Source organism: Umezawaea sp., from assembly GCF_057122925.1.
On the sequence record NZ_DBNGPQ010000024.1, the window covers coordinates 1 to 44,930 of the forward strand.

The 44,930-nt window shown below is 73.9% G+C and carries 29 protein-coding genes and 1 pseudogene; 26 read left to right on the forward strand and 4 right to left on the reverse strand.

Annotated elements, in window-relative coordinates; translation table 11 throughout:
• On the reverse strand, positions 1–207 hold a 207-nt coding region (locus AC156L_RS03600; RefSeq protein ID WP_330882977.1), incomplete at its 3' end, for a hypothetical protein.
• Between the two features lie 62 nt (positions 208–269).
• On the opposite strand from AC156L_RS03600, the gene AC156L_RS03605 reads away from it, so the two are divergent.
• From AC156L_RS03605 to AC156L_RS03665, 13 genes and pseudogenes are all read left to right on the forward strand, one after another.
• Positions 270–908, forward strand: a complete 639-nt coding sequence (locus AC156L_RS03605; protein ID WP_330882975.1) for a TNT domain-containing protein — start codon at positions 270–272, stop codon at positions 906–908.
• Positions 905–1,159, forward strand: coding sequence for a hypothetical protein (locus AC156L_RS03610; protein WP_330882973.1), 255 nt, complete (start codon positions 905–907; stop codon positions 1,157–1,159). Before AC156L_RS03605 ends, AC156L_RS03610 begins: the two co-directional genes overlap by 4 nt.
• Positions 1,160–1,229: 70 nt before the next feature.
• Positions 1,230–1,889 (forward strand): leucine zipper domain-containing protein, encoded by a 660-nt coding sequence (locus tag AC156L_RS03615; protein ID WP_484406592.1) that lies wholly within the window; start codon positions 1,230–1,232, stop codon positions 1,887–1,889.
• Positions 1,890–2,018: 129 nt separating this feature from the next.
• Positions 2,019–2,102: pseudogene (locus AC156L_RS03620) on the forward strand (integrase core domain-containing protein); the annotation flags it as partial.
• 142 nt (positions 2,103–2,244) lie between these two features.
• Entirely contained in the window at positions 2,245–2,586 is a 342-nt protein-coding gene (locus AC156L_RS03625; protein WP_414720115.1) for a transposase, read from the forward strand.
• 70 nt (positions 2,587–2,656) lie between these two features.
• Entirely contained in the window at positions 2,657–3,058 is a 402-nt protein-coding gene (locus AC156L_RS03630; RefSeq protein WP_330882971.1) for a nuclear transport factor 2 family protein, read from the forward strand.
• 1,312 nt (positions 3,059–4,370) lie between these two features.
• Entirely contained in the window at positions 4,371–10,865 is a 6,495-nt protein-coding gene (locus AC156L_RS03635) for an SDR family NAD(P)-dependent oxidoreductase (protein ID WP_330882969.1), read from the forward strand.
• Positions 10,862–14,719 (forward strand): beta-ketoacyl synthase N-terminal-like domain-containing protein, encoded by a 3,858-nt coding sequence (locus AC156L_RS03640; protein WP_330882967.1) that lies wholly within the window; start codon positions 10,862–10,864, stop codon positions 14,717–14,719. The genes AC156L_RS03635 and AC156L_RS03640 overlap by 4 nt, the downstream gene beginning before the upstream one ends.
• Entirely contained in the window at positions 14,712–15,002 is a 291-nt protein-coding gene (locus AC156L_RS03645; protein WP_330882965.1) for an acyl carrier protein, read from the forward strand. Before AC156L_RS03640 ends, AC156L_RS03645 begins: the two co-directional genes overlap by 8 nt.
• Positions 14,995–15,771, forward strand: a complete 777-nt coding sequence (locus AC156L_RS03650; RefSeq protein WP_330882963.1) for an alpha/beta fold hydrolase — start codon at positions 14,995–14,997, stop codon at positions 15,769–15,771. The genes AC156L_RS03645 and AC156L_RS03650 overlap by 8 nt, the downstream gene beginning before the upstream one ends.
• Positions 15,768–16,928 carry a glycosyltransferase gene (locus tag AC156L_RS03655; protein WP_330882961.1) on the forward strand — a complete coding sequence of 387 codons (1,161 nt, stop codon included), beginning with the start codon at positions 15,768–15,770 and terminating at the stop codon, positions 16,926–16,928. The genes AC156L_RS03650 and AC156L_RS03655 overlap by 4 nt, the downstream gene beginning before the upstream one ends.
• On the forward strand, positions 16,925–18,706 hold the full coding sequence (locus AC156L_RS03660) for a class I SAM-dependent methyltransferase (protein WP_330882959.1): 1,782 nt from the start codon (positions 16,925–16,927) through the stop codon (positions 18,704–18,706). The genes AC156L_RS03655 and AC156L_RS03660 overlap by 4 nt, the downstream gene beginning before the upstream one ends.
• A complete protein-coding gene (locus tag AC156L_RS03665) occupies positions 18,703–19,587 on the forward strand; it encodes a GHMP family kinase ATP-binding protein (protein WP_330882957.1) in 885 nt (294 codons plus the stop codon). Before AC156L_RS03660 ends, AC156L_RS03665 begins: the two co-directional genes overlap by 4 nt.
• Here the strand turns inward: AC156L_RS03665 and AC156L_RS03670 are convergent.
• Positions 19,572–20,501, reverse strand: coding sequence for a LysR family transcriptional regulator (locus AC156L_RS03670; protein WP_330882955.1), 930 nt, complete (start codon positions 20,499–20,501; stop codon positions 19,572–19,574). The genes AC156L_RS03665 and AC156L_RS03670 overlap by 16 nt on opposite strands.
• 362 nt (positions 20,502–20,863) lie before the next feature.
• Between AC156L_RS03670 and AC156L_RS03675 the strand changes: the two genes are divergently transcribed.
• The 11 genes from AC156L_RS03675 (at position 20,864) to AC156L_RS03725 (ending at position 42,274) form a co-directional block, all read left to right on the forward strand.
• Entirely contained in the window at positions 20,864–21,664 is an 801-nt protein-coding gene (locus AC156L_RS03675) for an alpha/beta fold hydrolase (RefSeq protein ID WP_484406587.1), read from the forward strand.
• 162 nt (positions 21,665–21,826) lie between these two features.
• Positions 21,827–24,235, forward strand: a complete 2,409-nt coding sequence (locus tag AC156L_RS03680) for a S8 family serine peptidase (protein ID WP_330882951.1) — start codon at positions 21,827–21,829, stop codon at positions 24,233–24,235.
• Positions 24,232–28,806, forward strand: coding sequence for a DUF6603 domain-containing protein (locus tag AC156L_RS03685; RefSeq protein WP_330882949.1), 4,575 nt, complete (start codon positions 24,232–24,234; stop codon positions 28,804–28,806). Before AC156L_RS03680 ends, AC156L_RS03685 begins: the two co-directional genes overlap by 4 nt.
• A 22-nt stretch (positions 28,807–28,828) precedes the next feature.
• On the forward strand, positions 28,829–29,971 hold the full coding sequence (locus tag AC156L_RS03690; RefSeq protein WP_330882947.1) for a Kelch repeat-containing protein: 1,143 nt from the start codon (positions 28,829–28,831) through the stop codon (positions 29,969–29,971).
• The gene (locus tag AC156L_RS03695; RefSeq protein ID WP_330882946.1) at positions 29,968–32,994 is read left to right on the forward strand and encodes a hypothetical protein; all 3,027 of its coding nucleotides are present in this window, start codon (positions 29,968–29,970) and stop codon (positions 32,992–32,994) included. Before AC156L_RS03690 ends, AC156L_RS03695 begins: the two co-directional genes overlap by 4 nt.
• Positions 32,975–37,741 carry a hypothetical protein gene (locus AC156L_RS03700; protein WP_330882944.1) on the forward strand — a complete coding sequence of 1,589 codons (4,767 nt, stop codon included), beginning with the start codon at positions 32,975–32,977 and terminating at the stop codon, positions 37,739–37,741. The genes AC156L_RS03695 and AC156L_RS03700 overlap by 20 nt, the downstream gene beginning before the upstream one ends.
• Positions 37,738–39,531: a hypothetical protein gene (locus AC156L_RS03705; protein WP_330882943.1), complete on the forward strand. Its 1,794-nt coding sequence runs from the start codon at positions 37,738–37,740 to the stop codon at positions 39,529–39,531. Before AC156L_RS03700 ends, AC156L_RS03705 begins: the two co-directional genes overlap by 4 nt.
• An 815-nt stretch (positions 39,532–40,346) precedes the next feature.
• Positions 40,347–40,613 carry a GlsB/YeaQ/YmgE family stress response membrane protein gene (locus AC156L_RS03710; RefSeq protein WP_330882979.1) on the forward strand — a complete coding sequence of 89 codons (267 nt, stop codon included), beginning with the start codon at positions 40,347–40,349 and terminating at the stop codon, positions 40,611–40,613.
• A 282-nt stretch (positions 40,614–40,895) separates the two neighbouring features.
• Entirely contained in the window at positions 40,896–41,312 is a 417-nt protein-coding gene (locus tag AC156L_RS03715; RefSeq protein ID WP_484406589.1) for a hypothetical protein, read from the forward strand.
• Between the two features lie 3 nt (positions 41,313–41,315).
• On the forward strand, positions 41,316–41,990 hold the full coding sequence (locus tag AC156L_RS03720) for a cation efflux transmembrane domain-containing protein (protein ID WP_330882939.1): 675 nt from the start codon (positions 41,316–41,318) through the stop codon (positions 41,988–41,990).
• The gene (locus AC156L_RS03725; protein ID WP_330882937.1) at positions 41,987–42,274 is read left to right on the forward strand and encodes a hypothetical protein; all 288 of its coding nucleotides are present in this window, start codon (positions 41,987–41,989) and stop codon (positions 42,272–42,274) included. The genes AC156L_RS03720 and AC156L_RS03725 overlap by 4 nt, the downstream gene beginning before the upstream one ends.
• Positions 42,275–42,304: 30 nt before the next feature.
• Here AC156L_RS03725 and AC156L_RS03730 read toward each other — a convergent pair whose 3' ends face one another.
• Complete coding sequence (locus AC156L_RS03730; protein WP_484406590.1) at positions 42,305–42,592, reverse strand: hypothetical protein; 288 nt, start codon at positions 42,590–42,592, stop codon at positions 42,305–42,307.
• Positions 42,593–42,696: 104 nt separating this feature from the next.
• Between AC156L_RS03730 and AC156L_RS03735 the strand changes: the two genes are divergently transcribed.
• Positions 42,697–43,626 carry an alpha/beta fold hydrolase gene (locus tag AC156L_RS03735; protein WP_330882935.1) on the forward strand — a complete coding sequence of 310 codons (930 nt, stop codon included), beginning with the start codon at positions 42,697–42,699 and terminating at the stop codon, positions 43,624–43,626.
• 45 nt (positions 43,627–43,671) lie between these two features.
• Positions 43,672–43,809 (forward strand): hypothetical protein, encoded by a 138-nt coding sequence (locus AC156L_RS03740; RefSeq protein ID WP_330882933.1) that lies wholly within the window; start codon positions 43,672–43,674, stop codon positions 43,807–43,809.
• A 339-nt stretch (positions 43,810–44,148) separates the two neighbouring features.
• Here the strand turns inward: AC156L_RS03740 and AC156L_RS03745 are convergent, their stop codons facing one another.
• Entirely contained in the window at positions 44,149–44,541 is a 393-nt protein-coding gene (locus AC156L_RS03745) for an ester cyclase (RefSeq protein ID WP_330882931.1), read from the reverse strand.
• Between the last annotated feature and the right edge of the window lie 389 nt (positions 44,542–44,930).

The window sequence follows — 44,930 nt, forward strand, 5'->3', positions numbered from 1 at the left end:
GTCGCGCCACGACTGGATGTCGCGCCACGACTGGATGTCGCGCCACGACTGGATGTCGCGCCACCACTGGGTGCCGCGCCACCACTGGGTGCCGCGCCACCACCGGATGTCGCGCCACCACTGGGTGCCGCGCCACCACTGGGTGCCGCGCCACAACTGGATGTCGCACCACCACTGGATGTCGCACCACGCCGGGTGCCGCACCACCGGGCGATGTCGTGCACACGACGTGATTCGTTGCCAAAACCACTGTCCGCGAGGGGAAGCGCATGGCTTCGCACAACCGCGTGATCTCGTTCCTCGTCATGCTGGCCACGGCACTCGGCCTGGTCGCCGCCCCGGCCGCGCACGCCACACCGCGGGCGCCAATCGCGCAGGTGACGTGTGAGAAGCCGTTCTCCCTGGGCGACGAACGACTCGGACCGAGGGACCTGCCGCCGCCGTCCCACGTGGTCGGCCAGTTGCTGATCGGGTACAAGCGGTTCGGCGACGAGCCGAACCACCAGAAGTTCCTCAAGACGTACTGGAGCGGCGAGGGCTGGAAGTACCCGGAGAACGACGGTTTCGCCGGCGAGCCGACGGCCGTGCTGCTCAAGCCTGGCGAGTTCGTGGACCGCTTCGGCGGGCAGTCCGGCAGGTTCCTGGCGCCGACGGGAACGCCGTTCGCGCAGCGTTCCATACCGCCCCAGAGCCTCAACACCTGCGAGTACGAGGCGGGCGTCCGGATGCCGTTCGGCTACTACCGCTACCAGGTGGAGAAGGAGTTCGAGGTGCTCGGCGGGCCCGCGGCGAAGTGGTTCGGACAGTCAGGTGGGGGGACGCAGTACAAGGTCGTGTCGCCGAACCCGCCGGAGCGCCGCAACGTCGCCTGGCTGGTCCAGAACAGCTACCTCAGCGTCGTCGGGTGACCGAGGCCGCCGTGGACCGGGTCGCGCTGGCCGAGGCACTGGACCGCGCGGGCGTTCCGCGCGCGATGTACGAGATCGAGGGGGTGCGCGAATTCGGCGCAGTGCCGCCCACGGACTTCTACTTCCTGCGCGAGCGCGCCGGTCGGTGGCAGGTAGGCGTGTACGAACGCGGCGAGTACGACCCGTTCGAGGACTACGACACCGAAAGCGAGGCAACCGAAGCCTTCCACCATCGACTGATCGCGACCTAGCCGTTGTGACCGATGAGGTTGCGGAAGGCGTGTCGAGTGGAACGAGCGAGGACCTCTGGGCGAAGTGGATGTGCCTGACGCACCCGATCCGCACAGAGGTCCTCGCCCGCACGGTATCGCCCGCACCACCGTCCACGCCCGCGGACTCGTCGTCACCCGCCACGCGGCAGGCTGGGCTTCCGCCCGCATCGCCGAACAACTCGGCATCTCCCGCATCGCCGAACAACTCGGCATCTCCCGCACCACCGTGCACAAATGGCTCACCCGCCACCGCCACGAAGGCGACGCCGGACTGCTCGACCGCACCTCACGTCCGCACCACAGCCCCCGACACACCACACCCGAGGTCGAGCAGCGCATCCCGACCACCCGCCGGCCGATACGTGGAGGCCCACCACACCTGGCCGGTCTGCTCGGCCTGCCCGCCTCCAGCCTCGGTCGGGCCCTACGCCGCCACGCCGTGCCCGCCCTGGCCGTCACGGACCCGATCACCGGCACACCGCTACGCCGCCGCCACACCGACATCCGCTGTGAACGCCCCCACCCGGCGACCTGCTGCACATCGACGTCAGGAAAGTGGGCCGGATACCCGCCGGCGGCGGCTGGCGCGTGCACAGCCGCAGGGAAGCGGTGCGTGGCCGGGGCCTCGGCTACGACCACCCGCACGTCGCGGTGGACGACCGGCCCCGCCTGGCCTACGTCGATGCCCTGCCCGACGAACAGAACGTGACCCGCGCGGGTTTCCCCTCCCGCGCTGTGCGGTGGTCTCACGACCGGCACGTGCGGGTGCCGCGGATTCCTGACCGACAACGCCGAGGTCTACCGCGTCGGCACGAACTGACGGGCGGTCCGCGTCGCGTTGGGCATCCGCCGCCGGTTCACCAAACCCGGCTGCCCGTGGACCAACGGCAAGGCCGAACGGTTCAACCGCACCCTGCACACCGCGTTCGCCGCACACCGCGTTCGCCCACACCCGTGCCCGGGCCGGCAACACCGACCTCCTGCCCGCCCTGCCCGCCTGGAGCCACGACCACAACACCCGACGAGCCCACAGCGCCCTCGGTGGCCGACCACCGATCAGCCGCATGGTCGCCTCTCAACTGGCACGTGTCGAGCCGCTGCTCCCGGTCGTCCACCACGACCCTCGTCACCCCGGTCGTCCTCGTCCGGACGACCGCACAGCGTTGCGCGGCATCCTGTTCGTGCCGCGACACGGCCATTCAGCGGGCATTCCTGCCCAGGAGCGGGGCTTCGGTTCCGGCATGACCTGTTGGCGACGGCCGCGGGACTGGAACGACGCCGGGGTGTGGCAACGCCTGCACGAACACCTGCTCGCCGCACTGAACGCCGCACATCACCCGCCTCCCGCGAGCGGCCACCGCCGCCGCGGGAGGTGCTTGGGACACAGGCCCACATCCGAGACGTGAGCCTGGCTTTAGACTGGCGGTGCGCAGGCATGTGCGAGCCCATCCCCAGACCTGACGGCAAAGGGAAAACATGACGATCGACCAGAACAAGACTTCCGTCAAAAAACTGGTCGAAGGCCTAGGAACGAACGGCAGTCCGGACGCCTTTGACCTTCTTCACGAGGACGCGGTGTGGACCGTCATGACTGACGCCGCCACTTTCCCGGTATCCGGTGACATGTCAAAGTCCGCGTTCATCGAGCACATGAAGAGGTTCCACGACTCGCTTCCCAGCGGTATCGGCATGTCGGTGACCAGTGTGATCGCAGATGAAGCCAACGCGTCGGTGGAGGCGACGTCGAGCGCGCTCCTCGCCAACGGGAAGAGCCTCAACCAGGTGTATCATTTCGCATTCGAATTGGTGGACGGCAAGATTGTCGCGGCACGCGAGTACATCGATACGGCCCGTGCCCTCTCCGCGTTTTCCGGGTGAGCGATCTGTTCGCGAGCCGGCGACCGCGACGGCCCCGCACCGAGGGGACGGCCTGGATCAGAGCCAATGACTGGGTGACGTCGTTGCGGTAGCCGCCGGTCGGCGACACCACCAGCGGAATGCCGTGCGCCTCGGTGATCAGGTGGTGCTTCGAGCCGGATCGGGCGCGGTCGACCTGGCTCGGTCCGGTTGTGGGCCGACCTCCATGGCCCGCAGGTACGAGCCGTCGATCACCGCCCTCGACCAGTTCAGTGCGCTGGCGCCGTTCAACTCGGCGAGCAGGCGTTGTCACACCCCGGCCTCGTTCCAGTTCGGTAGCCGTCGCCAACAGGTCATGCCGGAACCGAAGCCCCGCTCCTGGGGCGGGAACTCCCGCTGAATGGCCGTGTCGCGGCACGAACAGGATGCCGCACACCGCGGTGCGGTCATCCGGACGAGGACCTGCCGGTCGATCGTCGGTGGCCGTCCACCCGTGGAGCCCTGGCGGATTCAACTGGTTGTCGCAACACCTCGATGACGGAGGTGTTGGATGGGATGGCCGAGGAAGCAGGTGCCGCAGGCGCCGAACGGGGCTCGACGTCAGCGGGCTGCGGATCGGGCGGTGCGGGCGCCGATGCGCTCACCCGGGCGGCCTTGTCGTCGGAGTAGCCGTGGAGGCGCTCCTTGGTGACGCCCGCGCGCGTCGCGATGCGCTCGACGGTGGTGCCGCGCGGCCAGTGCCCGCCAACGCCGCCTCACCCAGTCGTCGCTCGGGCTGTCCACGTCTCGCGCCACGGCCCCAGGATGCCGGAAGGCCAACGCCGACGGTGACGTGGAGCGTCCACTGTCGTCGCCGGTGGTACCCACGCTCGCGTTGGCGACGATCGGAACGGGGGAACCATGAGCGGCACCGCATCCGACCGGACCGCTCTCCTCGTCGGGGCGTCGCGCGGGCTCGGACCCGCGATGGCCGTCGAGAACGTGGCTCACGGTGGGCGGGTGGCCGTCACCGACCGGACGAGGGTTGCGCGACCTCTGGGAGCGACAAAACGGCAGTGTCGGCAGAACGGCCACTCGGACTAGTTCGGGCGGCCGTTCGGCCTGTCCGGTCGTGTCCGATCCACCGCCATACGTGAGAAGTCTTCACAAGGGTGTGGACGGGGCTGGCATTTGTGCGTACGGTGGCCGCTGAGTGACCGTACCGGGCAGTAGGAATGTTCTGGATCCGGAGCGGCAACTCGTTTCTCGCATGTGTCGCAAAGGTGAACTAGCTCAACTGAAGAATGCTGATTTCCTTTCTCGTCCAACCCTGCATGGTTGAGGAGGAGACCCAGTGAATGCCCTGTCCGAACGTGACCTCGTGCTCGGTGCGAGTCCGTTCGCCGAGCCGAACGCAGCCCTGGTGATCGCTGTCGGGCGGGCCGGTGGGCTGGGCGTGCTCGACCTCGGCCGCGACGCGTCCACGGCGAGCGCCGCGCTGGACCTGGTGGTCCGGCGGTTGCGGCGGCCCTTCGGCGTCCGGTTGGTCGAGCCGTGTCCCGTGCCGCTGCCCGCGCTGGTCGACACCGTTGTCGTGGATCTGAAAACCTTTGTGCCACAACGGGTTGATCTGGGTGAACGGCGTGTGCTGGCGGAGGTCACCTCGGTGGCCGAGGCTCGTGCCGCCGTCGAGTTCGGTGTGGATGGTGTGATCGCCAAGGGCTGCGAGTCCGGCGGACGGGTCGGTGGGTCGACCACGTTCGTCCTCCTCCAGCAGGTGCTCGCGGAGATCGACTCGCCGGTGTGGGCGGCCGGTGGGATCGGGCCGGACACCGCCGCCGCGGCGGTCGCGGGCGGTGCCGCCGGAGTGGTGCTGGACGGTCAGCTCGCTCTCGTCGCCGAGGTCGCCGAACGGCTTTCCGGAGAACTCGCCAGTGCCCTCGCCGCGATGGACGGCAGTGAAACCGCCGTTGTCGCAGGTCGGCGTGTACTCGTGCGCAGAGGATTGGCCGACAATGCGGTGGCTATCGGTCAGGACGGCGCTTTCGCGGAATCATTGCGGCACTCGTACGCGACCGCGGGTGGTGTTGTCGTGGGTATTCGCACCGCCATTCGGGGTAATCTCGCGCTGGCCGTCGAACACCCGTCGCTGCGGGAGAACGGGCCGCTGTGCCTGCGGGTTCCCGGCCTCCGGTACCCGGTGGCGCAGGGCCCGATGACGAGGGTGAGCGACCAGCCCGCGTTCGCCGAGGCGGTGGCCGAGGGCGGCGGTCTGCCGTTCCTCGCGCTCGCGCTGATGGACGGCGCGCAGACCGGGACCCTGCTCGACGAGACCGCGCTGCGGCTCGGCGACCGGCCGTGGGGCGTCGGCATCCTCGGGTTCGCCGACCCCGAGCTGCGCGCGGCGCAGCTCGCCGCCGTGCACCGGGTGAAGCCGCGCTGCGCGGTGGTCGCGGGCGGCACCCCGGCGCAGGCCAGGGAGCTGGAGGCGGCGGGGATCGAGGCGTTCCTGCACGTCCCGTCGCCCGCCCTGCTGAGCCGGTTCCTCGACGAGGGCGCCCGCAGGTTCGTGTTCGAGGGCTGGGAGTGCGGCGGCCACACCGGTCCCCGGTCGAGCTTCACGCTGTGGCAGCAGCAGATCGACGTGCTGCGGGCGCGCGAGTCGGTGCTCGGCGAGGTGAGCGTGCTGTTCGCGGGCGGCGTCCACGACGAGCGGTCGGCGGCGATGGTGTCCGCGCTGAGCGCGCCGCTGGCCGCGCGCGGGGCGGCCGTCGGTGTGCTGATGGGCACGGCGTACCTGTTCACCGAGGAGGCGGTGCGGCACGGCGCGATCCTGCCCGCCTTCCAGCAGGTCGCCGTGGAGTGCGCGGAGACCGCGCTGCTGGAGACCTCGCCGGGGCACAGCACCCGCTGCGCCAGGACGTCCTACGTGGACGCCTTCGAGCAGGAGCGCGAGCGGCTCGCCGAGCTGCCCCGGCAGGAGAAGTGGCAACGGCTGGAACGGCTGAACCTCGGCCGCCTGCGGATCGCCAGCCGCGGTCTGGTGCGCACCGAGTCCGGTCTGGTCGACGTGGACGCCGACGAGCAGCGGCGGTCGGGCATGTTCATGATCGGGCAGGTCGCCACGCTGCGCGCGCACCGCACCGACATCGCCACCCTGCACCGCCAGGTGACCTCCGGGGACCTGCTGGCCGACCGCTGCGCCGACTTCGCCGAGCCGGACGCGTCCCCCGCCGAGCCGCTCGACATCGCGATCGTCGGGATGGCCACGATCCTGCCCGGCGCGGAGGACGTCGCCGAGTACTGGTCGGCCGTGCTGGCCGGCACCGACGCGATCACCGACGTGCCGCCGGACCGCTGGGACCCCGACCGCCACGGCAGCCCGTACCGCCGGGGCGGTTTCCTGCCCCGCGTCGCGTTCGACCCGCTGGCCTACGGCATCCCGCCGACCTCCCTGACGTCCATCGAGCCCGCCCAGCTCCTCGCGCTGGAGGTGTCGGCGCGGGCGTTGGCCGACGCGGGGTACCGGACCCGCGTGTTCGACCGCGAGCGCACCTCGGTGATCTTCGGTGCCGAGGCGGGCGCCGACCTGGCCAACGCCTACACCGTGCGCTCCTCGTTGCCCGCGCTCTACGACGGCGCACCGCCCGCCGAACTCGACGAGTACCTTCCGACGCTGACCGAGGACTCCTTCCCCGGCGTGCTGGGCAACGTGATCGCCGGTCGCGTCGCCAACCGGCTCGACCTCGGCGGCGCCAACTACACGGTGGACGCCGCGTGCGCGTCCAGCCTCGCCGCGCTCGACGTGGCCTGCAAGGAGCTCGTCGGCGGCACCAGCGACATGGTCCTGTGCGGCGCGGTCGACCTGCACAACAGCGCGCACGACTACCGGATGTTCGCCTCGGTGCACGCGCTCTCGGCCACCGGCCGGTGCGCCACGTTCGACTCGTCCGCCGACGGCATCGCGCTGGGCGAGGGCGTCGCGTGCGTCGTGCTCAAGCGGCTGGCCGACGCGGAACGCGACGGCGACCGGGTCTACGCGGTGGTCAAGGGCATCGGCGCGTCCAGCGACGGCCGGTCGCTCGGCCTGACCGCACCGCGCGCCGAGGGACAGCGCCGTGCCCTGCGCCGGGCCTACCGGTCGGCCGGGGTGCCGGTGACCTCGGTCGGCCTGGTCGAGGCGCACGGCACCGGGACGGTCGTCGGCGACCGGACCGAACTCGCCGCGCTCACCGAGCTGTTCACCGAGGCAGGGGCCCCGGCGGGCAGCTGCACGATCGGCTCGGTGAAGTCGCAGATCGGGCACACCAAGTGCGCGGCGGGCCTGGCGGGCGTGATCAAGGCGGCACGGGCCGTGCACACCGGGGTGCGTCCCGGCACGCTGCACGTCACCGAACCCAACCGGTACTGGGACGCGGACACCAGCCCGTTCTCCTTCGGCAGGCGCACCTGGGCCGCGCCGCCCGCCGAGCGCACCGCCGGGGTCAGCGCCTTCGGGTTCGGCGGCACCAACTTCCACACCGTGCTGTCCGGCTACGACGGCGCGGACGAGCCCGCGCACGGCGTGCAGGTCTGGCCCGCCGAGCTGTTCGTGTTCCGCGGCCGGGACAGGGCCGCCGCGCAACGGGTGGCGGCCGAGGTGGCCCGGCTGGCCGCCGACCCGCGGACCCCGCTGCGCGACCTCGCCGCCGCGGCGGCCGCCGCGGCGCCGGGACAGCCGGTGCACGCGACGGCGGTGGTGGAGGACCGGGCCTCGCTCGCGGCGGCACTGGCCGACGTCCAGGCCTGGCGGGCCTCCGCCGCCGTTCGCCTGCGCTCGGAGGTCGGACCGCCGCCGAAGGTGGCCTTCCTGCACCCGGGGCAGGGCAGCCAACGGCCGGGCATGCTGCTCGACCTGTTCACCGCGTTCCCCCGGCTCCAGGCGACGCTGCGGCTCTCCGGCGGGCGGTACGAGGACGTGGTGTTCCCGCCCGCCGCGCTCACCCCCGCCGACGCCGAGCGGCAGCGCGCGGCCGTCACGGACACGCGGGTCGCCCAGCCCGCGCTGGGCATCGCCGGTCTCGCGCTCACCGAACTGCTCGGCACGCTCGGCGTCCGCCCGGACCTGGTGGGCGGCCACAGCTACGGCGAACTGGTCGCGCTCGCCTCCGCCGGGGTGCTCGACCCGCAGCAGCTCCTCGACCTCAGCGCGGCGCGCGCCGAGGCGATCACCGACGCGGTGGGGGAGGAGCCCGGCACGATGGCCGCGGTGTCGGCCGCGCTGGAGCAGGTCGAACCGCTGCTGCGCGGTCCGGTCGTGGTGGCCAACCACAACTCGACCCGCCAGGTGGTGATCGCCGGTCCGACCGGGGCCGTGCACGCGGCGATGGCCGACCTGTCCGCCGCGGGCCTGTCCGCGCGCGCGATCCCGGTCGCCGCCGCGTTCCACAGCCCGCTGATGGAGCCCGCGCGGCAGCGGTTCGCCGACGTGCTGGCCGCGCAGGAGTTCGCGGCACCGCGCATCCCCGTCTGGTCCACCGTGGACGGTCAGCCCCATGGGGCGGGGACGGTGAAGGAGAACCTGGCCGCGCAGCTCGCCGGGCGCGTCCGGTTCGTCGACCTGGTCGAGTCCATGTACGCCGCGGGAGCCAGGGTCTTCGTCGAGGCCGGACCCGGCGGCGTGCTCACCGGGTTCGTCCGGCAGGTCCTCGGCGACCGGCCGTTCGTCGCCGTGCGGTGCGACGCGGCCGGTCAGCACGGTGTCCGCACGCTGCTGCACGCCCTGGCGGAGCTGGCCGCCGCCGGGGTGCCGATCGACCCCGCACCGCTGTTCACCGGTCGGGCCGAGGCCGCGGTGGCGGTCCGACCGAAGCCGACCTGGTTCGTCGATGGAGGACTCGTGCGCGACAGCAACGGCCACGCGCTGCCGGGTGGACTGCGACCGGCCGGTGAGGCGCCGCGGCTGTCCGCGGTGACCGGACCGGCGATCAGCCGCGACGCCGTGGTCAAGGAGTTCCTGGACGGCATGCGCGAGGCGGTGTCCGCGCAGCGCGACGTGCTGCTGACCTACCTCGCTCCCGGCGGCGCCGTGCCCGCGCCGCAGGCACCGGTGGCCGTCCGTCCGGAGACCGGCAGGCCGGAGATCGCCGCCGCCCCCGAGCCGGTGGCGGCCGACACCCCGGCGAAGGACCTGGACATCGGCCAGGTCGTGCTGCGGACCATCAGCGCCCGCACCGGGTACCCGCCGGAGATGCTCGATCCGGGGCTGGACCTGGAGGCCGACCTGTCCATCGACTCGATCAAGCGCACCGAGATCATCGGTGAGCTGGCGGCCACGCTCGGCCTGACCGGCACCTCGGTCGACGACCTGGCGCGGATCAAGACCATCGAGGGCATCGTCGGCTGGTTCGGCGCCACCCCGGCGGCACCGCCGGCACCGGCGGCACCGTCCGGGCGGCCGGTGCGGCTGCTGCCGGAGGTCGTGCCCTGCGGCCGGGTCGAGCCGCCCGCCACGCTCGCCGGTCGCACGGTGCTGGTCGTCGACGACAACGGCGTCGGCCTGGAGCTGGCCGACCTGGTCGAACGGCACGGCGGCACACCGCGCACCGTGCCCGCGTTCCCCGACGACGTGTCCGGCGTGGACGTCGTGGTGCGGCTGGGCGCCCGGCTCCCGGAGGCCTACGAGGAGGTGCGGACGTGCCTGGTCGGCGGCGTCGGCGTCCTCGTGGTCACCGCGGCGGGCGGCGCGTTCGGCTTCGGCGAGTCCCCGGCCGAGCCACCACCCGGTCTCGCGGGCGCCGACCCGCTGCCGCCGGACATCGGTCTGCACGGCCTGGTCCGGACCGCCGCCCTGGAGTACCCGGACCTCCTCGTCCGGGCGGTGGACGTCAACCCGAAGGAGAGCCACCGGGTCATCGCCACCGCGCTGCTCGCCGAACTGTCCACGAAGGACGGTCCATCGGTGGTCGGGCACCTCGGTGGACGGCGGCACGCCGTGGAGCTGCGGCCGGTCGAGCTGGCGGGCGACCCCGCCGGACCCGGCCTGGACGCGGACGGCGTCGTGCTGCTCACCGGTGGTGCCAGGGGCATCACCGCGCTCACCGCCATCGCGCTCGCCGAGGCCACGGGCTGCCACATCGAGCTGATCGGCCGGACGCCCGCGCCGTCCCGGTCGGAGGACCCGCTCACCGCGACCGCGCCGGACGAGGCCGGTGTGCGGCGCGCGCTGGTCGAGAGCGGCGTGCGGGACCGCGACACCGTCGCCGCCCGAGCGCGCCAGGTGCTCGCCGAACGCGAGGTCCGGCAGACACTGGACCGCCTGCGCTCCACCGCGTCCTCGGTGCGCTACCACCAGTGCGACGTGCGGGACGCCGACGCCGTCCGCGCGGTGCTGGCCGACGTCACCGCGCGCCTCGGCCGCGTCGACGGGGTCGTGCACGGTGCCGGGGTGCTCGACGACCGGCTGATCGCCGACAAGACCGCGGAGTCGTTCGCGCGGGTCTACGACACGAAGGTCTCCGGAGCCCGGTCGCTCGCCGTGAACCTGCCGGACGACCTGTCGTTCCTGGTGCTGTTCGGCAGCGTCAGCGGTGTGCACGGCAACCGCGGCCAGGCGGACTACGCGGCGGCCAACGACGCGCTCGACCGGATGGCGCGGTTCTGGTCGGCGCAGACCGCGGCCCGCGTGGTCAGCGTCGACTGGGGGCCGTGGGCGGGCGCGGGCATGGTGTCGCCCGAGCTGGCCCAGGAGTACGCGCGCCGCGGCGTGCCGCTGATCGACCCCGGCCAGGGCGTCGCGGCCCTGCTGGGGGAACTCGCCCTCGGCCGCCGCGAGGACGTCCAGGTGGTCTACCGGTGCGAGGAGGGGTGAGCACCGACATCGCGATCGTCGGGCTCGGCGCGCTGTTCCCCGGCGCAGCCGACGCGCCGGCGTTCTGGCGCAACGTCGTCGGCTCGGTCGACGCGCTGACCACCATCCCGCCCGCCCGGTGGGACCCGGCGACCTACTACCGGCCGGACTCCGTGGCGAGCGACCGCTTCTACTGCCGTCGCGGCGGTTTCCTCGACGACCTGGCGACGTTCGACGCGGCCGGGTTCGGCATCATGCCGTCCACCGTGGGCGGCGCCGAGCCGGACCAGCTGCTCGCGCTGAGCACCGCGGCCGAGGCCATCGCGGACGCGGGCGGCGAGTCCGCGCTGCCGGACCGGGCCAGGACCGGCGTGGTGGTCGGGCGCGGCGGCTACCTCACGCCCGGCTGCGCCCGCCTCGACCAGCGCGTGCGGCTCGCCGACCAGGTGGTGTCGGTGGTCCGGGACCTGTTCCCCGGATTGGCCGAGTCGTCGCTGCACGGCGTCCGGGAGGCGGTCCGCGACCGGCTCGGTCCCGACCAGCCGGAGGCGTCCATCGGGCTGGTGCCGAACCTGGCGGCGTCCCGGATCGCGAACCGGTTCGACCTGCGCGGCCCGGCGTACACGGTGGACGCCGCGTGCGCGTCCGGACTGGTGGCCGTCGAGCAGGCGGTGCGCGAGCTGGCCTCGGGGCGCTGCGACGCGATGATCGCGGGTGCCGTGCACGTCTGCCACCACCCGACGCTGTGGAGCGTCTTCACGCAGCTGCGCGCGTTGAGCCCGACCGAGCGGATCCGGCCGTTCGACCGGTCCGCGGACGGCACGCTGCTGTCCGAGGGCGTCGGCATGGTCGTGCTGAAGCGGTGGGCGGACGCCCAGGAGGCGGGCGACCGCGTCTACGCGGTGATCCGCGGTGTCGGGACGGCCAGCGACGGCCGGGCCACCAGCCTGATGACGCCGAACCCGGACGGGCAGCTGCTGGCCGTGCGCCGGGCGTGGGACGACGCCGGGCTCGACCCCCGCGCGGACGGCGCGATCGGGCTGATCGAGGCCCACGGCACCGCCACCCCCGCCGGGGACGCCGCCGAGCTGGCCACGATGATCGGCGCGTTCGGCTCGGGCGGCAGCCCGATCGGCCTCGGCACGGTGAAGTCGATGATCGGCCACGCCATGCCCGCGGCCGGGATGGCGGGCCTGATCAAGGCCGCGCTGTCGGTGTACCACGCGACCCTGCCGCCGACGCTCGGCATCGACGAGCCGCACCCCGCCCTGGACGGCACCCGGTTCGAACCGCTGCGGGCGACCCGCGAGTGGGACTCGCCGGGTCCGCGCCGCGCGGTGGTCAACGCCTTCGGCTTCGGCGGCATCAACGCGCACGTCGTGCTGGAGGAACCGCGGCGCGCCACCGCGGTCCGGGCGCGACCCCGCACGCCGGTGCTGATGTTCGCCGCGGACACCGTGCGGGACCTCGAACACGACCTGGAGAACGGCCGGAACTCGACCGCGGACCGCGGCTGCCGACTGGCCGTCTGGAACCCCGACGCCCGCAAGCTCGCCCTCGCGAGGAAGGTCGTCGCACGGGGCCGCGCGTGGACCGGACGGCACGACATCTGGTTCGCCCCGAAGCCGGTGGTCTCCGCCCCGGACCAGGTCGCGTTCCTGTTCCCCGGATTCGAGCAGCGCGGCACCGGGGAACGGACGGGCGCCGACTCGGTGGTGGACCACGCCCTCGCGCTGATGCGGTCGGGCCGCCGCACCGCCCGCGAGCTGACCGCCCTCGGCATCGTGCCGGGGGCACTCGCCGGGCACAGCATGGGGGAGTGGACCGCGATGGTCGTCGCGGGGATCTACCCGACGATCGACGAGTTCGTCGACGCGCTCCGGCCCGGCACGATCGCGGTGGCCGACGTCGGCTACGCCGCGCTGGGCTGCTCGGCGCAGGTCGCCCTGGCCGCGCTGGACGACAGCGGCACGACCGAGGTCACCGTCAGCCACGACAACTGCCCGCACCAGTCGGTCATCTGCGGCCCGACCGACCAGCTCGCCGCCGCGGTGGAGCACCTGGGCGCACGCGGGGTCATGGCCCAGGTCATGCCGTTCCGCACCGGGTTCCACTCCCCGGCGCTCGCACCACACCTGGAGGCCGCCCGCGCCACCGTCGACGCCCTGCCCGTGCACGCGCCGAGCGTGCCGGTGTGGTCGGCGACCTCGCTGGCCCCGATGCCCGCCGACGCCGCGGCGATCCGCGACCTGGTGCTGCGGCACCTGGTCGAGCCCGTCCGCTTCCGGCCGCTGATCGACCGGATGCACGACGCGGGCGTGCGCGCGTTCGTCCAGGTAGGACCCGGCACGCTGACCGGCTTCGTCGAGGACACGCTCGGCGACCGCGAGCACCTGGCGGTCACCGCCGACACCGCCGACCGCGCGGCGGCGGCGCTGTGGGCGTTCGGGTGGAAGCAGGGGACCACCCGCGCCGGGGTGCGGCTGCCGCTCGGCGTGCCCGCCATCCGGCTGGACGCCCTTCCCGACCAGCTCCGGGTCCCGGCGGTCGACCCGGCGTCGCCGGTGGCCGCGTCGGTCACCGCGCTGCTGGCGCACACCAACGACGTGGCCCGGCAGGTCGCCGACGCGCTGGCCCCGGCCCGCCCCCGCGAGGTGGTGTTCCGCCGCGAGTTCTCCCTGCGCACCATGCCGGAACTCGTGGACCACTCGGTGTTCCCGCAGGCCGACGACTGGCCGGACCTGTCCGACGGGTTCCCGATCGTGCCCGCCACCGGCCTGCTGGAGGTGTTCGCCGACGCCGCGCGGCGCGTGGCGGACGGCACCGTGACCGGGTTCGAGGCGGTGCGGGCGAAGCGCTGGCTGTGCGTCCTGCCCGCCACCGACGCCGTGATCACCGCGAGGGTCGTCGACCCGAGCAGGGTGCACGTCCGGGTCGGCGACTTCGCCGAGGGCGTGGTCCGGGTGGGCCGCTACGCCGAAGCACGGGATCCGGTGACCACCGCGCTGGAGGGCGTGCGCCCCGCGCCGGTCAGCGCCGAGCAGCTCTACCGGGACGGCTGGATGTTCCACGGTCCCCGGTTCGCCGGTGTCGCGGAGATCGAGTCGTTGGCCGACAACGGGATCACCGGCACGCTGACGCCGCTGCCCGCGCCGGGAGCGCTGCTGGACAGCGCGGGCCAGCTCATCGGCCACTGGATGCAGGTGTGCCGCGACGTCGACCAGACCGTGCTGCCGACGGGCATCGGGGCCGTCGAGTTCCACGGCCCCCCGCCGACCGGCCCGGTCCGGTGCACGGCGTGGATCCGCGAGGTCACCGCGACCGAGATGCGAGCCGACGCGGAGCTGTGGTCCGACGGCGCGCCGTGGTGCCGGATCACCGGCTGGACCACGCGGCGCTTCACCACCGACGACCGCGTCTGGCGGGTCAAGCTCCGCCCCGGCACGGAAACGCTGGCGCGGCCGGAGGACGGCGGCTGGGTCACCGTCGCGGAGAACTGGCAGGACAGCGCGACCCGCGACCTGATCATGCGCCGCTACCTGTGCGCGGCCGAGCGCGAGCACTACCAGCGGCTGGACGTCCGCGCCCAGCGCCGGTGGCTGCTGCGGGTCATCGCGCTGAAGGACGCGGCCCGCCACTGGCTGTGGCACCGGGGTGTCGGCGCGATCCACCCCGCCGAGCTGACCGTCACCGCCGACGACCGGGTGCGCGGGGCCTTCGCGGTCCCGCCCGTCGTGGTGGCCGACGCGGTGGACCCGAACCGGCCGTCGAGCGCCGGTCGCGCGGCGGCGGTCGTCGGGGACGGCTCACTGGAGATCACCGAGTCCGGCGTGGTCACGTGGACGCCGAACCGAGGAGGAGGACGAGATGGCTGACGCCGTGCTGGACCAGCTGGTGAAGGTGATCGAGGACGTCGTGGGTCCCGACGTCCTGCTGGGGATCGAGGTCGACCGCGACACCACGTTCAGCGACGACCTCGGGCTGGAGAGCATCGAGTTCGTGGCGCTGGCCGACCGGCTCCGCGGGCACTACGGAGACCGGGTCGACCTGGTCGGGTTCCTGGCGGACATGGACATCGACGAGATCATGGCCATGTCCGTCGGCAGGCTCGTCGACCACATCGAGGCGAGCGTCGGGCTGGCCACCGGCCGTGGCTGACGTCCTGGCGCGCGGGACGCGCTTCCACGTCCAGCGGCTGGGTCCGACGACCGGTCCGACCGTGGTGTTCGTCCACGGCCTGGTCATGGACAACCTGTCCAGCTTCTACTACACGCTGGCCGCGCCACTGGCCGCGAAGGGCGTCGGCACGATCCTGTTCGACCTGCGCGGCCACGGGATGTCGGCCCGCCCGGACTCCGGCTACACCCCGCTGGACGGTGCGCGCGACCTCGTGGCCATCCTCGACGAGCTGGGTGTGCACGAGCCGGTCCACCTGCTGGGCAACAGCTACGGCGGGGTCGTCGCGATGCGCGCCGCCCTGCTCGCGCCGCACCGGGTGGCGGGCGTCGTGCTGGTGGAGGCGGCCTGCGGCGGCGCGGCGGGTGAACTCTGGTTCGAGGACATGGTGAACACGCTCAGCGTGGCCGCGCTCGGCCTGGAGTTCGACCGGACCCAGGAGCAGCTCACCGCGCTGGGGCAGCGCAAGATATCCCGGCTCGCGGGCAACGCGGGCGCGCTGCTCAACGGCACGACCCTGATCGACGACATCGGTTCTGGCCCACCACTGTCCGAAGAGGACCTGCGCGCCGTCTCCTGCCCGGTGCTCGGCGTGTTCGGCGCGGAGTCCGAGCTGATCGGCGCCGCCGCGGAACTCGCCGCGCACATCCCGGACTGCACGCTGCACGTCATCGCGGGCCTGGGCCACACGGTGCTGCGCGAAGCCACCGACGACCTGCTGGCCACCGTGCTCGACTGGCTGCCCGGATGAGCCGCTACCTGTTCGTCGTGCCGCCGCTGGTCGGTCACGTCAACCCCACCGTCGCGGTCGGCGGCGAGCTGGCGGACCGGGGGCACGAGGTCGCCTGGGTCGGTCACCCCGCGACGCTGCGGACGTTGCTGCCTGAAGGGGCGCTCGTCCTGCCCGCGCTGGACGACGAGCTGGAGCGGCGGATCCAGGACGCCCGCCGGCGGTGGCTGCGGCTGCGCGGCATGGCGGTGGTGAAGTTCTTCTGGGAGGACTTCGTGATCCCGCTCGCCCGCGCCATGGTGCCGGGTGTCGAGTCGGCGGTCCGCGGGTTCGCGCCGGACGTGCTCGTGGCCGACCAGCAGGCGCTGGCCGGGCCGCTGGTCGCCCACCGCACCGCGACGCCGTGGGTCACCTCGGCCAGCACGCCCGCCGAGCTGCTCCGCCCGCTCAAGTCCCTGCCCAAGGTGGAGGCGTGGGTCGACGCCCAGATCGAGGACCTGGTGCGCGAGTTCGTCGGGCGGCCCACCCCCGACATCCGCTTCTCCGAACGCCTGGTGCTCGTCTTCACCTCCTCCGCCCTGGTGGGTGACGGGTTTCCCGACCACTACGCGTTCACCGGACCGGCGCTGAGCCACCGGCCCGACCGCACCGACTTCCCGTGGGACTGGCTGGCGGACGGGCAGCGGCGGGTCCTGGTGTCGCTCGGCACCCTCAACGGCGCGGCGGGGCAGCGGTTCTTCGGCGAGGTCGCCGAGGCCGTCGCGGACCTGCGCGGCGTGCAGGTGGTGGTCGTCGGACCGCCGGACGCCCTGGCCGGGGCACCGGACCACGTGCTGCTCGCGGAACGGGTGCCGCAGCTGGAGCTGATGCCGCACCTGGACGCCGTGGTGTCGCACGGCGGCCACAACACGGTGTGCGAGGCGCTGGCGCACGGCCTGCCGCTGGTGGTCGCGCCGATCCGCGACGACCAGCCGCTGATCGCCGACCAGGTCGTGTCGGCGGGAGCCGGGATCCGGCTCACCTACGCCAGGGTGCGCGCGCCGGAGATCCGCGGCGCGCTGGAGGAGGTGCTGGACCGGCCCGGCTACGCCGAGGCGGCCCGGCGGGTGCAGCAGTCGTTCCAGGCAGCGGGCGGAGCGTCGACCGCGGCCGATCATCTGGAGGCGGTGGTGGCGTGATCCCGGTGACCCTCACGGCGTTGGTGGTGGTGTTCGTCGTCCTGGACGCGCTGCGGCTGCGCTCGCGGGCGGCGAGCCTGCGGGTGCTCGCGCGGGGTGGTGCGTCGAGCGAGCACGTGGAGTTCACGGCGGTCGGCGTCGACCTCCCCGCCGACGTCGGGCACGCCGACGACCTCGACCTGGTCGACCTGGTCCCGCCGGACCTGCCGGTGGTGGCCGCGCTGGACCTGCTCGGCGCGGTCGACCCCAAGACCTACCGGGCCGACCGGTGGACGCGCGGGATCAGCGCGTCCCAGGCGGTCCGCTGCCGTCGTGACGCCGTCGACGGCACGCTCGACGTCAGCGACCCGACGGAGTTCGTGGCGTTCGCCCGCCGGGTCAAGGACCACGAGGGCGCCGCCGTCGACCTGGCCGTCGCACCGGGCCTGGTGGCGGGCCCGTACGACCTGACGACGCGGGCCGCTCGCCTGCGGCAGCTCGGCAAGAGGCCCGCGCTGTGGGTGGCCGGGTCGGTGATCGGCTACCTCGCGGTCGTGGGCGCCGTGCTCCTGACGCCGTGGGGACTGGTGGCGGTCGTCGCCTACTGCGCCCACCCGGTGCTGGTCTTCGCCGGAACACCGCTGCGCCCCGTGGACCTCGTGGTCGCCGCGCTGCTCCGACCGGTGCGCACGCCCTACCTGTGGGCACGCACCCCTGGCAGCCGCTGGCGTTCCACCCAGGAGCGGGAGCGCGACGAGTACGTGAGGGCCGCCGCCCCGGACTACCAGGCGGAGATCGCGCTCGGGGTGGAGCGGTTCCTCGAACCCCGCCGCGACACCTGCCCGTCCTGCGGCTCGGCCTCGCACGTGGAGTGGGTGCGCGGCAAGGACCTGGTGCAGCTCAAACCCGGCGAGTTCACCATGGACCGCTGCGTCGACTGCGGCCACGTCTGGCAGAACCCGCGGCTCACCGAGGCCGGTCTGGACTTCTACTACCGCGACTTCTACGACGGGTCCGGGGCGGGCGCGGCCGACGCGGTGTTCTCCGGCAAGGCCGAGCCCTACCACGACCGGGCCCGCATGGTGCGGCCGTTCACGACGCCCCGGCGCTGGCTGGACGTCGGGTCCGGACACGCCCACTTCTGCCGCGGCGCCAAGGAGATCCTGCCGGAGACCCGCTTCGACGGCCTGGACCAGGGCGCCGCGATCGAGGACGCGGCCCGGCTCGGCTGGATCGACACCGCGTACCGGGGCAACTTCAAGGACTTCGCGGGAGAGCTGCGCGACCGGTACGACGTGATCAGCATGCACCACTACCTGGAGCACACCCGCGACCCGTGGGACGAGCTGGACCTCGCCGCGGACCTGCTGCCCGACGGCGGCTACCTGCTGATCGAGCTGCCCGACCCGGAGTGGCGCCTGGGCAGGCTGTTCGGCCGCTACTGGATGCCGTGGTTCCAGCCGCAGCACCAGCACATGATGCCGATCGCCAACCTGAGGCGGGCACTGGTCGACCGCGGCCTCACCCCCGTCGCCGAGGAACGCGGGGAAGCCCACTCCAGCACCGACTTCGTGGTGTCGGGCTTCCTGCTCCTCGCCTCGCTCGCACCCCGGTCGCCGTCGCCGTGGCGACCCCGGAAGGCCCGGTTCGCCGCCGTGCGCGGCGCGGCGGTGTGGACCGCGGGCATCCCGCTGCTGCTCGTCGCCGGGCTGCTGGACCGGACCGTCAACCGGACCCTGTCCCGTCGCACCGACCGCGGCAACGCCTACCGCGTCCTGGCCCGCAAGGAACAGCCGTGACCGACATCGCCGACCGCCCCGAGGTGGCACCGGAACTCAGGCTGGTCCCGCACACCTTCCGGCAGGTGTTCGGCCGCCCGGCCGAGGGCGTCTGGTACGCGCCGGGAACGGTGACCCTGATGGCGGGGCACCCCCGGTCGCTCGCGGTCTGCGCCCGCTGGGGCGCGATCGTGGCGGGGGAGCGGCGGGACGACGGCGTGCTGGAACTGGCGTCGATCAACCGCCCGGCCGAGCCGGTCCCGCCGCGGGCGGCGGACGCCGTGCCGCCGTGGGCGGAACCGATCGCCGCGGTGGCCGAGAAGATCGGCGTCGGCGGTGGCGCCACCCTGCTGTGCAGCGTGGACCTGCCGCGCGGCTCCGGGCTGGCCGCGGCGACCGCGCTGGCGTGCGCGGCGGCGTTGGCGCTGCGGGACCTGCACCGGCCGGACCTGTCCACCGAGGACCTGATCGGGCTGGTGGCCGGTTCGGAGGCCGCGTTCCTCGGTCGGGCGGGCCGGGCGGTCGGTCACGACGGCGTGGTGGTGCCGTTCGACCTGGCGGCGGCGGGGCGGCGGCTGCTGGTGGTCGACACCCGGATCCGCCGCGGTCCTCCGCACCCGCTGGCGCACGCCACCGGCCTGGACGGCGACCTCGGTCGGGCGTTGACGGGGTACCACCGGGCGCGGCACCGCGACCCGGAGCAGGACGCCGTGGTCGAGGCGGCGCTGGCCGCGGGAGCGCACGGTGCCAGCGCGCTCGTGGACGAACCCGGCCGCCCCGTCGTGGTCCTGGCGGACGCGTCCGCGGTGCGCCCGATCCGGGCCGCGATCACCGCCGCGTGCTCGCTCGCACCGCGGTACGTCACCGTGCTGCCCACGGGAGGCGCCTACCGGGTGGGGTAGGCCCGCAGCGTTCCCGCGGAGCGGTGGAAGTCCTCCACGAGCGGGTTGTCGTCGCGGGAACGGGTCGCGGCGACGACCCGGCAGGGCTCGATCCCCTCGACGGCGACGGTGACGACGTCGTCCCGCGCGGTCAGGCGCCGGTCGTTCGCCGCCACGAGGGCGACGGCCCGCCCGTCGGCGACGACGTCCAGCTTGTCCTCGACGGTGTCGGCCACCAGCGGGGCCAGGGTGGCGGCGCGGTGGTCCGGGCGCGGTTCGAGCCGCCAGAAGTCGATCCACGGCGAGGGCGCTCCGGAGCAGGCGACCACGGGCTCGTCGGCGAAGTCGTCCGGGGTGACGGTGTCCTTGCCCGCCAGGCGGTGGGAGGCGGGCAGGACCAGCACCCGCGGCTCGTCGTAGAGGACGGTGAGGGTCAGGTCGTCGGTGGGGATCGGGAGGGGCGTGCGGGTGACCAGCGCGTCGACCCGGCCCTCGGGCAGGGCGCGGGTGTCCTGCCAGCCCAGGCGGCGGGTGCGGACGTGCGCGTCGGGGAGGCGGCGGCGCAGGTCCCTGACCACGGGGGTGATGACGAGGTCCTCGACGTGGCCGATGGTGATCGCGCGGGGCGACGCGGCGTCGCGCGCGGCGTCCACCGCCAGGGTGGCGTGGTGCAGCAGGGTCTGCGCGCGGGGGAGGAACGCCTCGCCCGCGGCGGTGAGCCTGCTGCCCTGGGTCGTGCGCTCCAGCAGGCGCACGCCGAGGGTGTTCTCCAGCCGCTGGATCTGGCGGCTCAGCGACGGCTGGGCGATGTGCAGGGCCGCCGCGGCACGGGCGTAGTTGAGGTGCTCCGCGACGGCGGTGAAGTAGCGGACCAGCCTCAGGTCCAGGTCGTGCGGAGGACGTGGCGCGGTGGGCTGGACCTCGCCGCCGGACATGATCTCAGCCTACCCGTGATGTCGCTGCCGCATGACGGGGTGCGGAACGGGTCTTGGACGGCAGCGGCGCGGCGCGGTTGGCTCAGGACCGTGTCCATCGACCACCGCTCGCGGACCGCTCCGCCCACCGGGGCGAGTTCCGGCACCGGCGCCGCCTTCGCCACGGCCCCGGCCCCGTTCGCCGACGCGGATCCGGAGCCCCCGGCCCCGGAGATCGCCGTCGGCGTCGCGGCACCGGTCCAGCTCACCGCGGCGTTCGCGGCGCGGGCGCGCCGTGGTGGTGGAGCGCGTGTTCGACCCGGACCGACGGACTTCCTCGTCAGCACTCGCATCGACCGAACTCCCACGGACGGACAACTCCCATGACCATCGTTCTCGTGCACGGCGTCCCCGTCACCTCCGCGGTGTGGACGCCGCTGCTCACCGAGTTGGCCGAGTCGGGTCACGATGACGTGGCCCTCCTCTCCCCTCCCGGCTTCGGCGCCCCGCTGCCCCCGGATTTCGGTGCCACGATCGACGACTACCGGAACTGGCTCGTCGAGGAGCTGTCCCGGTTCGACGCACCCGTGGACCTCGTCGGCCAGTCCATGGGAGGCGGTCACGTCCTGGAGGTCGCGATGACCCGCCCGGACCTGGTGCGCAGTTGGGTCAGCGACGTCATCGGCGGCTTCGAGCCGGACTACTCCTGGCACCCGGTGGCGCGGACCTGGCAAACGCCGGGCGAGGGAGAGCGGTCCCTCGAGGAGCTGTTCGCCGGGGACACCGCCGACCGGGCCGCGCGCATGGTCGACTGGGGGATCCCCGAGCCCGTGGCGGGCGAGGTGGCTCTCGCGCAGGGCCCGGACATGGCGAGGGCCATCCTCGCGCTGTACCGGTCCGCGGCACCACCGACGCTGAGCGAACGCGGCCGCGACCTCCCCTCTGCCGCCGCTCGGCCCGGTCTGGTCTCGATCCCGACCGAGGACCTCACCGTCGGCAGTGTGGCCAGTCGCCATCGCGCCGCCGACCGTGCGGGCGCTCGCGCCGTGGAACTCGACGGAATCGGTCACTGGTGGATGCTGGAAGACCCCGTCCGGGCGGCACGGGTGCTGGCCGAGTTCTGGAGCGGACTGCAGCGGGGGTTCCCGGCGCCGATCGACGACCACGGACGCGACCCCCGGTGATCACGGAGGCGCCCGTGTTTCGTCGCCCGGCGGAACTCCGCACTCGGGCGGGGAACGCCACGCCGCGGGCTACTCCACCGCCGTCCGATCAGCGGTAGGTGGCGCGGTGGCGGAGTTCTAGTGTGTTTTGCCAGGGATTCGCAGGCACAGGGGACGAGTGCGATGAAACTGGAACCCTCCTTGCAGCACGCGGTGGCGGTGTGGCGCACCGAACTCGGCCACGCGGCGGAGGGCGTGCGCCCCCGGCTCGCCGGACCGGGGGCCGAGAGCAGGCGCGTCACGGTGCTCGTGCGCTACTCGGGTGACGTCGAGGCGTTGCGGCGAGCCGGACTGGACACCGGCTACGACAGCGGCGGTGTGGTCTCCGGGATCATCGCGCTGGCGGACCTGGACCGGCTGGACGCCGTGCCGGGGGTCGAGTCCGTCTCGCTGGTGAAGCCGCCGCGGCCGAGCCTGGACGACACGGTCGAGGAGATGCGGGTGCCGTGGAAGGTGCCGCCGACGACGCCGTGGCCGGGGCGGGGCGCGGGTGTGATCGTCGCGGTGATCGACACCGGGATCGACGTCTTCCACGAGTCCTTCCGCAACACCGACGCGGACAAGACCACCCGCATCCTGGAGCTGTGGGACCAGGGGGCGAAGCCGACGGACGGCGGACTGCCACCGCCCGCGGGCTTCCAGCAGATCGGTCGGCTCTACCAGCCGCAGCACATCAACGCCGCGCTGAAGTCCGGCCAGCCGTTCGCCAGCGTCGACGAGGACGGCCACGGCACGCACGTCGCGGGCATCGCCGCCGGCGACGGCAGCCAGGACGACCGGTGCAGCTCTCCCGGCACGTACACCGGGGTGGCGCCGGAGGCGGACCTGGTCGTGGTGAAGGCGATCGCCTCGTCGTCGTCGAACGTGCCGGACGCCATGAGGTGGTGCGCCCAGGCGGGCGGGAGGCACGCGGTGGGCAACCCGCCGGTGGCGCGGCCCGTGGTGGTCAACTGCAGCTTCGGCTTCAGCACCGGGCCGCACGACGGCACCGACGCGCTGGACTGGGTCATCGACGACGTCCTGCGGCCCACGGCCGTCCCACCGCCCCCGCCGCCTCCGGGGGTCGCCTTCGTGGTGGCCGCGGGCAACTCGGGCGTGCACGAGATCCACGAGAGCGGCACTGTCCCGGCCGGCGGACCGGGAGGAACCGCCACCGTGCGCTTCCGCGTCCCGGAGAACTCGCTCAAGGTGGACCTGCTCGACATCTGGTACACCGGTGCGGCGTCGCTGAACATCGAGCTGATCGCGCCGGTCAGCGCCTCCTTCCCCGGCACGGTCACGACCGGCGTCATCGCGCCCGTCCCGGTTCCGCCCGCGGGCACGCCGCCCAGGACGTTCACGATCGGCCGGATGACCCTGACGGTCACGTCGCTGGCCGTCCAGCACGGCAACGGCAAGAAGCAGATCGAGGTCACGATCGCCGTTCCGGCGGACACGGCGGTCCGGGAGGGCGAGTGGCGGTTCACGTTGACCAACACGACCTCGACCCCGGCCGTCTGGGACGCGTGGTTCGAGATCGAGCACGGCGACGCCTTCCCGACGTTCCGCCTGGAGTCGGAGCCGGACCGCGTCGAGAGCAGGCGCGTCAACACGATCAACTCGCCCGGCACCTCGCGCAACGCGATCACCGTGGCCAGCTACGCCGACGGCGGCGGTGAGCTGGCCGACTCCTCCTCCAGGGGGTTGCCGACCCAGGCCGTCACCCCGCCGGGCGAGATCAAGCCGACGGTCGCGGCACCCGGTGTCGCGGTCGCGGCCCCGCGCAGCAGGCTCGACAAGGACAGCAACTCCTCCTGCTGCGACCAGCTGGTGCTCGACTCGTTCGGCACCAGCATGGCGTCGCCGCACGTGGCCGGGCTGGTGGCGCTGATGTTCCAGAAGAACCGGAACCTGACCTTCGTGGACGTCCGGGAGAAGCTCCAGAAGTCGTGCCGCGTCGACGGGATCCCGGCCGCCGAGGTCCCACCCGTGATCGCGCCCGGCATCAAGGGCAACCACCTGTGGGGCTCCGGCAAGGTCGACGCCGCGGCGGCCCTGAACCTGGTCACGGCCGCCGCCGCCTCCGCCGCCTCCGGTGGTGGTGGCGGCGCACCGCCGCTCGCGTTCGCCCCCGACGAGATCGGCCTGACGCCGCACACCCTCCGCTCCCGCGTCGCCGACCTGCACCGGCGGTTCGGCCCGAGACCGGGGGTGCAGCTGTTCGCCTCGCTGGTGAGCGAGCACGTGGACGAGGTGCTGCGCCTGGTCAACACCAACCGCCGGGTGCTGGTGGCGTGGCGGCGGCTCGGGGGACCGCAGGTGGTGCGCCGCCTGCTGCACGGTCCCGCCGTGAACGGCGCGCTGCTGCCCGAGGCGGTCGACGGCCTCGACGTCCACGAGCTGGTCACGGGGTTCCTCGCGGTGCTCGACCGGTTCGCGGGGCCGCGGCTGCGCGCGGACCTGGTCCGGTTCGCCGACTTCGTCCGGCTGTGGCCCGGTGGCAGCCTGGACCGCCTCGACGAGGCCGCGCTCGACCACGGGGCGGGCCGGTGAGCGCGGGCACCCTGGAGCTGCTGGCCAGGGAGATCGGCACGGCCCTGCTGCCGCTGGAGCAGAACCTGGCCGCGGCCGAGCGCGACGCGTTCTTCGCCGGGCTCGGGTTCCGGCTGCCGGGCGGGCTCGGCGCGGCGGGCGACGCCCTCGCCACCGTCACCAGGCAGGTCGGGGCCGCGGCGCCGATCGTCGCGCGGCTCACGCAGGCCATCACCGCGGGCGACGACGGCGCGATCGTCGCGGAGGGACTCGCGCTGGTCCGCGGGCTCGCCGAGACCTTCACCGCGCTCGACGGCCTGGCGCCGGCGCTGAGCGCCGCCGTGACCGGCTCCACCGGCCTCACCCCCGCCCAGCGCACCCGGCTGCTGGCCGAGGCGGCGCTGATGCCCCAGCGGCTCGTCGAGTTCGCGGTGATCTCCTACGTCGAGGGCAAGGGCCGCGCGGCCGTCGAACTGCTCACGCTCCTCGGCGTCGTCGAGGACGGCCCGGTGAACGACCCGGACGACCCGGACGCGGTCCCCGGACGCCGCAGGCGCCTGCACCTCGACCGCTTCCTCACCGTCCTGACCGACCCGGCGCGGTGGCTGCGCGACACGGTCGGCTTCGGCGCGGACGGGTTCGACGGCGCGCTGCTGTGGCCGCGCGTCTCCGCCCTGCTCGCCGGGCGCGGCGCGGAGTCCGTGCTCCTCACGCCGCCCGGTGGGCCACCGGTGCTGGAGGCCTACTTCCTGCGGTTGAGCGTCGACCCGACCACGAGCCCACCGGCGGTCACCGCACGGCTGCGGGTGCCCGCGCGGCGGGACGTCGCGCTGACCATCCCGCTCGGTTCGCTGTGGACGCTGACCCTCGCGGTGGCGTCGCGGTTCGAGGCGGGGCTGGACGCCCGCGTCCGGCCCCCGTTCGACGTGGAGCTGACCCCGCCGACCGGCTCGCTGGAGCTGGACGTGACCGCGGGCGCGCGCGCCGAGCGGGGCGGCGCGCCCATCGTGCTGATCGGCACGACCGGTTCCTCGCGCCTGGAGGTCGGCCGGTTCGCCGTCGCCGTCGGGGTGCGGGCGTCCGCCGACCCCGGTGGCGGCGTCACCGCCGAGCCCTCCGCACGGGTGGAGCTGTCCGGCGGGCACGTGCTGATCGACCTCGCGGGCGCGGACGGGTTCATCGGCACGGTCGCGGGCGGCGCGAAGATCGAGTCGGCCTTCGAGGTCACCGGGACCTGGGCGCCGTCGACGGGGCTGCGCCTGGAGGGCAGCGGCGGACTCGACCTGGAACTGCCGCTGCACGTGGAGCTGGGGCCGATCGAGATCACCGCGCTGCACCTCGGTGTCGGGTTCGCCGCGGACGGCACGGTGCCGATCGAGGTCTCCGGCGGTTTCACCGCCGCGCTCGGCCCGATCAGCGCGGCGGTCGAGCGGGTCGGCCTGGTCGCCGACCTGTCCTTCCCCGACGGCGGCGGCAACCTCGGCGTGGCCGACCTCGCGTTCCGGTTCAAGCCGCCGACCGGTGTCGGGCTGGCCGTGGACGCCGGGATCGTCACGGGCGGCGGTTTCCTGTCCTACGACGAGGCGCGCGGCGAGTACGCGGGCGCGCTGGAGCTGGAGTTCGCGGGGTTCGTCGACGTCAAGGCGATCGGGCTGATCACCACCAGGATGCCGGACGGCAGCCGGGGGTTCTCGCTGCTGATCGTGCTCACCGCAGAGTTCGGCCAGGCGGGCATCCAGCTCGGGTTCGGGTTCAGGCTCCTCGGCGTCGGCGGGATCCTCGGCCTCAACCGCAGGATGGACCTCGACGCGCTGGTCGAGGGCGTCGTCACCGGGTCGATCCAGTCGGTCCTGTTCCCGCGCGACGTGGTGGCCAACGCGCCGCGCATCCTCAGCGACCTGCGCACGTTCTTCCCACCGGACGAGGGCACGTTCCTCGTCGGCCCGATGGCCAGGATCGGCTGGGGCACGCCGACGCTGGTCAGCGTCTCGCTCGGGGTGGTCGTCGAGATCCCGCCGGGCAACATCGCCGTCCTCGGCCTGCTCGAATGCCTCCTGCCCAGCGAGGACGTCGCGCTGCTGGTGCTGCGGGTCAGCTTCGTCGGCGCGCTGGAGGTCGACCGGTCCAGGCTGTGGTTCTTCGCGCGGCTGTTCGACTCCCGCGTCCTCACCATGACCATCGAGGGCGGGATGGGGCTGCTCGTGGCGTGGGGGGACAGCCCCGACCTCGTGCTGTCCGTCGGCGGCTTCCACCCCGCCTACACCCCGCCGCCGCTGCCGTTCCCGGTGCCGCCGCGCATCTCCGTGGACATCCTGAACTCGCCGGGACAGCTGATCCGGGTGTCCGGCTACTTCGCCGTCACCAGCAACACCGTCCAGTTCGGAGCGAAGGCCGAGCTGCGGCTCGGCTTCGGCGGCTTCGGCGTCGAGGGCCACCTCGGCTTCGACGCGCTGTTCCGGTTCTCGCCCTTCTCGTTCGTCGTCCGCGTGTCCGCCGGGGTGTCGCTCAAGGCGTTCGGCATCGGGCTGTTCGGCATCGACCTGGACTTCACCCTGGAGGGTCCCGCGCCGTGGCGGGCGCACGGTCGCGGGTCGATCTCCCTGCTGTTCTTCGAGATCTCCGCCGACTTCGACATCACCTGGGGCGAGGAGCGCACCACCACGCTGCCGCCGGTCGCGGTGCTCGCGCTGCTGGAGGCCGAGATCCGCAAGGTCGAGGGCTGGCGGACCCGGCTGCCCTCGGGCGGGTTCACCCCGATGGTCACGCTGCGACGGCTCCCGCCCGGCGACGACCTCGTCCTGCACCCGCTCGGCACGCTGGTCGTGCGGCAGCGGGCCATCCCGCTCGGCGTCCGGATCGACCGGGTCGGCGCGCAGCGCCCGAGCGACGGCAAGCGCTTCACCGTCGAACCCGCGCAGAACAGCGGGCTGGTGCGGAGCTCGGTCACCGACGACGAGTTCGCCATGGCCCAGTACCAGGACATGGACGACGCGGCGAAGCTGTCGCGCCCGGCCTACGAGACCCAGGACGCGGGGCTGGAGCTGGTCGCCGCGGGCGGCGCCATCGCCTCGCCCCGCGTGGTGCGCCGCAGCGCCCGCTACGAGCTGCACGTCATCGACAGCGAGGCCCCGTCCGAACCCGACGCCGCGCGCGCCGCGACCGTGCGGCGCTCCCCGCGCCTGTACTCCCCGCCGCCCGCGGTGTTCGGGCAGCTCCTGGCGGGCAGCAGCACGGCTCGGTCGCCGCTGTCGCGGCGGGAGGCCCGGCAGCGGCAGCCGTTCCCCGCCGCCGAGACCGTGCGGGTGGCGGGCAGCCGGTACGTCGTGGCCCACCTGCGCAACAACCACCAGGCGTTCCCGCCCGCCACCGCGAGCGCCACGACGTCGAGCTTCCGCAGCGCTGCGGCGGCCGAGGACGCCGTGGCCGACTGGGTCCGCGCGGACCCGTCCCTGGCCGGGCGGCTGCACGTCCTGCGCCAGTCCGAGGTGCTCGGCGGTGTGCTCGCCGAACCGGGTGCCTGGTCGGCCGCGGGCACGCCGCCGATCGCGGTCGCGGAGGCCGACGCGGTCCGCCTGACCTCCGGAGGGGTGCTCGTCGCGGGCGGTGCGGACGCCGCCGGGGCACCGGTGGCCGCGGTGGCGGTGTTCGACCCGGTCGCGCGCACCTGGGCCGCCGGGACCGCGGCACTGGCCACGGCCCGCCGCAGGCACACCACGACCCGGCTCGGTGACGGTCGGGTCGTCGTCACGGGCGGTGTCGGCACCGCGGGCGGGGTGCTGGCCGGGGTCGAGGTGTTCGACCCGGTGACGGGCACGTGGTCGGCTCCGGCGACCGGGCTCGCCACCGCCCGGTCCGGGCACCGCGCCGTGCTCGTGGGCAAGGAGCTGCTGGTGGCGGGTGGCACGAGCGCCAGGGGCGCCGCGCTCGCGTCCGCCGAACTGCTCGACCCGGCCACGCTGGCCCGGACCGCCGTCGGGTCGATGGCGCAGGCGCGGACCGGGCACGCGGCGGTCGTGCTCGGCACCGGGAAGGTCCTCGTCGTCGGTGGCGCCGTGCCGACCGGTGAGGGGGAGCGCGCGCTCGCGTCCTGCGAGCTGTACGACCCCGCGACGGGGACGTGGACCCCGACCGGCGACCTCGCCGTGCCGCGCAAGGGCCACCAGGCGACGCTCCTGCCCGACGGCCGGGTGCTGGTCACCGGCGGCGACGCCGTCCCGGCCGTCCCGTACCGCGTCGACAGCCTGGCCGCGGCCGAGGTGCACGACCCGAAGACCGGCGCGTGGACGCGGGTCGACGACCTGCCGGGCGGTGGCCGCAGCGGGCACCGGTGCGTCCGCACGCCCCGTGGTGCCGTCGTCGTCGGCGGTGTCGGCGGGCCGCGGGCGACGGCCGGGTTCCGCGACGTCGTGGCGTTCGACCCCGCCACCGGCTCGTGGACCAGGACCGGCGCGCTGGCCACCGGCCGGTGGGACTTCCCGGCAGTGGACCTCGCGGACGGCCGCGTGCTCGTCGTGGGCGGTCGCGCGCTGGCCGGGCCCGCCGCGCCGGGCCCGGCCCAGCTCGCCCCGACCGCGGAGACCTACCTGCCATGACCAGAGTCGGAGGGACCAGACCATGACCACCGGCATCCTCGCGACCGAGACGTGGTCGGCCGCCCCGGACCACGCCGTGGCCGCGTGCTGGCGCGGTCAGCACGACCACGCCGTCGTCCTCGCCGCGGGCGCGAAGGTCCTCGTCGCGGGCGGCGCGGACGCCGCGGGCGCGGGCCTGCGGCAGAGCGCGGTGTACGACGTCGCCCTGAACACCTGGTCGCCGACCGCCCAGCTCGGCACCGCCCGGCAGCTGCACGCGCTCGCGGTCCTGCCGGACGGCGCGGTGCTGGCCACCGGGGGGACCAGCACCGCGGCGGGCACCCCGCTGACCACGGCCGAGGTCTTCGACCCCGCGTCGAACACCTGGCAGGCGACCGCGCACGACCTGGTGACGGGCCGGTTCGGGCACAGCGCGACCACGCTGTCCACCGGACGCGTCCTCGTCGCGGGCGGCAGCGGGCCGCGCGCCGGTGGCGGGGTGGTGGCGCTGCGCTCCGCCGAGCTGTTCAACCCCGCCGACGGCACCTGGGAGGCGGTCGGGCACGACATGGCCGACGCCCGCACCGGCCACACCGCGATCCCGTTGCAGAACGGGCAGAAGGTGCTGGTCTGCGGGGGCAGCGTGCCCGTCGGCGCGGGCGGCGAGGCGGACCTGGCGTTCTGCGAGCTGTACGACACGGCGACCGGGACGTGGACGCCGACCGGGAGCATGGCCCACGCGCGCGCCGCCCACTCCGCCACCGCGCTCACGGCCACCACGGTCCTGGTCGCGGGTGGCCGCGCGCCGGGCGCGACCGGGGACGGGTTCGACCCCTTCGCCCGCGCCACCGCCGAGGTCTACGACCTGGCCACGGGCACGTGGCACGCCGTGGCCGCGATGCCCGCCGGACGGGCGTTCCACCGCGCGGTCGCGCTGGGGCCGGGCACGGTGCTCGTGGTCGGCGGCGCCGACCACGTCGACAACGAGACCGGCTACCGGGGCGCACTGCGGTTCTCGGCGGGCGCGTGGACCCCGTACGCGGGACTGGCCGAGGGCCGGTGGGCGTTCGCCGCGGCCTCGTCGGGCTCGAAGGTGCTCGTCGCGGGCGGCGTCACCCGCACCGGCCTCGCCGCCGCCGCGGGCCCCGTCGAACTCACCGCGACCGCCGAACGGAGCGGCACGTGACCGACGGCGCCTACTCCTTCCTGCCCTGGCTGCGGACCGGACTCACCACCAGGATCACCGGCGAGCCGGGAACCGGCCGCGCGACCGTCCCGGTCCAGCTGGAGCTGGTCGGCGACGCGCTGACCGCGGGCGCCCCCGCGCCCCGGACGCTGGTCCAGCAGCCGGTGCAGCTCTACGGCCCCGGCGACGTCGTCGGGATCGACCCCAGGGCCATCTCACGGGTGGAACCGCTGCCGTTCACCACCAACTTCGAACCCAACTACCTGGCGCACGTGGAGTTCTACGACGAGGACTTCGCCTGGCGCTACAGCCCGGCCGCGCCGAACGCCGCCACCAGGAGGCTCACCCCGTGGCTCGCGCTGGTCGTGCTCGCGGAGGGCGACGAGTCGGGGCCCGCCGAGTTCGAGGACGGCGGGGCGGGCGACGGGCCGCTGCCGTTCATCACCGTCACCGCCCCGACCGCGCTCCAGCCTCCCGGTGACCTCGGCGCGTTCGTCCACGTCCACGTCAACGGCTCGCTGGCGGGCAGGCTCGACGTGGACGACACGACCCCCGGCGGCATGGGAGGCGTGCTGTCGACGCTGGCCACCGTGCTGCGGAACTCGCCGGACAGCGCCTGCTCGCGGCTGCTGTGCCCCCGGCACCTCAAGCCCACCACCACCTACCACGCGTTCGTGGTGCCCGCGTTCGAGACCGGCAGGCGCGCCGGGCTCGGCATCGAGCCGGGGCAGATCGCGGCGACCACCCCGAGCTGGGGCGTGCCGGGGATGCCCTCGCCGGGCAGGCTCCCGTACTACCACCGCTGGCAGTTCGCCACGAGCCCGGCGGGCGACTTCGAGTTCCTGGTCCGGCTGCTCAAGCCGATCGAGGCGGGGGAGCCGATCGGCCTGCGCGACGTGGACGCGCACCGCTCGCCCGGTTTCGGCCTGCCCGGTCTCACCACACCCACCCAGCCCGACGGCGTGCTGCGCCTCGGCGGCGCGCTCCAACTGCCCGACTCCGACAAGGTCGTCGACGAGTTCGAGAACTGGGACGACTACTACGGGCAGCAGCCCCCGGCCGATCCGCCCGCACCGCCCTACCCGAACCAGTGGCAGCGCGCGCTGGCCGGGCTGATCAACCTCGCCGAGGCCTACCAGCACCAGACGGCCGCCGCCGCGAACACCGCGCTGGCGCCGCGGATCCCCGACCTCGCGGGGCAGGTCGACCCGGTGATCACCCCGCCGCTGTACGGGCGGTGGCACGCCCTCACGCCGAAGCTGCTGAGCACACCGGAGGGCACCCCGCTGCCCGACGCCGAGGTCCACAACTGGGTGCACCGGCTCAACCTCGACCCGCGCTTCCGGATCGCCGCGCACCTCGGCACCAAGGTGGTCCAGGCGCGGCAGGAGGAGCTGATGGCCGCGGCCTGGGAGCAGCTCGGCGAGACGCGGCGGGCCAACGCGTGGATCAGGACCGCCCAGCTGGCCAGGGAGGTCGGCGAGGTCCTGCACGGCAAGCACATCGCACGGCAGACCGGGGCGGTCGGGACGGCGGGCGCGGAGCCGCTCCCCTCCGGCCGGGCGCTGACGATCACCGCCCCCGCCCACCCCAAGGTGCTCGACCGCCCCGGCGCCGCGGCGGCGGAGGCGGGCGAGGTGTTCGCCGTCGGCTTCAAGGTGTCGCGCAGCCGGGTCGCGACGGCCCCCGTGTCGCCCACGATGCGCCGCCTCACCCGACCGGGCGGCAGGCTCATGAGGACGCTGGCCACCTCGCTGGACACGCTCGTCGCCCGCATCGACGAGCAGCAGGTCGCCGCCGCGCCGCCGCTGGAGACCCCGCCCGGACTCGTCCTGCCCGCCCGGCGGGCCGACGCGGCCGTCCTCGACGACCGGCCGCGGCTCGACGTCGCGGACACCACCACCGCCGTGGTCGCCGGTCTGGACGCGAACACGACGGTCGTCGACAGCATCGTCGCGGCGGTGAACCTGCCCGCGCGGCTGGCGCCGAAGGACGGCGAGCTGACCGAGGTGATGGCCTACCCGAGGTTCGACGTGCCGATGTACACCGAGCTGCTGAGGATGTCGACCGACACCTTCGTGCCCAACCTCGGGCTGCTCCCGCCGAACTCCATCACCCTGCTGGAGCCCAACACCAGGTTCATCGAGTCCTACCTGGTCGGCCTCAACCACGAGATGGCCCGCGAACTGCTCTGGCGGGAGTACCCGACCGACCAGCGCGGCACGCCGTTCCGCCAGTTCTGGGACCCGCGCACCGCACCGGCCCGGCCGAACGAGACGGCGGACCAGCGGCGCGAACGGCTCTACGACATCCCGCCGATCCACGAGTGGGGCACCACCTCCCGGCTCGGCGAGAACCCCAACCCGAGGCCGAGACCCGGTGATCCGCCGCGCGCGGTCACGCTCGTGCTGGTGATCCGGGGTGAGCTGCTGCGCAAGTACCCGACCGCGGCCGTGTACGCGCACAAGGCCGTGTGGCCGGACAGGAAGGGGCAGCCCGGTGTCCCGGACAAGACCGGTGAGCGGACGCTCGCGGCGCTGCCGCCGAACGAGGCCCCACCGAGGAAGCTGGTCCGGCTGCCGATCTACGAGGCCAAGGCCGACCCCGACGTCTACCTGCTCGGCTTCGACCTGAGCGCCGACGAGGCCCGCGGCACGGGCGGCGACCTGGGCTGGTTCTTCGTGCTGGAGGAACGGCCCGGCGACCCGAGGTTCGGGCTCGACGAGGACCGGCCGGGCGCGCAGGCACCGGTCGAGGTGTGGAACGACCTGTCCTGGGGCCGCGTCGACCCGGCGGGCACCGGTTTCATCCGGTTCGACGGGGGCGTCACCGTCGGGCTGGAGGACTTCAACCACGACGAGGACGACCAGGAGAAGACCGAGCAGCGCGCCGACGACGTGCGGGTCGCGCCGTGGTCGCCGGACGTCAGCGCCGCGGACGCCGCCTACATCCTCTTCCAGGCCCCGGTGCTGGTGGCCGTCCACGCGCAGGAGATGTTGCCGGATGCCCCCGCTCAGCCTTGACTTCCCGGTGCTGCTGGGCCCGGTCAGGATCGAGACCCGCTTCACCCAGACCGAGCTGCTGGTCCGGGTGTTCCCCGACGAGTGGTCGGTGACCAAGCTGGAGCCGAGGCCGACGCGGGCGGAGCTGGCCGCGCTGGACGCCTACTGGGCCGCGCTCTGGGCCTCCGGCGGCTCGGCGGTGGGGGAGCGGGCCGCGTGGCACGAGCTGGTCGCCCGGATCCCCACCGGACGCGCCGGGTGGCTGCTGCGGAACCGCACACCCGCCAACCCGACCGAACGCCCGCTCGGCGTGCCCGCGGGCACGGCGGTGCTCGTGGTCGTGAGCCCGCAACCGGTCGCCGCGAACGACCGGCAGCCCACGACCGCCTACTGGACGGCCGTGTGGGGGGCGCACGGCGACCGGGCGGAGCTGCGCGCCGCCGAGGTCGCGCTGCTCGCGGCGGTCGGCCAGAACCAGACGAGGGCGAACGCGATCAAGGCCCGCCGTCCGTCCGGGGTGGACGCCGCGCCGAACGCTCCCGGCGATGCCGTCGTGGTGGCGTTCCTCGTGCTGCCCACGCCGGACGCGGGCCAGGTCGCGCCGCTGTCCTGGACCGCGGCGGCCACCGCCGCCCTGCTGCCCGACCGGTTCACCGTGACCGGGTACGTCGGCGGGACTGCCGTGTTCTCCAAGACCGGACAGCCGGTTCGCCAGGGCCTGGCCGTGAGCCCGGACCCGAACGAGCCGTCCGCGACCCAGCTCAGGATCGACGAGACCACCGGCGCGCTGGTCGTGCCGCCCGCGCTGCGCTGGCTGACCGACTTCGACGAGGCCGTCGCCGCGGGCGTGGGCCTGCGGATCCCGTTGCAGGACGCCTTCCGCGACCGCGTCGACCGGCTCGTCGTGCTCGGCCTGCGGGAACAGGCGACGCCGACGCAGACCGCGACCGCGTTCGGCGCCCTGCTCGCCGACCAGTCGCACAGCTCGGCCGGGCTCAGCCTGCTGCCGCAGGGCACGCCGACCAACAACTCCGAGGAGCGGTCCGCCGGGCAGGACCCGGTGACCGAGGCCGACACGGCGCTGTCCACGGCGGCCGGGTTCGCCGCCGCGGCGACCGACTGGACGACCAAGACCGACGGCCAGTGGCTCGCCGAACTGCTCGGGCTCGACCCGGCCGTGCTGGCGGGCGTGCCGAACGCGGAGGGCACCGACCGGCGGGACGCGCGGGCCGCGCACACCGCGCTGTGGCCTGCCACCACGGGCTACTTCCTGCCGTCGCTGCTGACCGCCGGTCAGGCCGAGCAGACCCGGCAGTTCTTCCTCACCCACGTCTCCGGGCGGGGCCCGCTGCCCTCGCTGCGCATCGGCCGCCAGCCCTACGGCATCCTGCCGACGACGGTGTTCTCCCGGCTCGCGTTCCCCGCCGCGGCGACGCACCGGACCGCCCTCGACCAGGCGCTGAAGACGGCGGCGCAGCAGTGGAGCGCGGCGCTCCCGCACGTCGCCGACCTCGACGAGCCCGGCCCCGACCGGCACCAGACCCTGCTGGACATCCTGGCGCTGCACCCGACCTCGGTCGAGTACCACGTGCTGGGCGACCCTGGCCACCCGCTGACCACACCCGTGGTCGACGACCGGCCGCTGTCCGAAGTGGACCGGATCCGGCCGTACACCGCGGACGGCCGCGACTACCTGACCTGGCTCGCCGAGAGCGACCCGGCCGCGGTCGCGGGCGAGCACGGCTTCGCCGACGACGTGCCGCCCTCGACGCTGCTCTACCGGCTCGCGCGGCGGGCGGTCCTGCTGACGCCGTCACCGGAACTGGACCAGGCGTTGACGATCCTGGCCGGGCTGCCCACCGCGAAGCTGGAGCGGGTCTTCGCCGAGCACCTCGACTGCGTCTCCCACCGCCTGGACGCGTGGCGGCTCGGGCTGGCCACCGAACGGCTGGCCGAGCTGCGGTACGGCCCCGACGGCACCGGCCAACCGGTGCGGGGCCTGCACCTGGGCGCCTACGGGTGGCTGGAGCACGTCACCAGGAACACCGACCCGGTGGACCTGGTCACCGTGCCCGCCGACCTCACGTCGGTGTTCGGCACCGCCCCGATCCCGCACGACCGGGGCAACGCCGGGTACGTCCACACCCCGTCACCCGCCCACGCGCGCACCGCCGCCGTGCTGCGGGCCGGGTACCTCGCGAACGCCGACCCCGCGAAGGCGACCGTGTTCGCGGTGAACCTCAGCTCGGAGCGCGTCCGGCTCGCCCTCACCATCGCGGACGGGATGCGCCAGGGCCAGTCGCTCGGCGCGCTGCTCGGCTACCGCTTCGAGCGGGGGCTGCACGACCGCGACGCCGGGTTGGACCGGTTCATCGCCGGGCTCCGGCTGAGGTTCCCGTTGCGCGCCAACAAGATCGAGGACACCGCGATCCCACCGGACGATCCGGGGGCGCCGACGAGCATCGAGCAGGTCGAGGCCCGCAACGTGGTCGACGGGCTCGCGCTGCTGCGGCGCGCCAACGAGCTGCGGGCCGCCGCTCCGCCGGGCGCCGAGCACCCGGACGACTACCCGTTCGGGTTCACCGACCTGCCACCGGCGACCGCGTCCCAGGTCGTCCACCTGCGGGCCGAGGTGGACGCGCTGCGCGACGCGGTGGACGCGGTCGCGGACGTCGCGGTCGCCGAAGGCGCGCACCAGGCGTTGCAGGGCAACACCGAACGCGCGTCGGCGGCGCTCGACGCCTACGCCAGGGAGGGGCTGCCGCCCGCGCCGTCGGTGGTGGAGACCCCGCGCGGCGGGACCACCCTCACCCACCGGCTGGCGGTGCAGTTCAAGTCCGGTGTCGACCCCGACGACGACGACCCGCCGCGGGCGCAGGCCGAGCCCGCCGTCGACGACTGGCTGCCGTCCGTGCTGCCGAAACCGTCGAGCGTGGCGGCGCTGGTCACCTGGCGGGACGAGGACGGTGACCTGCGCGGTCGCACCGTCACCCAGGCGGAGACGGGTCTGGCGCCGATCGACCTGCTGTGGGCGCTGCGCCCGGCCGACCAGGCCGCGATGACCGACCTGGACGACCGGATCCTCGGCGTCGTCATCGAGGCCGAGAAACCGAGGCCGGACCTCGAACTGCACATCGAGTACACCACCCGCGTCGACAAGAAGGTCACCTTCTTCGAGGTCTCGCCGCTGGTGGCGGCGGTGCGCACGCTGCTGACCACCGCCAGGCCGCTGCGCCAGAGCGACCTCGTGCCCGCCGCGGGCCCCGCCGCCGTGAACCGCGCCGCCGACGACGCCGTGTCGCTGTCGAGGAAGCGGCCTGCCACCGTGCTGGCGTCGATGGTCGACCTGATCGACGACGTGACCGACTACGTCGGCGACCTCGGCCCGCTCTACCCGGACGGCGCGCCGCCCGAGCGGACCCCGATCCTCAGCGGGATCGACGCGTTCCTGACCCGGTACGCGAAGCTGGCGGTGACCGCGAGCGGGTTCGGCGTGGTCCGCAGCGGCTGGAGCGAGCTGGCGCTGTGGCGGCGCGGGGTGTTCGCCGACGTCCTGGCGGCCGTGGCGGCGCTGGCGGCCCGGATGGCGACCGCGCTCGCCGCCGCCAACGCCCTGCTGGACCAGTACGAGAACCTCCCGAACCCGACGCCGAACCCGCAGCGGTTCGCCCTGCTGGAGCAGGCCGAGCGGCTGCTCACCACCCGGCCGAAGCGCAGGGACGACACCCCGGCGAAGATGCGCACGCGGGTCCGCACCCTGCGGAACTCCTTCAGCGGCACCGTGGACGGGCTCAAGCAGCTGGCGGGCACGAACCGGAAGGCGCTGAGCGACCTGCTCAAGGACGTCGTCGCGGCGCTGCCGCCCGCCGAGTTCGACCCGCGGGGCCTCGACCCGACCCCGTTCCAGGACCGCGTCGTGGCCTTCGGCGGGGAACTGCTGGCACGGGCGGGCAAGCTCGGGGACGAGCTGACCGCGCGGCGCGCCGCGGCGAGCACGGCGCTCCAGCTGCACGACCAGACCCCGCCGGGACCGGCCAGGGTCCGCGCGGCCACCGACGCGCTCAAGGCGCTGCTCGGCGAGGACGTCCTGTGCGTGCCCGAGTTCACCCCGCCGGCACCGGTCATCCAGCAGTGGCGCAAGGCACGGGCCGACAGCGGCGACCTCGTCGCGCACCTCAAGCCCGCGCGGGACTTCCCGGTCGACGACTGGCTGCACGGGATGGCGCGGGTGCGGGAGGCGCCGAGGCTGTGGGAGCAGGTGGTCCTGCTCTCCGACGCGCTGCTCGGACCGAGCGGGCTGTTCGGCACCGGCGGGTTCGACCGGGACGCACCCGAGCTGTCGCCGATCCAGCTCCCGTTCGTGCAGAACGACCACTGGCTGGGCCTGGAGTTCGCACAGGACTCCGCGCTGCCCGACCAGCTCGACGAGGACCGGCTGCTGTTCACCGCGCACTACGCGACCGGGCTCGGCGGCGACCAGCAGTGCGGGCTGCTGCTGGACGAGTGGACCGAGGTGATCCCCGCCGAACGCGAGACCACCGGGGTCGCCGTGCACCACGACGGACCGGATTCCGAGCCGCCGCAGGCGATGCTGCTGGTCGTGCCGCCGGTCCGGGTGGCGGGCGGGCAGTGGGCGGCGGCCGACCTGGTGGACGCGGTCACGGAGACGTTCGAGATGGCGAAGACCCGTGCGGTCGAACCGGCGCACCTCATGGCGGCGGCGCTCGCGCACCTGCTGCCGGCGACGTACTGGAGGGCCGACCGATGACCGATCCCGGCGCCGAGGTGCTGGACCAGCTCGTGGGGCGTCCACGCGCCACCGAGTTCACCCGCGCCCTGCGCGCGGAGGTCCGGGACCCGCTGTGGCTGCTCACCCGGCAGTGGCAGCTCGGCGAGTTCCGCGGCACCGACGGCGGTTCCCCGGTGACCGCCACGTACTCGGTCGCGCGGACGCGGCCCAGCCGGTTCCGGCCGTTCGGCGGCCCGCCGGAGGACCTGCCGACCAACCGTCCACTGGAGACGGTCGCGGAACGGCGGCGGCTCACCTTCGCCCACGGCACCGAGAAGATCGCCTTCGACCTGCGGCTCGCGATCGGCCACCGCTGGTTCAAGCTGCTCGACCAGCTGGGGCTGCTCGGCCACGTGCGCAAGTACGAGGAGCAGTACGCCGCGAAGTACCCGATCGCGCTGCCCACCGCGGCCGACGTCACGCAGCGCGCCAACCCGGCGGTGTGGGCCACCCTGCAGGCGGTCGCCGGTCGCCGCATGGACGGCTACGAGCTGTACCTGCACGTGAAGGGCGGTGGGGAGGCCGACGACGGCATCGACACCATCCGGCTGCTGCACCACGCCCCGCTGGTCAACGCGGGCAAGCGGCTGGTCGCCTGGTTCGACGCGCTGATCGACCAGCCGACGGGCGTCACGCAGGCCGACCCGGACGGTGACGCCACGTGGGACCCGCGCAGGCTGGAGCACCGGTTCTCGGTGGCCGCGTCGATGCCCGGCGGCGCCGAGAAGACCCTCACCGCGCGGGAGTACCCCGGCGGTCAGCTCGACTGGCACGCGTTCTCCGTCGACCCCGGCCCCCCGCTCGGCGGCGCGGAGCCACCGGAGCCCGCGCTGGCGCGGACGGTGTTCCCGGCGCCGGTCCGCTACTCCGGGATGCCGCTGCCGCGCTGGTGGGCGCTGGAGGACGGGAGGACCAACTTCGCCGCCGTCCGCCCGGACAGCACCGACCTTGCGCGGCTGGTGTTCCTGGAGTTCGCGCTGGTGTTCAGCAACGACTGGTACCAGCTCCCGTGCGACCTCCCGGCGGGCACGGTCGCGCGGATCCGCGGCCTGGTCGTGACCGACGTGTTCGGCCACCGGCAGTGGGTCACCCCGGCCGGTGCCGGGTTCGACGAGGACTGGCAGCGCTGGTCGATGTTCACCCTCGACACCATCGGCGGCGGCGACGTGCCCGCCGACACCGACCTGTTCCTGCCGCCGAGCGTGCCGAAGGTGGCCGAGGGCCCGCCGCTGGAGGAGGTCCTGCTGATCCGCGACGAGAACGCGAACCTGGTGTGGGGCGTCGAGCGGACCGTCCAGCTGCCCACCGGCCAACCGCACCGCGGTGCCGAGGCCGCCGCGGAAGTCTTGGCCCACCGCCGCCGGACCACCGCGCAGCCCGTCCCGGACCCGCCCCGCGCCGCCCTGTCCTACGCCGCGATGAACACCATCCCCGAGCACTGGATCCCGTTCATCCCCGTGCACGTCCCCGGCGACAACCGCGAGGTGCAGCTCCAGCGCGCGGCGATGCCCAGCGCGGTCGACGGCCACCCGGTCCGCCCGAGGACCACGCTGCTGCGCGAGGGTTTCGACCGCGGGCAGCAGTACTTCGTCAACGAGGAGGAGGTGCCGCAGGCGGGCACCCGCCTGTCCGTCGCCTACAACCGCACCCGCTGGCACGACGGCCGCCCCGTGGTCTGGCTCTCCGCCCACCGCGGCGCGGGCAGGGGGGAGGGGTCGAGCGGCCTCGTCTTCGACCTGCTCACCAGCACACCGCCGCCCGCCGACTGACCGGGGCGGGCGGCCTTCGTCGTTCGGCGGCTGGAGGACACCCGGTTCGGGCAGAATGGGCGCCCGTCGAGGACTGGGGTGGGATGAGACGCGCGTGGGCCGTGTCGGCCGCGGTGCTCGCGGTGTCGACGTACGCCTGCCTGTCCGTGGCCGCTGCGCTGCCCCTGTCGATCTGGGCCGGCGCGTCGGACGCCCGGTCCGAGCGGAGCGCGCCGCGGTTCGTCCTCGTGCGCCTGCTCGTCCACTTCGTCGACCTGTCCCCGCTCGACGCCTACTTCCGCGCGCTGCGCGGGTGGGAGTGGTTGCCGCGACTCGTGCTGCTGGTGGCGCTGGTGTCCGGGGTGTACCTGGCCACGCGGGCGGTGGGCTGGGCGCGGGTCGTGGTGGCGCAGGCGGGAGCCGTGCTGGTGGCAGCGGTGCGTGGTGCCGCGGGCGTGCGGGGCCGCATCCGGTACGGGCGACGGGTTCCCGCCGCGGGACGGTCGCGCACTCCGGCCTCCGTGTGTCCAGGGGTTGGATCACTGTACCGAGCCGGTCGCGTCGGTTTCGGCGGATTCGAGCGTCGTCCGGCGCGACCGCAGGACGACGAGCTCCGCGGGGCGCACCGCGGCCAGACCGGCCAGTCGGCCGTCGCGGCCGTCGTCGTGGTGCCGTCGCACCGGACGAAGCAGACCGGATCGGGAGCGCGAACCCGTGTGAGGTGGATCCACCGCCGTCGCGGTGTTTGGAAGTCGCCCCGCGCGGGCATCTCTCCGTCGAGCAACGTGAAGCGACGGAAGAGCCGGTCGCCACCGCCAGACGAAGGAGATTTCACCGTGGGTATCTTGGGTTGGATCGTGCTCGGCCTCATCGCAGGCGCCATCGCGAAGGCCATCATGCCCGGCAAGGACCCCGGCGGCATCATCATCACCATGCTGATCGGCATCGTGGGCGCCATCATCGGCGGTTTCGTGGGCAAGGCGCTGTTCGGCACCGACATCAGCACGTTCTTCGACCTCAGCACGTGGTTGCTGGCCATCCTGGGCTCGCTGATCCTGCTGGGCATCTACCGGCTGGTGACGGGCAGGCGCGCGCACGCCTGACCCGAACCCCCGCGAAACCCCCGGCGATCACCGATCGCCGGGGGTTTCGCCGTTCGCCAGGGGCGGGAGAGGTCTCAAGGGGACAACGCGGTCGACGTCGTCCGGTCGGGTGTCGCAGCGGCGTTTTCCGGGTACCACCGCCGGAATGAGCGCATGGCGTCGGGGTTCGGTACGGGTGGCGGTCTTGGTGGTGCTGGTCGGGTTGTCGGTCGCGGGGTGTCAATGGCCACGGGACGCGGCAGGCACGCTGGACCGGGTGCGCGGTGGTGCGGTGCGGGTCGGGTGGGCGGGTTCGACACGGACTCCCCGTGGCAGGAGGACGCGGCGCTGACCGTCGACCACCTCACCACCGACGCGGTGGTGGCCGTGCCCGCCGGGACGACCACCGACGTCACGGGGCTGTCGGTGCTGGTCCGGGAAGGCAGCGCGGACGAGGCGCTGCTGGCGGACGAGGGCGCGAAGCCCCGGCCCGTCAGCGGGATCGCGCGGCGGCCGAACGGTCCGGCGGTGGTTCCCGACTGGCTCGTGGACGCCGCGGGACTCGTCGACAGCGGAGTCCACCTCTCGACCGCCGACCACGTCATGGCGGTCCCGCTCGGCGAGAACGGCTGGCAGACCACCGTCGAGGGGTTCCTCCTGTCGCTCGACCAGGACGAGGTCCGACGACTGCTGCTCGACGCCGACCGAGCGGAGGGGTGAGCGGTGGCCGCCGTCTACGGCCGCTACGAACCGCCCGCCGACAAGGCCGACCTGCACCGCCGCGCCGTCCGGCTGGAGTGGTGGACGATCGGGTTCTTCGTCGCCGCCATCACCCTGCTCGCGGTCACCCTCGGCCAGTCGCAGGCGATGGAGGCCGCCTGGGTCGAGGACATCCTCGCCCTCACCCCGCCGGTCGCGTTCCTCATCGCCAACCGCTACCGCAACCGGGCGCCGAGCCCGGAACACCCCTACGGCCACCACCGGTCGGTCGCCATCGCCTTCCTGGCCTCCGCCCTGTCGCTGCTGGTCCTCGGCGGCTACGTCCTCGTGGACTCCGTGATCCGGCTCGTGGAGGGCGAACGTCCACCGATCGGTCTGGTGGAGGTGTTCGACGTGACGGTGTGGCTGGGCTGGCCGATGATCGCGGTCCTGCTGCTGACCATGGTGCCCGCCATCCTGCTCGGCCGCGCCAAGATCGGCCTCGCCGAGGAGCTGCACGACAAGGTCCTCTACGCCGACGCCGAGATGAACCGCGCGCCGACTGGCTCACCGCGGCCGCCGCCGTCCTCGGCATCCTGGGCATCGGCGCGGGCCTGTGGTGGGCCGACGCCGTCGCGGCGATCTTCATCTCCGCGGACATCGTCCGCGACGGCCTGCGCACCACCCGCACCGCCGTGACCGACCTGATGGACCGCAGGCCCCGCACCGTGGTCGACGGCGAACCGCACCCGCTGCCCGGCAGGCTCACCGACCTCGCCCGCAGCCAACCCTGGGTGGACGACGCGTGGATCAGGCTCCGCGAGGAGGGCCACGTCTTCGTCGGCGAGATGCTCGTCGTGCCAGGGCCCGGCACGGACGACCTTCCCAAGAGGCTCGAAGAACTCGGCGAACTGCTCAGGGACACCGACTGGCGCATGCACGACCTCGTCGTCGCCCCGGTGCACCGCATCGACCACGCGTAGCGTTCGAGTGTGGTTGTCAGCTCAATAACTTCAGTGTTGACCGAAATCAACCAGGGTCAGCCCGCTGTCCGTCCCGCACGACGAGGAGAGGACCGGCTCATCGCCGCGCTCCACGGCGGCGGTGGGGCTGGCACCAGGGCGGACCGGCTGGTCGGCCGGATCGTCGAGCGGTCGGGTGGCTCCTACGGTCCTGGGCGTGGTCGAAAACTGCATCCCCTTGCGCCGCAAGGCGATTGCCCTCACCTCCGCCGTGCTCCTGGCCGCCTCGCTCGCGGCGTGCGCGACGCCTGCCGCCACGAGCGGCCCGGCGCCGAGCACGCCCGCGTCCGCCGATCCCCGGACGCTCAGGGTGGTGCACGCCGAGCACGAACTGGTCTTCCACGTCGTGGACGGCGCGCTGCCTGCCCTGGTGCTGGACGCGGGTGGCGGGCTGGACTCCGTCGTACTGGAAGGACCTGGCGCCGCGGCTGGCGAAGACCACCGGTTCGAAGGTCATCACCCACGACCGGGCGGGCGAGGGGGAGAGCGACGAGGTGTCGGGGCCGTGGCGGGTGGAGAACGCGGTGTCGGACCTGGAAGCCGGGCTGGAGGAGTCGGGGGTGACCAAGGACGTCGTGCTGGTCTCGCACTCGATCGCGGGCGAGGTCGCCACCAACTTCGTCGTCAAGAACCCCGGCTGGGTGTCCGGCGCCGTGCTGGTCGACGCGAACGTGCCCGACTTCTTCACCGACGGGGTGCTGACGGCGTTCGAGCCGGTCGTCGAGGCGCGGCGCGCCGCACTGCTGGAGCAGGAGTCGACCAAGGAGAACCGCCGGCTGCTCGCCGTCCTGGTCGACTACGCCCCCGTCCACCGCGTCTTCCGCGAGCTGTCCTGGCCGGAGGACGTGCCGGTGACGGTGGTCGTCGCGTCCGAGACCCCGTTCGTCGACCTCCCCGAGGCGGCGGCGATGTGGCGGGACGGCCAGGCCCGGTTCGCGCGGGGCGGACCGAACCGGAAGCACGTGGTGGCCGAGAACACCTCGCACGAGGGGATCGTGACCGAGCGCCCGGACGTCATCACCGGCGCGGTCGAGGACGTGGTGGAGACCGTGCGCCAGCCGCGGTGCGGATCACTCAGCCCGGCGAACGCGGCCCGCACGTCGTCCACGAAGGGGCCCGGCTGTTCCCAGGCCGCGAGGTGGCCGCCGGCCTGCGTCTGTCCGAAGTGGACCGGGTTGGTGCGGCGGCGTTCGGTCCAGCGCCGGGACTCGCGCACGACGTCGAGCGCCGTCATCGTGACGCCGGTCGGCAGGGTCAGCGGGGCGTCCGGGGTGGACGGCGGGCGCCACCCCTCGCGGACCAGCTCCCAGTAGAAGCGGGCCGCGGTCGCCGCCGAGCCGGGCAGCCAGTGCGGCGCGATGGTGTCCAGCAGCTCCTCGACGGGGAAGGTCGCCTCCGCGTCGCCCTGGGCCTGGAAGACGGTGTGGATCCACGCGGCGAGCCTGACCGGTGAGCAGCCGACGGTCTGCGGCTGGGTGCTCCGCTGGACCGCGTAGGTGGACCGGTGGTGCCCGGTAGCGCTCGCCGTCGGCGAGGGCGGCGCGTTCGGCGGGGTCCGCCGCCGCGACCTCGTCCGGCGTGGGCTCGAACACCAGCGGGGTGAGGTGGATGCCGACCAGGCCCGGGGTCCCGCGCCGGGCGAGTTCCTCGGTGACCGCGCTGCCAGGGTCTCCTCCCTGCGCGCCCCACCGCCCGTGGCCGAGGCGGGCCGTGAGGGTCCCCCACGCCGCGCTCGGTGCTGCTGGCCCTGGCCGCGGTGGTGGCGTGGGGGCGGTTCGGGCCGCACGCCTCCTGACCCAGGGGGCCGGACCCGGTGGTCCGGCCTCCGGGGCCGGTCACGCGGCCAGTTGGCGGACGAGGCCTGCCGAGTCGTGCAGGTTCGTCATCTTCGTGAAACGACCGTCGCCGACGGTGTAGATGGCGTACTCGACGATCTCGAACGACGCCCCGGAGGGCGGTACGCCGAGCCACTCCTGGACGGGGGTCCCGGTGTTGATCGCGCGCACGGCGATGCGGTCGCGGTCGATCAGCAGTTCCTGGACGTCCCAGTGGATGTCGGGAACGGCGTCGACGATGCCCTTCAGGACCGCGACGACGGCATCGCGCCTGCCGGGGACGCCGTCGAGCATGACCTCGTCGTCGATGAACTCCTCCATGCCGTCCAGGTCGTGGTTGTTGAGCGCCTCGACGTAGCGCAGGTACCAGCTGCGCAGATCACGGTCGGTCACGGGACTGCCCTTCGCTCGACGCTTGTGCACCGATCGGTGCTGAATTGTCACGGTACTTCGGTACCGATCGGTCTACAAGAGGGTGGCGCGGCCGGGGGCCTTCGACGCCGACGGGCGCTGGAGGACCTTCGACGGGTCGCCGACGCCGCCCTGCGGAGCCGCCCACCTGTCCGAGGCGGTCACCGGACTCGTCCCCTAGCGAGTCCTCTGAGGACGGTGGACGGTGCGCGGAGGCACCGGTGCGCGGAGGCATACTGGGCGCATGGCGCATGGTGATCTCGGGCTGTTGCACGAACTGCGTGCCCTGTCCCTCATGCTGGAGGAGCGGAACGTGACGCGGGCCACCGACCGGTTCCACCTGAGCCAGTCGTCGATGAGCCGGACGTTGC

Bases quoted from the DNA above. Each gene is read 5' to 3' on its own strand.
- AC156L_RS03605 (WP_330882975.1), top strand. From the start codon at position 270: ATGGCTTCGCACAACCGCGTGATCTCGTTCCTCGTCATGCTGGCCACG.
- AC156L_RS03625 (WP_414720115.1), top strand. From the start codon at position 2,245: ATGGTCGCCTCTCAACTGGCACGTGTCGAGCCGCTGCTCCCGGTCGTC.
- AC156L_RS03630 (WP_330882971.1), top strand. From the start codon at position 2,657: ATGACGATCGACCAGAACAAGACTTCCGTCAAAAAACTGGTCGAAGGC.
- AC156L_RS03645 (WP_330882965.1), top strand. From the start codon at position 14,712: ATGGCTGACGCCGTGCTGGACCAGCTGGTGAAGGTGATCGAGGACGTC.
- AC156L_RS03655 (WP_330882961.1), top strand. From the start codon at position 15,768: ATGAGCCGCTACCTGTTCGTCGTGCCGCCGCTGGTCGGTCACGTCAAC.
- AC156L_RS03670 (WP_330882955.1), bottom strand. From the start codon at position 20,501: ATGTCCGGCGGCGAGGTCCAGCCCACCGCGCCACGTCCTCCGCACGAC.
- AC156L_RS03675 (WP_484406587.1), top strand. From the start codon at position 20,864: ATGACCATCGTTCTCGTGCACGGCGTCCCCGTCACCTCCGCGGTGTGG.
- AC156L_RS03680 (WP_330882951.1), top strand. From the start codon at position 21,827: ATGAAACTGGAACCCTCCTTGCAGCACGCGGTGGCGGTGTGGCGCACC.
- AC156L_RS03690 (WP_330882947.1), top strand. From the start codon at position 28,829: ATGACCACCGGCATCCTCGCGACCGAGACGTGGTCGGCCGCCCCGGAC.
- AC156L_RS03700 (WP_330882944.1), top strand. From the start codon at position 32,975: ATGCCCCCGCTCAGCCTTGACTTCCCGGTGCTGCTGGGCCCGGTCAGG.
- AC156L_RS03705 (WP_330882943.1), top strand. From the start codon at position 37,738: ATGACCGATCCCGGCGCCGAGGTGCTGGACCAGCTCGTGGGGCGTCCA.
- AC156L_RS03740 (WP_330882933.1), top strand. From the start codon at position 43,672: ATGGTGTCCAGCAGCTCCTCGACGGGGAAGGTCGCCTCCGCGTCGCCC.